General features: G+C 32.0%; 43 protein-coding genes (1 of these 43 running past the window's edge). 20 read left to right on the forward strand and 23 right to left on the reverse strand.

Annotated features, from left to right (window positions below):
* The 6 genes from PHR76_RS00005 to PHR76_RS00030 form a co-directional block, all read left to right on the forward strand.
* The coding region (locus PHR76_RS00005) for a type IV secretory system conjugative DNA transfer family protein (protein WP_300056905.1) at nt 1-1,186 on the forward strand (1,186 nt) is incomplete at its 5' end.
* A gap of 21 nt (nt 1,187-1,207) precedes the next feature.
* A complete protein-coding gene (locus tag PHR76_RS00010; protein ID WP_300056907.1) occupies nt 1,208-2,131 on the forward strand; it encodes a hypothetical protein in 924 nt (307 codons plus the stop codon).
* Between the two features lie 155 nt (nt 2,132-2,286).
* Complete coding sequence (locus PHR76_RS00015; protein ID WP_300056910.1) at nt 2,287-3,837, forward strand: nucleotidyltransferase domain-containing protein; 1,551 nt, start codon at nt 2,287-2,289, stop codon at nt 3,835-3,837.
* Nucleotides 3,834-5,165: an HlyD family secretion protein gene (locus PHR76_RS00020; RefSeq protein WP_300056912.1), complete on the forward strand. Its 1,332-nt coding sequence runs from the start codon at nt 3,834-3,836 to the stop codon at nt 5,163-5,165. The genes PHR76_RS00015 and PHR76_RS00020 overlap by 4 nt, the downstream gene beginning before the upstream one ends.
* Nucleotides 5,146-5,574, forward strand: a complete 429-nt coding sequence (locus PHR76_RS00025; protein ID WP_300056915.1) for an NUDIX hydrolase — start codon at nt 5,146-5,148, stop codon at nt 5,572-5,574. The genes PHR76_RS00020 and PHR76_RS00025 overlap by 20 nt, the downstream gene beginning before the upstream one ends.
* A complete protein-coding gene (locus tag PHR76_RS00030; RefSeq protein WP_300056917.1) occupies nt 5,565-6,593 on the forward strand; it encodes an RNA ligase in 1,029 nt (342 codons plus the stop codon). The genes PHR76_RS00025 and PHR76_RS00030 overlap by 10 nt, the downstream gene beginning before the upstream one ends.
* 38 nt (nt 6,594-6,631) lie before the next feature.
* Here the strand turns inward: PHR76_RS00030 and PHR76_RS00035 are convergent, their stop codons facing one another.
* From PHR76_RS00035 to PHR76_RS00055, 6 genes are all read right to left on the reverse strand, one after another.
* Nucleotides 6,632-7,747 (reverse strand): RNA ligase, encoded by a 1,116-nt coding sequence (locus PHR76_RS00035; RefSeq protein WP_300056920.1) that lies wholly within the window; start codon nt 7,745-7,747, stop codon nt 6,632-6,634.
* Nucleotides 7,740-8,315, reverse strand: a complete 576-nt coding sequence (locus PHR76_RS13105; protein ID WP_366143559.1) for a CPBP family glutamic-type intramembrane protease — start codon at nt 8,313-8,315, stop codon at nt 7,740-7,742. The genes PHR76_RS00035 and PHR76_RS13105 overlap by 8 nt, the downstream gene beginning before the upstream one ends.
* Nucleotides 8,305-10,098 carry a hypothetical protein gene (locus PHR76_RS00040; protein ID WP_300056923.1) on the reverse strand — a complete coding sequence of 598 codons (1,794 nt, stop codon included), beginning with the start codon at nt 10,096-10,098 and terminating at the stop codon, nt 8,305-8,307. Before PHR76_RS00040 ends, PHR76_RS13105 begins: the two co-directional genes overlap by 11 nt.
* Before the next feature lie 67 nt (nt 10,099-10,165).
* Nucleotides 10,166-10,507 carry a hypothetical protein gene (locus PHR76_RS00045; protein WP_300056926.1) on the reverse strand — a complete coding sequence of 114 codons (342 nt, stop codon included), beginning with the start codon at nt 10,505-10,507 and terminating at the stop codon, nt 10,166-10,168.
* 106 nt (nt 10,508-10,613) lie between these two features.
* The gene (locus PHR76_RS00050; protein ID WP_300056929.1) at nt 10,614-11,588 is read right to left on the reverse strand and encodes a hypothetical protein; all 975 of its coding nucleotides are present in this window, start codon (nt 11,586-11,588) and stop codon (nt 10,614-10,616) included.
* A gap of 1 nt (nt 11,589) precedes the next feature.
* Nucleotides 11,590-12,903, reverse strand: a complete 1,314-nt coding sequence (locus PHR76_RS00055) for a radical SAM protein (RefSeq protein WP_300056931.1) — start codon at nt 12,901-12,903, stop codon at nt 11,590-11,592.
* 40 nt (nt 12,904-12,943) lie between these two features.
* On the opposite strand from PHR76_RS00055, the gene PHR76_RS00060 reads away from it, so the two are divergent.
* From PHR76_RS00060 to PHR76_RS00070, 3 genes are read left to right on the forward strand one after another with little or no spacing between them, the layout of a single operon-like run.
* Entirely contained in the window at nt 12,944-15,064 is a 2,121-nt protein-coding gene (locus PHR76_RS00060; protein ID WP_300056934.1) for a peptidase domain-containing ABC transporter, read from the forward strand.
* Between the two features lie 37 nt (nt 15,065-15,101).
* Entirely contained in the window at nt 15,102-16,196 is a 1,095-nt protein-coding gene (locus PHR76_RS00065; RefSeq protein WP_300056936.1) for a serine hydrolase domain-containing protein, read from the forward strand.
* 18 nt (nt 16,197-16,214) lie between these two features.
* Nucleotides 16,215-16,973 carry a TlpA disulfide reductase family protein gene (locus tag PHR76_RS00070; protein ID WP_300056939.1) on the forward strand — a complete coding sequence of 253 codons (759 nt, stop codon included), beginning with the start codon at nt 16,215-16,217 and terminating at the stop codon, nt 16,971-16,973.
* A 258-nt stretch (nt 16,974-17,231) separates the two neighbouring features.
* Here the strand turns inward: PHR76_RS00070 and PHR76_RS00075 are convergent, their stop codons facing one another.
* Both PHR76_RS00075 and PHR76_RS00080 read right to left on the reverse strand, forming a co-directional pair.
* Nucleotides 17,232-18,524, reverse strand: coding sequence for a DDE-type integrase/transposase/recombinase (locus PHR76_RS00075; RefSeq protein WP_300056942.1), 1,293 nt, complete (start codon nt 18,522-18,524; stop codon nt 17,232-17,234).
* Between the two features lie 343 nt (nt 18,525-18,867).
* Nucleotides 18,868-21,162 carry a two-component regulator propeller domain-containing protein gene (locus tag PHR76_RS00080; RefSeq protein ID WP_300056945.1) on the reverse strand — a complete coding sequence of 765 codons (2,295 nt, stop codon included), beginning with the start codon at nt 21,160-21,162 and terminating at the stop codon, nt 18,868-18,870.
* 293 nt (nt 21,163-21,455) lie between these two features.
* Between PHR76_RS00080 and PHR76_RS00085 the strand changes: the two genes are divergently transcribed.
* Nucleotides 21,456-22,244 (forward strand): glutamate dehydrogenase, encoded by a 789-nt coding sequence (locus PHR76_RS00085; protein WP_300056948.1) that lies wholly within the window; start codon nt 21,456-21,458, stop codon nt 22,242-22,244.
* Between the two features lie 65 nt (nt 22,245-22,309).
* On the opposite strand, the gene PHR76_RS00090 is transcribed toward PHR76_RS00085, so the two are convergent.
* Nucleotides 22,310-23,455, reverse strand: coding sequence for a cystathionine gamma-synthase (locus PHR76_RS00090; protein WP_300056951.1), 1,146 nt, complete (start codon nt 23,453-23,455; stop codon nt 22,310-22,312).
* A 141-nt stretch (nt 23,456-23,596) separates the two neighbouring features.
* Between PHR76_RS00090 and rbfA the strand changes: the two genes are divergently transcribed.
* From rbfA to PHR76_RS00115, 5 genes are all read left to right on the forward strand, one after another.
* Nucleotides 23,597-23,989: a 30S ribosome-binding factor RbfA gene (rbfA, locus tag PHR76_RS00095; RefSeq protein ID WP_300056954.1), complete on the forward strand. Its 393-nt coding sequence runs from the start codon at nt 23,597-23,599 to the stop codon at nt 23,987-23,989.
* A 1-nt stretch (nt 23,990) separates the two neighbouring features.
* On the forward strand, nt 23,991-25,190 hold the full coding sequence (locus PHR76_RS00100) for an FtsX-like permease family protein (protein ID WP_300056957.1): 1,200 nt from the start codon (nt 23,991-23,993) through the stop codon (nt 25,188-25,190).
* Nucleotides 25,191-25,481: 291 nt separating this feature from the next.
* Nucleotides 25,482-25,856, forward strand: a complete 375-nt coding sequence (locus tag PHR76_RS00105; protein ID WP_300056960.1) for a hypothetical protein — start codon at nt 25,482-25,484, stop codon at nt 25,854-25,856.
* A 12-nt stretch (nt 25,857-25,868) separates the two neighbouring features.
* Nucleotides 25,869-26,396, forward strand: coding sequence for a hypothetical protein (locus tag PHR76_RS00110; RefSeq protein ID WP_300056963.1), 528 nt, complete (start codon nt 25,869-25,871; stop codon nt 26,394-26,396).
* A 57-nt stretch (nt 26,397-26,453) separates the two neighbouring features.
* Nucleotides 26,454-28,223 carry a T9SS type A sorting domain-containing protein gene (locus PHR76_RS00115; RefSeq protein ID WP_300056966.1) on the forward strand — a complete coding sequence of 590 codons (1,770 nt, stop codon included), beginning with the start codon at nt 26,454-26,456 and terminating at the stop codon, nt 28,221-28,223.
* A 78-nt stretch (nt 28,224-28,301) separates the two neighbouring features.
* On the opposite strand, the gene dusB is transcribed toward PHR76_RS00115, so the two are convergent.
* Entirely contained in the window at nt 28,302-29,294 is a 993-nt protein-coding gene (gene dusB, locus PHR76_RS00120) for a tRNA dihydrouridine synthase DusB (RefSeq protein ID WP_300056968.1), read from the reverse strand.
* Between the two features lie 250 nt (nt 29,295-29,544).
* Between dusB and lepA the strand changes: the two genes are divergently transcribed.
* Nucleotides 29,545-31,341, forward strand: a complete 1,797-nt coding sequence (gene lepA / locus PHR76_RS00125; RefSeq protein WP_300056971.1) for a translation elongation factor 4 — start codon at nt 29,545-29,547, stop codon at nt 31,339-31,341.
* A gap of 312 nt (nt 31,342-31,653) precedes the next feature.
* Nucleotides 31,654-32,700: a thiamine-phosphate kinase gene (gene thiL / locus PHR76_RS00130; protein ID WP_300056973.1), complete on the forward strand. Its 1,047-nt coding sequence runs from the start codon at nt 31,654-31,656 to the stop codon at nt 32,698-32,700.
* 551 nt (nt 32,701-33,251) lie between these two features.
* Here the strand turns inward: thiL and PHR76_RS00135 are convergent.
* The 4 genes from PHR76_RS00135 to PHR76_RS00150 form a co-directional block, all read right to left on the reverse strand.
* Nucleotides 33,252-33,917, reverse strand: a complete 666-nt coding sequence (locus tag PHR76_RS00135; protein ID WP_300056975.1) for a response regulator — start codon at nt 33,915-33,917, stop codon at nt 33,252-33,254.
* Between the two features lie 17 nt (nt 33,918-33,934).
* The gene (locus PHR76_RS00140) at nt 33,935-35,962 is read right to left on the reverse strand and encodes a tetratricopeptide repeat-containing sensor histidine kinase (protein ID WP_300056977.1); all 2,028 of its coding nucleotides are present in this window, start codon (nt 35,960-35,962) and stop codon (nt 33,935-33,937) included.
* Between the two features lie 90 nt (nt 35,963-36,052).
* On the reverse strand, nt 36,053-36,571 hold the full coding sequence (locus PHR76_RS00145) for a hypothetical protein (RefSeq protein ID WP_300056979.1): 519 nt from the start codon (nt 36,569-36,571) through the stop codon (nt 36,053-36,055).
* 219 nt (nt 36,572-36,790) lie between these two features.
* Nucleotides 36,791-37,903, reverse strand: a complete 1,113-nt coding sequence (locus PHR76_RS00150) for a response regulator transcription factor (protein ID WP_300056981.1) — start codon at nt 37,901-37,903, stop codon at nt 36,791-36,793.
* 354 nt (nt 37,904-38,257) lie between these two features.
* Between PHR76_RS00150 and PHR76_RS00155 the strand changes: the two genes are divergently transcribed.
* Nucleotides 38,258-38,785: a DUF3575 domain-containing protein gene (locus PHR76_RS00155; RefSeq protein WP_300056983.1), complete on the forward strand. Its 528-nt coding sequence runs from the start codon at nt 38,258-38,260 to the stop codon at nt 38,783-38,785.
* A 57-nt stretch (nt 38,786-38,842) separates the two neighbouring features.
* On the opposite strand, the gene PHR76_RS00160 is transcribed toward PHR76_RS00155, so the two are convergent.
* The gene (locus tag PHR76_RS00160) at nt 38,843-40,384 is read right to left on the reverse strand and encodes a glycine--tRNA ligase (RefSeq protein ID WP_300056985.1); all 1,542 of its coding nucleotides are present in this window, start codon (nt 40,382-40,384) and stop codon (nt 38,843-38,845) included.
* A 113-nt stretch (nt 40,385-40,497) separates the two neighbouring features.
* Here PHR76_RS00160 and PHR76_RS00165 point away from each other — a divergent pair, with 113 nt between their 5' ends.
* Both PHR76_RS00165 and PHR76_RS00170 read left to right on the forward strand, forming a co-directional pair.
* Nucleotides 40,498-41,178, forward strand: coding sequence for a double zinc ribbon domain-containing protein (locus PHR76_RS00165; protein WP_300056988.1), 681 nt, complete (start codon nt 40,498-40,500; stop codon nt 41,176-41,178).
* Nucleotides 41,179-41,259: 81 nt separating this feature from the next.
* A complete protein-coding gene (locus PHR76_RS00170; RefSeq protein ID WP_300056990.1) occupies nt 41,260-42,849 on the forward strand; it encodes an Ig-like domain-containing protein in 1,590 nt (529 codons plus the stop codon).
* On the opposite strand, the gene PHR76_RS00175 is transcribed toward PHR76_RS00170, so the two are convergent.
* From PHR76_RS00175 to PHR76_RS00210, 8 genes are all read right to left on the reverse strand, one after another.
* Nucleotides 42,850-43,617, reverse strand: coding sequence for a nitrilase family protein (locus tag PHR76_RS00175; RefSeq protein WP_300056992.1), 768 nt, complete (start codon nt 43,615-43,617; stop codon nt 42,850-42,852).
* 1 nt (nt 43,618) lies between these two features.
* Nucleotides 43,619-46,408, reverse strand: a complete 2,790-nt coding sequence (locus PHR76_RS00180; RefSeq protein WP_300056994.1) for a GH92 family glycosyl hydrolase — start codon at nt 46,406-46,408, stop codon at nt 43,619-43,621.
* Nucleotides 46,409-46,625: 217 nt separating this feature from the next.
* On the reverse strand, nt 46,626-48,566 hold the full coding sequence (locus PHR76_RS00185; RefSeq protein WP_300056996.1) for a sialate O-acetylesterase: 1,941 nt from the start codon (nt 48,564-48,566) through the stop codon (nt 46,626-46,628).
* Nucleotides 48,567-48,568: 2 nt separating this feature from the next.
* Nucleotides 48,569-50,797 carry a beta-glucosidase BglX gene (bglX, locus tag PHR76_RS00190; RefSeq protein ID WP_300056998.1) on the reverse strand — a complete coding sequence of 743 codons (2,229 nt, stop codon included), beginning with the start codon at nt 50,795-50,797 and terminating at the stop codon, nt 48,569-48,571.
* Nucleotides 50,798-50,808: 11 nt separating this feature from the next.
* Complete coding sequence (locus PHR76_RS00195; protein WP_300057000.1) at nt 50,809-52,251, reverse strand: glycoside hydrolase family 30 protein; 1,443 nt, start codon at nt 52,249-52,251, stop codon at nt 50,809-50,811.
* A 25-nt stretch (nt 52,252-52,276) separates the two neighbouring features.
* Nucleotides 52,277-54,016: a glycoside hydrolase family 30 beta sandwich domain-containing protein gene (locus tag PHR76_RS00200; RefSeq protein ID WP_300057002.1), complete on the reverse strand. Its 1,740-nt coding sequence runs from the start codon at nt 54,014-54,016 to the stop codon at nt 52,277-52,279.
* A gap of 119 nt (nt 54,017-54,135) precedes the next feature.
* Nucleotides 54,136-55,587, reverse strand: coding sequence for a RagB/SusD family nutrient uptake outer membrane protein (locus PHR76_RS00205; protein ID WP_300057004.1), 1,452 nt, complete (start codon nt 55,585-55,587; stop codon nt 54,136-54,138).
* Between the two features lie 26 nt (nt 55,588-55,613).
* Nucleotides 55,614-57,671, reverse strand: the 3' portion of a protein-coding gene (locus tag PHR76_RS00210) for a TonB-dependent receptor (RefSeq protein WP_300057006.1). The gene runs 927 nt beyond the window's last position; 2,058 of the gene's 2,985 nt are visible here — the last part of the coding sequence; the start codon falls outside the window, past its right edge — the gene reads right to left on this strand; its stop codon occupies nt 55,614-55,616.

The raw sequence follows: 57,671 nt of genomic DNA on the forward strand, positions 1-57,671 counted from the left end.
AGCCTCTTTAGTACTTCTTGACCCACACGGGGATATTTCTGAGAAGTTATTTTCGCTTAACTTAAACATAGAGAATCCTTCGCGTCTTTGGTACATCGACCCTTCTTGGGACGTGGAAAAAATACCCTGTCTGAATCCTTTTTGGAATAAAGTCAAAGACCCTGTACTTGTGGATCTGCTCTCTCAACAATGGGCAAAAGCTTTTAGTGAACTCATCCCGGAGGCCGGGATGTCTTTACAGATGGAAGCCGTTTTAAAACCTTGCCTTTCGGTAATGTTTCAAAATGGGAAGTGTGGACTTTTAGACCTACAGCTTTTTATGGATGACGCTCAAAATGAAAAATGGGTTGAACTGGGCAAGCACTCCTCCCATCCTGTCTTTCGTACTTTTTTTGAATCGGCTTTTCTCAATAAAAAATATGCCCCTACCAAACTGGCCATTTACACCAGATTGCAATTACTACTGAATAATTATGCCTTTTATCAAATGATGAATGGAAAAAGTAGTATCGATTTGAAAAAAGGTATGGCTCAAGGAAAAGTTATTCTCTTTAATTTATCCAAAGGAAAATTGGGGGAAGATACCTCGAAAGCTCTGGGAAGATTTATCTCAGCTACACTCTTAAGCATTGCCTTGCAAAGGGCTTTTGAGAAGGAAGGAAACAGAAAATCGTGTTACTTGTTTGTCGATGAGTTTCACAATATGGCATCCAGTAGCATGGAAACGGTTTTTAGCGAGGCTAGAAAATACCATCTGCATTTAATTGTAGGAACCCAAACCATTGGGCAGCTTCCCTTATCCTTAAAAGAAATGGTACTCAACAATACTGCTGTAAAATTGGTGGGACTCAATGGTCTGCCGGCTCTTAAATCGCAAGCCGTGGACATTGGCGTTTCATTTGCAGACTTACAAAGTCTGCCTCCTTTTCATTTTTATCTCAAGTATGATCACCATCCTGCTTTAAAGATAAAAAGTGCCGATTTTATGCTTAAAAATCCTAAAAGATACTTTGCCCTAGAGAAACAAACTGCTTTTTTAAAAGAGTTCGTTCTTCAAAAAAGTGGAATCTACAGAGCGAGTGTCTTGGAATTTTCAACGCCAAACTCAGCCGGAAAATCAAAAAAAATAACTCCGGAAGTGCATCCTTTATCGGATGAAAATTTTACTCCCGAATTTGACTTATAGTTTTAATTTCTTTAAACAAAAATGAAATCGAAAATTAACCAGTCTTTCCACAATCAAAAAGCGAAACAACTCCAATCAAAACACAAAATGAAATCAAACAAAACCACCATTTCCTTTGACCGCATTTCACTCTGCCAAGAGAAAGTGCTCCTTGCTCTGGCGAAGTATAAATTTTTAACCACAGGTCAATTATTAACCCTAGCCATAATGTCAGACAGGGCTAATTTAAACAAGCAAATTGCCGAGCTTAGAAATCGCAACAAGCCTTTAATTGGTTCGATAACTTTTGGTGTTCATCCCAAAGTGGGCAAGTTAGAGAGTGTGCACTACCTGACCACCCATGCTGTATTTTTGCTCAAAGATTGTTTTGGGGAGGATTTTTTTATAAGGTATCCCAAAGGGAATAATGGTCTTTTTCAACAAGATTATTTTCATAGGATAAACACCATTACAATACACATCGTCTTTAGTAGTTGGGCCAGTAAAAACAATATGGATTTGCTTTTTTTTCGAACCTATTTTGACAAACTCTCCAGCGGTACTGCCAAAGGATACAGAGCAGAATCTGCCATACGTATTCAAGGACAGGAATACTTAATTGCCGATGCCTTATGCCTTTTGCAAACTCCTCGAAGAGAGGAGCTCTATGCGATTGAAATGTATAATGGAGACGATACGCACCGTGTGCATGGTTCGCTCTTTGCTCATTTGCAAGCCCTCAAAAATGGGCAACCCAGTAAACAATTTGGACTCAATTACGGCTCGCGTGTCTTGTGTGTGTTTGAAAAAGAAAATTATAAAATTCAAGCCATGAAAAGGGTATTGGAAGACACTCGTTTTGCTACAGCTAAATCTCATTTTCTATTTAAATCCTTGCAAGAATTAAGCACCGATTCGTTCTTTGAATGGTGGCTCTTTGATGGGACGAAGGGGAGTTTGTTTTAGGAGTTGGATAATCTAAAAATGTAGTATTTAAAATGAACCTTTTCTAAACACCATGAATATAGATTATTTTATACTATCTTCAATTAATTTAAGAGTTTTTTTTTATTATGTTTGCCAAAATGGTTTAGATTAATATTTTGAATAGTTTGTTAAATATGACAGAGAATATATACACCCTAAATGAAATTGAAAAATTCGTAAAAACTAACTTCCCTGAAGCAAAAGGAGCATTATTAACAGGTAGTTTTGCGTCTAAAAAAGTTAAAAAAAATTCTGACATAGATTTAATCATTTTTTCTGAGTTTGTTTCTAATTCATTTGTAGAAAAGTTCAAAATCGATTCTCAGAAGTTTGATGTCATTTATTTATCAACGCACTACAATTACTTAATTAAAGAACTTTTTCTAGATATAAATTCGAGATACGGGGTATATGCTAATATGCTATCTAGCTCTAAAATTTTATTAGATAATGATAATTTTTTAGAAGAATTGATATACTTTTCCAAAAATTCAATTATCAAAGAATATGGCGATTTAAATTCAGTTGAAATTGATTTTAAGAGAAAATTGATATCAAATGCTTTAGAGGATCTTGAAGATATTGATTCATTCGGTGAATTTTATTACTCATCTTCACTAATTATTGATGAAATTACTAACTTAATTTTATCTTATAAAGTTTCAACGGTGGGTAGGGGAAAAAACAAAGCCCGAGAATTGGAAAAAGTAGATCCAGAATTTTACAATTGTATTATGGATTCAATTAAAAAGAATGACAAAGAATACTTTGTAAATACTATTAAATCAAAACTTGATTTCTTTGGGGGTGTTTTAGAATCTTACAGTTCAAAAGATATTCCTTCAATAGAACCTAAAAAGAGTAGAAAATATGAAATTTTATTTAAAAAAGAATACATAAAAAGTGATTTTATTTCTAAAGAATTTTTCAAAATTGTATCTTTTTTACAAAAAAATAAAATCAACCTTTTATACTATCATTTTTATAACGATCAGATTATAATAAATATTGAAACAGAAATTTATCACAGAGAATTTGCAAAGTACTTGTCGGCATGGCTAATCACAAATTTAAAAATAAATATTAATGATAAAATTATTTTTAGATCTGCAAAGACAAAATTAATTCCATTTGTTAGTAATGACCTTAATAATGCCTTAGAAAATGATTTAATTTATTTAACTCAAATGTTGATAAATAATAAAATTAGCCTTAAAAACAGTATAGATACTTTTAATTTTGGTAAACAACTAATTGAAAGATTAACTATTGATTTAAATTTTAAAGATAAAAAGGAAATTTTAAATAGGTTCTATAGTAGTAATTTATATGATGCGGTTGAGATTGATTTAAGTAAGCATAACTTTTTCCAACTGATTGAAAACCGTAAAAAAACAATAGAAGAAATAAGCAGATTAAATATGTCATTAAATTCTGTTAACGGAAAAATGAAGCAATTTGAAGATTTTTTCAATGATTTAAACTTTCCAAATAAAATTAAAGAAATTAACTATGAAAATGATTTAAATTTAATAACTAACAATTTTTTCTATAGTAAAAGTGATGAGGGAAAAAAGAAAGAATCTAAAATTTTATTATTAAACTTATATTTGAAATATGTATTTGACATAATGAACAGTAATCAATTTAGCTTAATTGCATTTAACATAAATGAAAATCTATGAACGAAAATAAATTTTTAGATGACTTAGAAGAAAAAAGTGAGATTTATCAAATGATTATGGCAGAACCACCTAAATTATACTTAAGATCTGGTTTTGTAATAATTGCATTATTTTTGTTAATATTTACTATTATTTGTTATTTTATTGACTATTCAAATTATATTAGTTCAGAAGTTAAAATTGTATCCTCAACACCTAGAGCACCTCTTATTTGTGGAGTAAATGGAAGAATAACAAATCTATTAGAAAATAACGTTACAGTTAAAAGAAATGATTTAATAGCTATAATTGAAAATCCAGCAATAATTGAAGATGTTAATTACCTTGAGAAAATAATTGCTAAATTAGAATTAAATGATTCAATTACTAATTTTAACACTGATTTAAAATTAGGTGAATTGCAAAATTCGTTTGCTAACTTTGTAAAAGCAAAAAATGAATTAGAAATCTTCAATACCATACAAGGTAACAAAAACAAAGCAATTTATCTTAAAAGGGAGTTAAACGAAGGAATAAACCTCGTAAAAAGTCTTGATGAGGAAAAGAAAAATTTAAAAGAAAAAATGCTTTTATCAGAATCCCAACTAAGCAGATCTAAAAAATTATATGAGAAGGGTGTGATTTCATTAAATGAATATGAAATTGCAAAACAAAAACACGTTGACAATTTGAATGAATATCAATCAAAAATTTCTCAAATTCAACAAACTCAAATTAATAATCAAAAAACTAGCTCATCAATTAATTCAACAATAATTGAAGGATCAGAATATAATTCCAGGATAGAATCAGATTATAAAACATCTTTAAATGGGTTGAAAAGCGACATTGAACTTTGGAAAAAAAAATATTTAATTATTTCCCCCATTGATGGAGTTTTAAACTTAAACGGTATTTGGGCAAATCAACAAGTAGTTGAGGTGGGAGAAGAACTCGGATCGATACTCCCAGAAAACGATGATATTTTTGCAATTGCTAAAATGCCCGAATTTGAGTCAGGTAAAGTTAATAAAATGAACGACGTAATAATTTATTTAAATAGCTATAATTTTAGTGAGTACGGTACAATAAAAGGTGTTGTAAAAAATGTATCTTCTGTTCCCATAGAAGGGTTCTACAATGTTGAAATAGAATTACCACTACAACTAAAAACAGATTTAAATTATTCTATTCCTTATAGCCCGGAGTTGAGCGGTGAAGCACGATTAATTACTGAAAAATTAAATTTATTAGAAAGACTTTTTTATAAATTAAAAAAATTATTCACAAGAAAAAAATCAAATTTAGTAGATGTAGAAAAAGAAAAAAATGATAAAAATATCAAATAACTTAACTATTTCTGCTGGTCTAATAATCATTAATAGCAAGAAAGAAATATTATTAATAAAGCCAACTGGCTTAGAAAAAGGGCAGTTTTCTTTGCCAAAAGGCATAAAAAACAAAAATGAAGATTTAAAAAGTGCTGCATTAAGGGAGACTAAAGAAGAAATTGGTTTAGAGTTTAACTTAAATGAACTGGGCACTCAGTATGTAATTAATTACTTCAATAAAGATGTTTTAACAAAAAGATGTTTTTGTTATTTAGTAAAATTAAATCCCGAACGAGAGGGAAAATTATCTTTTAATTATCAGCAAGAAGAAGTTGAGTATTGTGATTTTTACAGTAAAGAGGAAGCTAATGAATTAATATTTTGGAGATATAAAGAGCTGCTTAAAATAAATGATATATGGAAATAAACAAGGAGAATAAAATTGAGTTATGTAAATTAATTGAATCTAATTATATTAGTAAAATTAAACATCCTTTTCACAACATATTCCTACTATCCTACACAAAAAAAACTGCATTAGAAGCAAACTGGAACGAATTAACATTAAATACAAGGGGCTTAATTGTTGATCAAAATTATAACATTATTTCAAGACCTTTTAAGAAGTTTTTTGAACCTTCTCAATTGACTGACAACTTTATTATCCCTCATGAACTAAATTATAAAATCTATGAAAAACTTGACGGCTCTTTATTAATTTCATATTGGATTGAAGACTCCTTTTTTTTAACTACCAAAGGTAAATTTGATTCATTCCAATCAATAATTGGCAATCGAATTTTTAAAAGTAAGTATTCCCACTTAATACCTCAAATGAATAAAAACTATACTTATATTTTTGAATTAATTTCATCAGAAACAACCAATATTGTAGATTACGGAAACTTAGAGGATTTATTTTTATTAGACGTAATAAACACTACTTCTAATGAATCTATAGATTTTGAAAGTCTAACGGGTTTTAAAACACCAAAAAAATATAACATAACTTTTACTGAGGCTATTATGAACAAAGATGCTCTCCCTGAGGAAGGTTATGTAATTCATTTTGAAAATGATTTTAGACTAAAAATAAAAAAAGGAAAATTTAAATTACAGTACCATAAACATCAATCCTTTAAAAGAGAAATTTTGAATAATATATATAATTCAAGACCTTTTGAATTAGGTTCTGGAAACAAATCTGAACAAGAACTAATTAAATTTAAAGATTTATATGAAAAAGCTATAAATTTATTAGAATTCATTCATTTTTACCTTAAATCAGATATTAATGACTCAGGCAAACTTGAAATAATTGAAATATTTAAACATCATTACAAAGACAATAAAAAACTTGACTTTTTTATACTTGAAAGATTATATTCAACATCACAATATTATTCGTTAAAAGTTCCTTATGATGTTAGTTTCTTAAAATCATAATGTATAAAAAGATTTATGCATTTAACAATTACGAGATTCTAATCATACATGTTTTCTAATTGTTCCCAACGTTTCCACATTATATTTTCACTTGAAGAATTAAATATAATTTGTTTAATATCTAAAATTTTATTTTCATCTGGAAATACAAATTTATTATTCATTTCATTAGACTTCTTTAAATATTTATTGTGTTCTTCTCTAATCCAACTTTCAATACCAAAATACTTATATTGATTTGGAAAATCTTTCAAAATTTCAAAAAGTGATTCATCATTTTGAAATCTTTCCCATAAACGATAAGTATTTGGGATATTTTCCGGAATGTTTAGCAATCCTTTTAATTGCTTTTGAATTACATCAATGTAATATTCATACTGAATCATTTTGTTAATTAGTACATGAGCCTCTTTATACCAAGGAAACTTTACTTTAATTCTAAACCCATTTTCATAAACAACAACTAAACCTTCTTTATTTTCAAGATTTAATGATTTTAAATCGTCAAATGATTTTATATTAATCAAATCATTAGTCCAATCTCTAGCAACTGGAAAACCAATATCTTCCAGAGGATAGTCTTTTCCTGTTTCATTGTCTATAATTCCCAAAAGGATTAATTCTTCATTATCTCCATAGTCAATCAGTACTTTAGATTCAGGATAAATAGCCTCAAAAACATAGGTTCTATCTTTTTTTAACTTATTAAAAATTGAAGCGTATTTTTTGTAAAGTATTTCAGTTGCTCTTCTTGCCTTTAAACTTGTAAATGATCTTTGTGTAGCTATAGATGGTTTCTCATCAATCCAATATAAAATCGCTAGCGAACCATCTAGCTTTTCGAATACCTTATAAGGAATTTTAGGCAAGACCGCAACTTGACCATCACTTAGCAGCACTTTGTCTTCACTTAAGTATTGATTAAAAGTAAAAAATTTTTCAAATGACCTTGCAATAATTTTGCCTTGAGAATCAACAATTAGCCCTCGCATTTGTCTTGTAGCACTATTCCACTTTAAATTTTTAGCGGCAACTGGCCCAGTTGAATATCCATAAATATACAAATCTGCATCAGGGTGTTTTTCTCTTGTAAAATAGCCCTTTTTTATAAATTTATTAAATTCATTTATATCTATTTGTCCGTTTTTAATCATCTTTATTTCTAATTAAGTATTCTAATATTAAATTTCTGAATAGGTGAGGTATAAATAAAACTGCGAAAGATTTTGTTTTTATAAATAGAAAGTGGCTAAATCCAAAAAATATGAAAAATTCTAAAAATGAAAATGGATTATTAAACTTATGAATAAATGAAAATAAAATTCCAGTTATAAGAACCAAGAAAATAATATTAATTTCAAAATAATTTGAAAGTATGAAAAATGGAATAAACTTGAACATTATTTCTTCAACTAATATATCTCTCCATTGTTTCCTAAAATATTTCCTTCCTTTTTCTGAATAATATCTATAGATTTTAAAATATTCTTTACTTAAACTATGTGCATTCTTATCTAAAAAATAATAGATTGCAGGAAAATATAATGCTGTAAGTAGTAATGTAAAGACATTTACGAATAACCAGTAGAAAAAAGATTTAGAGTGGTGATAATCAAAAAAAAACAAAAAAAAAGTAACAATAAAGGAAATTTTAATCGGGAGTAATTTGAAAATATCTAAAATTTTAATGATCCCATTTTTAATTATTTTACTAATTATCATAATCGTCCTCTATATCTTCTGATTCATTTGCTACCAATTTAAAATTTTGTAAATACTCATAGTTTTTGTCAAAATATAAATAAAAATAAACAAATTTTGATTTTCCTTCAGATAGATAAGTAAGTTTAATTTCAATTCTGTTATATTCATTATTTACTTTTAAGTAGGTAGAGGCACCTGTAATTGATTTATTCTTATCTTTATCTACTTCATCTTTCAGTTCTTTAATCTTTTTAGTGAGCCCAAAATTAGATTCACAAGTAAAATCTTCAATTTTATCAGCTGAATTCGATAGCAGATAGTCAACAAATTTTTCTGATTTTTCTAATACAATGGGTAGTGATGTGTTTTTAAAATAGTAGTTATTCTTATCAAAAATAGATGTATTTTCAGAATTCCAAACATCATTTAATCGGGAAGTTTGTAGGACTTGATAATCTGGATCTATTATAATCTTTTTAAACTCTTGCGAATTAAATTCATATTTTACAATATTATTATCAAATGTTAATGTATCTCTGTAAGTATAATCTAATTTGTTTGTAAACTCAACTTCTACCATATTTATTCTATTGATAGAACAATTTACATAGAGTTTGCCTTCATTCTCTGTTATATAAAAATCTGGTAAATTGAAGCTTAAATCGTATTTGTTTTCTGAATTTAAAAAATATAAAAGTTCTTGATAAGGAATAATTTTAGAGTTATTTAGATAATGATTTTTGTAAAATTCATGGAGCTTATTAAAAACATTTATACCTCTACTCTCCATATCAAAAAGAAAAAGCGGTGCTAACTCATAACTGTAGACAAAAGATTCTTTCTTGTTTTTTTTATTTTCTAAAGCAGATTTAAAATCATAATTCCCTTCAATATGATATAATTTTACGTTTTTTTGGTTATTAACATATTTGTCTTCACCAATATTATCCATATATTTTAATGCTAAGTATTCGGCAATGCCTTCGGTAAGAATACGATTATCTAATGTAATTCCTCCAACTCCCCACCATAAATGAGAAACTTCATGAGCTATTAGTCTTTTTTGTAATGGAATTTTCTCGTCCAAAATTTTTGTATCAAAAACTATTGCATTTTCAAGAGTCTTAGCATCAGGGGTTTTAATTGGGATAAAAATAATTTTTGGCTTTTTAGTAATATTGGGATAAAATTTTTGGAAAAAAGAAAAAGCATTATCAATTTCTGTAAGAATTTCTTTTACTCGCTTGCCTTTATTAAAATCGTTTTCCAGTGTAAAAACATCAAAACCAAGAATAGTATTTTTTATAAAATCGCCTGCTATTATTGGTGGTGGATAAGTATACGTCTCTTGAAGGTCACTTTCGTCTGGATAAATAACTTGAAATTTTTTAGGAAAATCAAAATGTAAGTCGAATTTCTTTTTTTTAGAAAAATCGCTTTTAAGAATTGGAAGATAGTTGATTGTTGTTATAAAAAAATCAGAAGATTTTAAATAAGATGAATTTTTACTTTTTGGCAAATTGATAACAAAATTAATTCTTTTAGAAACAGGTTTGTATTCAATTAATTGAACACCATTAAGTTTCACTCCCCTTATTAATTTTGCAAAGTCATTATGTATTAGTATTTCATTATCGATAACAATTTCATCTTGATTCTTTTCTAAATTAAGAAGTTCCGCATTAATTGATAAGTTACCAAATAAATCCATTTTGATATTTGCCTCAATGTCAATTTCTTGACTTAACAAACTCTCTGAAATATTAAATACAAGAAATATAGTTAAAAAAATATTTTTCATTTTCATTTTTTATTAACAAAAAACTACTGTTATAACAGTAGTTTTAAAAAGATTTAATTCTAATTGACTAGTAATTAGAAACAAATTCCGGAACACAATCATAAGTTGGATCAACATCGCCATTCAAAATATCAGCACCCTGAGTTCCGTTTTCTGGATTGAGAATATCATCTATTTGGTCGTTACCCCCATCCATATAACCCTGCCAAAAAATTTCCCCAGGATCATCAAGATCCCAAATTTCAGGCGGATTATAACTTGTCATGTAACCATCAAAATAATCTTGGTCACATTGATCAACGTAACCATCGCTGTTATAATCATCATCATCTACTCCATTTCCATTTATGTCAGTAGGACAACCTTTAACCAATTCTATTTTTTTAAGTTTAAATTCTATTTTTTTCATCTTATAATAAATATTTAATGTTTTAACTTTTCAAAAATAATAATTTTATTAACATATTAACAACAGTAATATAATTTATAACAAATCTTAATAAATAAATAAAAAATTATGGATTTAAATGAGTTATAATATGTGATCCAACTTTAATTTTTTTACTTTCTACTTTGATTTTAATATTTTCGTGATTGTTAATTATGCTCTCTAATATATTTTTTTCAATTGCTAATTTAATAATTTTACAATTTCCACTATTAATTGAACAAATATATGGATGAGAAGAAAATAATTTATAAAAATTATTTGAAAAACAAGCATGTTGAGCCCAACATTTATTACATCGATAATTTTTATCTTCTCTTGTAAAAATTATCTCATCATCCGTAATACTAATAATATCAGTAGGCCTTATTCTCAATTCAGATTCTAATGATTTTTTGAACATCAGACTATTCTGAACATTAATTAAATAAAGACTAATTTTTTCTAATTCGTTTTCATTAATCACTTTCGAGAACAAATAAGGAGAAATTTTAACTACTGAACTCTTTAATTGTAAATCTTTATCAAAATTATTTAAAATAGAATAATGTTCATAAAATATTTTAATTGAACTATTTTCTCTTAATCTTTTGTAATTACCATTAAATTTAGCAATTACATTTTCTTCATCTCTATTTATTCTGCATAAAATTACAATCCTTTCATAACCATTTATCCATTTTATTATACTTTCAATAAAATAAAAAGAATCATAATTCATCTCAAAAATTATAATAATTTTATTGTAATGATTATAGGAATCTAAAATAGTTTTTAGAATTAAAGCAAATGAAGATTCTTTTCTAACATTAATATTTATTACTAAATTTTTAGTCACCTTTTTTTCAGCCTCAGATTGAAGGTCTTTATTAATAGTCTTTTCAATTTCATCATCTATATTAAAATTCGCAGTTTCTTGATTTAAATAATGATATTGTTTTTCATTAATCTGAAATATTCTATTCATTTTTTTTGAAAACAAAAAAAAGTTCTTATCCTCTTTTATTGTATGTATGTCGCCTGTTTGTAATAAATATTTCATTTCACTTGAGATTTATTTTATTTATTAAGTACTCTCTATCGCTAGTATCGAGTGAATTATAAAAGCTAAAAAGAGATTTAATTTTATGATGCATTTTTAAACAATGTTCTTGGTCTAGCTCTGTTATTGAGCCATTTTTAACATAGTTATTGTGTATACAACCACCACCTCCACAATAATATTTTGCAAAGCAACCTTTACATTGCGGATGATCGTTTATAAAATCAACATCATACTTCTTTTCATTCTTTTCATCATTTGAAGAGTCAACCTTTCCTATTTTAAAATCACTATTACCCACAAATCTATGGCATGGGTAAATATCGCCATTAACAGCAATTCCTCTCATATTTCTTGATACACCGCAATACTGATTATTTTTTACTTTATTTATAAATTGTTTTAGGTAAACAACATATTTTGATCCTAAAAACTCTTCTAAACTTTCTCTTTGTTTAATTGCTTTAGTAAATTCTTCTAGCTCTTTCTTATCATATTCTAAAAGTTGTTTTCTTTGATCCTCTGTTAAATCGTTAACATTATAATTTTCTTTAGAAAAATCAGATAATGTTACTGCCTCAACAAAGCTGTTTTTAAAACCAATTTTTTTTAAATTATCTCTATAATACAATAATTCTTTTGAATGATTTGTTATTGTTGCTCTAGCAGTTGCATTTCCATTTCTGGATTCTAAAAATTTTTTTACTTTAGGCAAAATGCTTTCATAGGAGCCTTTCCCTCCACGAAAAGGTCTATTAACATCTTGTGTATCTTTATCTCCATCAAAACTTACAGTAACTTCAAAATTATTAATATTTAAAAAGTCATTAACGACATCGTCAAATTTTGTTCCATTAGTCACAATAGCAAATTTGAATTTCTTTGGCACCTCTAACTCCTTTGCTTTACAAAAACTTACAACCTCTTCAATCATTGGCATATTCAAAAGAGGTTCTCCACCAAAAAAAACAACCTTGAGTATTTTTTCATTGCCGGAATTCTTAATTAAATATTCAATTGCATTTAAAGCATTTCCTTTATTCATTTTTCCTTTTAATCCATATTCCCCATCAATGCCATAACAGTAGCCACAAACTAAGTTACATACTTGGGCGACATTCAAATGAATATTTGTTAAGTTTTTTAAATTTGAATTACTTTCTGCATCTTTTGAATGAGGAATTAATTCCTCTATGGAAACTTCATTATTTTTTACAGATTGATATAAGTTTTCGTCGATATTATATAGGTTAAAACTTTCAACATCATAAATAAAATAATTTTGTTCGAATTCAATTAATTTAAGAAATCTCATAAAACTGGTATATATTTGTTTTCAAATCTAAATATTAATTATGAAAGAAGAAAATAAAATAAATATTTTTAAATGGATATGTAAGTATTATAAAAAAATATATACTTATGAGTATTTAAATGAACAATTTATTATCTCGCCCTATAGTGAGTCTTTATTAATTATGAGTGATGTGGGTGAAGCTTTCGGATTAAGAACAATAATAGAAAGAATTAATTTTGAGGATTTTAAAAAATTAAACTTTGATAAACCTATTGTTATTGAAATTGATAACAGACTTATTGGAGTGCTTAAAAAAGGTAAATCTGTAACACTATTTGAAAACAGCACTGAAACAAATACAAAATGGGATTCATTACAATTTAAGGATGAAAAAATCAGAATATTAACTTTAGAAGCAACACCTCAATTTTTTTCTAAAACTAATAAAAACAAAGAAGGACTAGGCTTTTTAATGTCTTATATACTTCCTTACAAGAAATACTTGTTTCAATTGAGTTTAGGTGTACTGATCATAACACTTTTACAAGTCATTGCACCTTTTTTAACTCAAATGCTCATCGATAATGGAGTTAATGGAAAAGACTTAAATTTAGTACATGTTATTTTAATTGCTTTGATAGTTTTACAGTTAAGTAAAGTGATTTCTGAATTCATTAGAAACTGGATTTATCTTCACATCAGCTCAAGAATCAATTTATCACTCGTTTCAGATTTTTTAATTAAGTTATTCAAATTACCTGTAGGTTTTTTTAACTCTAGATCTATAGGAGATATTATGCAACGGATTGACGATCAAAGGAGAGTTGAAAATTTTTTAACTGTTTCTATGATTAACATACTATTTTCTGGACTAACTTTCGTTGTTTTTTCATTTATACTTTATTTTTATGATAGTACTATCGCTTTAGTATTTCTAAGTGCTAGTTTTTTATATATAATATGGAATATTTTCTTTATGAATGTTAGAAAAAAACTCGACATAAATATTTTCAGACTTACTTCAACTAATAAAAACCTTCTTGTTCAAATTTTACAAAATATGCAAGATATAAAATTAGAAAATATTGAAAAACAAGAGAGATGGCAATGGGAAAGGACTCAAGTAAGTTTATTTGAGCAAAAGAAAAAAAATCTTTATTACGAGCAAATTAACACTTTAGGCTCAGTTTTTATAAATGAATTAAAAAATATATTAATATTATATTACTCAGCTATTTCAGTTATTAATGGAGAAATAACACTTGGTGCAATGGTTGCCATACAATATATAATTGGTCAAACTAATAAACCAATTTCAGATTTTTCTAAATTTATAATAGACTATCAAATGGCTATTATTAGTATTCGCAGAATAACTGCAATACATGATGAAAATAATGAGCATGAAAAAATAAATGAAGTTATTACATCAATTCCTGAGGAAAACAAAATACTTTTTAATGATGTAAGTTATAGATACTCAGAAAAAGGTAAGAATACATTTGGAATGGACAAACTTAATTTTGAGATTCCTGAAAAAAAAGTTACAGCTATAATTGGGAGTAGCGGAAGTGGCAAAACTTCAATCCTCAAGTTAATTTTAAAACTTCAAAATCCTAATAGTGGTAAAATCTTGATTGGTGGTATCAATTTGAAAAATGTTAACACTCGATGGTGGAGATCAAATTGTGGAGTAATTTTTCAAGACAGTAATTTATTTAATAAATCCATACTCAGAAATATTGTAGGAGATACCGTAAATATAGATATGGATAGACTTGTTTATGCTATAAACACTACCAATATTAGTCAGTATATTGATAATCTACCAAATGGACTAAAAACAATTGTAAATGGAAATGGTAAAGGACTAAGTGCTGGTCAAAAACAAAGAATATTACTAGCTAGATTGGTATATAAAAATCCGAAATTTGTCTTTTTAGATGAAGCAACAAGCTCTTTAGATGTAACAAATGAATATGAAATACTAAGGAATCTTAAAGACTTTTTCTTAGACAAAACAGTTATAATTATTACACATAAATTAAATAGAGTTATTAATGCTGATAAAATTATTTTAATAAATAATGGCAAAATTATTCAACAAGGAACTCATGATGAATTAATTAATTCTGAAAACAGCACTTATAATAAAATGTTAGAATTATCTTCAATATAAAACCATAAAATCTATTTGATATATTATTCACTCTGAAATGTTAATAAAAACCATATACATATTATACTTTCTACTACTATTATTAAAACTAGATTGTTGTCACTCTCAAAGTGAAATTTCAAAAATCAATAATAAAACTCAAAAGATAATTGAAAAATACTTGGTAAAAGAAAATATCCCAGGAATGTCAATAACAGTAACATTAAATGATTCTGTAATTTTCAGTAAAGGTTTTGGATTTTCAGATATTGAAAACAAAAAGCCTGTTTATCCCAATAGCACCAAGTTCAGAATTGCAAGTATAACCAAAACCATTACTGCCTCCACAATAGCCAGACTATCAGAATTAAATATAATTGATTTGAAAAAAAGTGTTTACCACTATCTAGATAGTTTGCCAAGAAAGCAATTTGATTTTACAATAGAGGAAGTTGGTGGTCATTTATCTGGAATAAGAAGAGTTCCAAGTGGTGAAAAATACACTTGTGACAATCAATATCAAAAGAGTAATTTTTATTCTATTTTTAATACTGACAACTTGTTATTTGAACCGTCTACCTCTTATGAATATAGCAACTATGGCTACAAGCTATTGGGGGTAATTATTGAAAAACAAACCCAAGAGAGTATCTTTGATAATCATAAAAAATATATTTTAAATGTACTCGGTTTAGAGAATACAGTTCCAGAAACCAAAATTCATGATTCCTTAACTTCAAAATTTTATATTGAGAAAAAAGGAGAGATTATAGAAGCTCCTTGTTTAGATTGTACATTTAAGTATGCCCAAGGATGCTATCTATCAACTTCTGAAGATTTAGCAAAACTTGGTAATGCTTATCTCTTTCCCAACAGAATTCTAAAAAAAGAAACACTTGTTGAGCTAATTAGATCAAAAAAATTAAAAAATGGCATCAAAACTAATTATGGATTTGGCTTTATGAGCGGTAAAGATTTTTACGGGAATTTATTTTTTGGTCATAATGGAGCATACCAAGGTTCTAGGTCTGTTTTACGAATTTATCCAAAAAGTAAAATTGTAATAGCAATATTGGCAAATCGTAATGTTGATGGTCTTGACAATCTTGCAACAGAGATTTCGTATAATTACAATAAAATATCAATACATTAAAGTAAAAACATTTAGATGATGAGAATTTATATCGTTTTTTTTAGTGCGTTTGTCATTTCATGTTTGATCTCATGTAATGACAAAAAACAAACTACATATTATTTGAACCTCGATACAGGTAAAATATATAATCAAAATGAATTTATTGAACTCAAACTAGAAACAACAAAAAAATATCTAGATGTAAAACAAGATGTAAAAATTACCTACAATTTTGAAAAAGAAATTATAAAAGGAGATTCTATTATTAATCCTTATAGAATTGATATAATTAAGAATGGGAAGTATATTGTTAAGGCATCAAACAAAGAGAGAATTTTTGATTTTATAGACCAGAAATTCCCTTCTCAAGTAATAAATAAAGAAAATAAAATTGATGATTTTAATTCAAAACCAACTGTTTTAAATTTTTGGTTTATTAAATGTAAACCTTGCGTAGAAGAAATAGAGTCGTTAAATCTCTTGGTGAAAGAATACCAAAATGAAGTGAATTTTATCGCAATTACTTTCGATGAAAAGACTGATGTAGATAATTTTTTAAAAAACAAAGATTTCAATTTTCAACATATCACAAACGCAGAGTCTTTAATTGACAGTTTGGGAATACTTGCTTTCCCTAAAACTGTTTTTATTGACAAAAAGGGATATGTGAAGTTTATAGAGAATGGTGTTACATTAAATGAAAGCGATGAATATGATTTAACTTGGTTCAAAAAAAATTTAGATGAATTAATTCAATCTAACCCAACTACTTCCACCGAGGTAGACAAAAAATAAAGGAAATTAGATTTTGGGCAAGTGATTATGATAAGGGCAATTAAACAAAATCCATAGAATACAAATTGTTTTATATCAGTACATTCGAATTTTCGAATATAACTTATAGAAGCAATATGTTTCTTTAAAATTAAAAAAAAAGTAACTTTTTTTAGATAAAATTAAAAATAAAGTTCATTGATTTATTGTAGAGATTTAAAAAAGAAATGAAATTTAGGTTTCATTTGAAGAATTATTTGATGTTCTGTTGAAATATACCTATGCCGATAACTTACAACAGTAATTGCGATTCTCTTCCAGTCGTTGTTGATTGGATTTGTCTAGTACGATTTTGATATTGGCTAGTTCGGGATTTTCGTGAATTTCGTATGGCGTATAAATTTTATGCTTATGGCAAGGTCGGTTATTGTTGTAATCTTCAATAAAGAATTTTAGTTCTTCATAGATTGTAATGGAGAGAATTTCTTTCGATCTAAAGTAATAACTTTTCATGATTTTGTAGGGACCTTCAACGATGGAATTAGAAAACGTAACATCTTTAAGAGCAATTTTCTTGTTGATGTTCACATGGCAGTTTTTTATGAATTCATGAATAGTTTTATTGTTGTTTTCTGTTCCGCCATCAACAATAAGGTCTAACGATTGATTATCAATCGTCACATCAAACTCATTATTTATGGCTCGTTTTACAGTCTCAGTTCTAATTTTAGAACATTTCTTTGTGGAAATATCCCAAGCAATAATTTTTCTTGAGAAGTTATCAACCACGGTATAAATGTAAAAGATAACATTATCCAACGTTTTGTATTGGGAAATATCCATGTGCCAAGTTTCATTTGGATGTAATGCGTTAAATGAACCTTTTTTACGTGGTTTCTTCTCTGGTTTTCTAGCTTGCGAATAACCAAGCTTTCTAGCATATTTATACCATGTGGATTCCGCCATTGAAACTGCACCATCTCGAAGTGCCTTACCCCAAATAGAACGAATACACCAAGTTTTGAATTTCGAATTGTTCATGTATTTTTTCATAACAATGATTTCTTTATTAGAAATTTGTTTGGGTCTTCGTTTAAAACATTGCCCAATAAGTGATTTGTTACAAGCAAATTTTCTATCGGAAAGCCAAAATGAGTATTGGGATTTGGTTATTTGTAAAAAGCGAAGCAAGTCTTTTTTAGCAATAGGAAAATCATCTCCTAAGTTTTCTAGTAAATCAACAAAAATAGTTCGATTGGATTTTATTATTTTTTTAAAGTTTTCTTTTCCAATTAATGTAATGATAGTGATGTATAAGCGACCTAGTTTACCAAAAGCTTTTCTACCGAGAACAAGCCGCTTATCAAGAAATAATTTAGTATCATCTAAACCCTCTTCTATTTGTGAGACAAAATCGGAACCCAAATATTTGTCCGGATTCTCTCTTTTCCAATAATGAGATGTGGAATTGGGAATTGATTCTATAAAAGTTTGTGGAAGAAGTTGCTCCTGAAGTCCTAAAGCAAAACAAGTTTTAACTCCTGTATGGTAGGTATTATAATTCGTTTTCATTTTCTTTTTACAAGATTTATTAAATTTAAATCTTGTTTTTCTCTATGTTTAATATAAAATTTGCGGGCAATCACAATTCGAAAATTCGAATTCAAAATATCAAAACTTTGCTCGGTTCGATGTCCAAGAAGGGTTGATTTTTAGGCTAATATACAAAAAATCAAACAATTGCGGTTCGAGAATTGGTCAAGAGGGGGAGCAGAGAAGAAAAGCCTTCACAGCAATGTGGAGGCTTTTTTGATTTTATTAGGTAACCATTGTTTGGATTTTTGATTGCATGAAATACAACCAAGATTTCTTTAAATTCAATCCTTTACTTTTTTAGAAATATTCTTAAAAATTATTACCGAATAATCATCACTTTTTTAACGGTTGTATCTAAGGCATCATCCGAAGAGATAAAAATCATGTAAACACCTGAAGCTACTCTGTATTTTCCAAAAGCCCATGTATCCCACTCAATGGTTCCTCCTTCAGAAATTTCTTCATGCACTAGATTTCCTTCAATATCTGTAATTTTTATGTTGGCTTTACTGGTTAAACCTGAAATTTTTACCGTTCCTTCAAAACCTGGCCGTACCGGGTTTGGGTAAACATAGGCGTCTTGAAGTGAATCACTGGGCCTTGTCGACGTTCCTTTGAACGAAACCATGCCTTTGGCCGTTGCGATAAAAACTTCACCGCTAACGCCGTTAATTTCGATATCATTAATGACATTGCTAGGCAAAGGCGAATTAGTTGTAGTAAAATGATAAATTGTTTCTTGCCCGTTAGAAGAAAAAAGAAAAACACCAGAATCGGCAGTGCCAATCCATTTTCGGTTTGAGCCATCAACAGCAATATCGGTCACAAATTGGTTAAAAAGCAATTCCTGAGCCAATCCTTCATCGTTAATAATAATTGAGCTGGTTGTAATTTCATCTTGGTTAATAAAACGGTCTACAGACGACACCACTCTGAGTCCTTTTCGCGTTCCAATCCAAAGTTGATTCCGATTATCTATCGCAAGAGCTTGAACAGCTGAAGAAGGTAAATTTCCTTCATTTTGTCCTTCTGTAATTTTGAGTAACTTATTGTTGTAATTTTCATTAAAAGCCAATAATCCTTCGTCTAAAGTGGCTAACCATTTGGTGTTGTTTTTATCAACCACCATTCGGTTATTACTTGTAAACCCACTAATCACATTACTCACCGAAAAGGATTGCCATTGTCCATTTGCTCGAAGCACTTTAAACATATTAGCAATCAATCCGTTTGAAACCCATAAATTTCCATTTTTGTCATATGCCGTTTGTTCCACACGAATATCAGGCCCATAAGCTGGATTTCCTGGGTCGACTAACGATTCTAGACCACTATTGGTTTTGTTGTATAAAACGGTAGCAACATCTTCTTCTAACTTTAATAATCCCGAAAAATAAGAACTTGCATACACTTCTTCTTCCTTGGTTGGATTAACCGTTATCCGGACAATCGATTTAGCTCCTAATAATTCTTCATAAGGAATATTCAACCAAACGTTTTCTGTTAATTTACTGATTCCGTATTCGTCTAGCGGATAAGGATTATTAAACTGAGAATAATCACCATAAGTTGCCCACAGCGTTTCTTTTGGCGTAACTGTAATCGAAAAAATGTTGTTTTTAGCAGGACCTTGTGGCAATAAAATTTCAAAAGCAGTTGGATTTTCTATTGAAGTTTCAACAACACCGTTGTTTGACGTACCAATATAAACAGTAGAACCAATGATGGTGGCACAACTAAAATTGGAATCAATATCAGGAATCATACTGTTTTGAATAGAAAGTGTTTGAGCAAAAGATTCATTTAATACAAAAACCCGTGAAGCTGTTGTAACAATTAAATTCGTGTCTCGACTTCGAATATCTAAGCCAAGTTGGCCTAAATTTAGAACTTCAAAAGCCGTTCCTCCATTAAATCGATAAACTCGATTATTATTATTTATAACGACCAATTGGTCATTAAACGTTACGATTTTCTTCCAATATTCAAAATTAAAAGTTTCCCAAGCGGTAAAGTCAATTAAATTGGGATTGGCTAAACTCGCTTTTTTAATTCCATAATTTAAAGTTACCGCATAAATTTCATTGTTTAAAACGGTAGTTTCTAAAATTTCGGTTTGACCGCCAGTGGGACTGATATAAAAAGTATCGCCAAAGGTCATGTTTGAGAGTTTAAACTCCACTAAACCAAAGTCGCACGAGAGATACAATTTATTTTCATGTTCATAAATGTGGTTAATTCTCTTTTTGTTTTGTGGAATTCCGCCCGTTTGATCTCGAATACCAACCAAAAGCTGAATCGCATCGGTGGCTTCGTTTATCATGAGTAGCAAACCGTTATCATGACCAATAAACGTCCGATTATATTGGGAGCTATGATGAATCGTTGAGATGGTTTGACCCGATAAACCGTCTACGGTATTCAACGTTTTGATATCATTGGTCGTTCTGTTTTTAGAAAAAATAGCCGTTTCACAAGCGGCAAATAAACGGTTGGGCGACTCTGATAAATCCCGCACTTCATTATAGGAAAAATAACCTTTCCAGAGTTGATTTTGAGCTAATCCAATAAAAGAAAAAAGGAAAAAGCCTATAATTGAGAAAAAATATTTCATTGACATCGTAAATTGAAACAAATATAACTAAAACGAGATTAGTACGCTTTTAATATGAATGAATTTGAAAAACTATCGGTTAAAAAAATAATCGGGCAAATAGTACTTTTTATTTTTTTTCTATTTTTTTATCACTTTATTGAATAATGTCTTCAAAACAATAGCTTATAAATCACTTTTTTAATAAATTCGTCTGTTATTTGTACTTATATTTAAGTATTTTTTCAATTTATTTTTATATGTGAATTATGTTTTTATATATTTGTCGAGAATTGATTATAAAATAGATGCAAATGCCCAAATATATTATATTTACCTTATTGCTATTTTTTGGCTTCCAAAATACTGTCTCTGCTCAATTTGGTTTTTCGCATGAAGTGGGTGTTATTGTTGGGCCGATTGCTTTTCAATCAGACTATGGCGTTCGTGGTGACGGGGAAACTAACCTTGGAAACACGGGTTTTGGAATTGGAATTATTCATTATATGAACTTTTCCTATCGGGCAGACTGTAATTGTTATGCAACGCCTACCTATTTTAACGATCATTTTAAATTAAGAAGTGAATTATCTTACAATAAAACAAACCTAGAACATTTTGGAAAATGGGTTGATGATAGTAAAACATCCTTATTTGCTCAACAATTAAGAGCAATGAAAGGAAGTACCGCGGTAACTAACATCGGTATGCAGTTAGAATATTTTCCTTTAAGCATCAGAGAGTTTTCTGCGACACCAGGAAAATTAGGACCTTTTATCAGTTTAGGTGGCCAATTTAGTTATTACAATCCAGAGGCTTATTCTACGCTAGGGCCAGGTCTTGGTGAATTATTAGAAGTTACTCCAACCAAATATATTGATGGTGTTACTAATGATGGCGGTTCTGTATGGTCTGTAGTAGGAAGTGTTGGAACACGTTATAAATTAACTGTGCTTTCTGATTTAATGATTGACTTAAGATGGCAATATTATTTTTCGAATTGGGTTGATGGTTTAAATCCAAATCCAGATGTATATAAAGAAAATAAAGCGAACGACTGGTTGGTTTGGTTAAACTTTGGTTATATTTATTATTTAGATTAATCCCTATTAAAGTAATCCTAAAAAAACCCGTAACGCTAGCGTTACGGGTTTTTTTAGGATTAATTTTATCGAAATGCTTGTTCAATATCGGCAAGTAAATCGGTGATGTCTTCTACACCAACACTCAACCGTACTAAATCATCTGTAATACCAACTGCTTTACGTTTATCGGCAGGAATAGAAGCATGTGTCATTAAGGCTGGATGATTGGCCAATGATTCTACACCGCCTAATGATTCTGCCAAAGTGAAAACTTTCAATTTCTCTAAAAACGAAACCGAATCTTCTTTTTTACCCGATTTAAACGTAAACGAAACCATTCCGCCAAAACCACCAATCATTTGCTTTTTAGCAATAGCATGGTTGGGATGGTTTGGTAAACCAGGATAAAAAACTTGATCTACATCTGGGTGATTACTTAAAAAATCGGCCACTTTCATTCCGTTTTCACAATGCCGTTGTACCCGAAGATGCAATGTTTTAATTCCTCTCAAAACCATATAACTGTCTTGTGGCCCTAAGGTTCCGCCCGTTGCAAACTGAGCAAAATGTAGTTTTTCACCAAGTTCAGCATCTTTCACAATCAAAGCCCCTGCAATAACATCAGAATGTCCTCCTAAATATTTAGTAGCAGAATGCATCACAATATCAGCTCCTAAATCTAACGGTTTTTGCAAATAAGGTGTCGCAAAAGTATTATCAACCGCAAAAAGCAATTTATTTTCTTTCGTAATTTGAGCAATAGCCGTAATATCGGCCAATTTCATCAAGGGATTGGTTGGTGTTTCTACCCAAACCAATTTGGTATTGACGTTGATGAGCGATTTGAAAGTTGTCAAATCGGTCATATCCACAAAATGAAATTTTATTCCGAAATCGGCATAAATTCTAGAAAACATTCGGTAGGTTCCGCCGTATAAATCGTCCATCGCAATCACTTCATCACCAGGCTTTAAGAGTTTTAAAACCGAATCAGTTGCAGCCAAACCTGAAGAAAAAGCTAACCCTCGAACCCCATTTTCAATACTAGCTAACGCATCTTCTAAGGCTTGTCGGGTCGGATTTGCAGCCCTGCTGTATTCGTAATGATTGATGGGAACGCCTGGGCTTTTTTGTGCAAAAGTGGACGTATTATAAACGGGAGGCATTACTGCTCCTGTACTTGGATCATGGTGTTGGCCACCGTGAATTACTTTCGTGTTAAATTTCATCGTTATAAATTTTAGCAAAGATAAGAACTTGAATGCGTGTGAAGAAAGATTCGTGTCATAAGATTTATTTAAAATACATAAAGGCATTGCGAATCTTTACAGATAGTTATTTTTCACAATTAAAATCAGTATTTTTGCAAGATGGAATCGAATAGACAAAAAAAAATAGGAAGCGTTTTACAAAATGATTTAGTAGATATTTTGCAAGGCGAAGTGCGTAAAAATGGGATAACAAATTTAATTATCTCCGTTTCAAAAGTATCCGTAACTACCGATTTATCGGTGGCAAAAGTTTATCTGAGTGTCTTTCCTACAGAAAAAGGAGCAGAAATCATGGCTGCTATTAAATCAAACACCCCTCTAATCAAGCACGATTTATCACAACGCGTCAAATTGCAATTGCGAAAAGTGCCGAATTTAGTATTTTTCATAGACGACTCGTTAGACTATATTGAAAAAATCGACAAAGCCTTAATTGGCGATGAAAATCCGATTGAAAATCCGAATCTTTTAGAACGAAGAAAGAAATCATAGCGTGAAATTTCCACTTTACATAGCCAAACGTTATTTGTTTAGTGGTAGTAAAAACACGGCTATCAACATCATTACTGGCATCGCTTCGGTAGGAATTATTGTAGGAACGATGGCCCTTTTTGTGGTTTTATCTGTTTTTAGCGGTTTACGTGATTTCAGCTTGTCTTTTGCTAATGATTTTGACCCCGATTTAAAAGCCGTAGCCAAAATTGGAAAAACAATCCTTCTTTCTTCGGAACAAGCACAACAAATCAGTGACTTAGAAGGTGTGGCCTCTTTTACTAAAATCATAGAAGAGCGAGCCCTTTTTACCTTTAACGGAAAAGACCAATTAGCCAATATAAAAGGGGTTGATGCCAATTACACTCAGGTTAATCAAGTAGAAAAAACAATTTTTCAAGGGCAATGGCTTGAAGCAGATACCGAGCAAGTGGTGGTTGGCTATGGCATTAGCCAAAAGTTATCCATGGGATTATTTGATTTGGTCAATGTGTTTGAAACGTTTGTACCCAAACCCGGAAAAGGAACCATTGATTCACCAGACGGAGCTTTTAATCGCTCGGTTTTGATTCCTGTTGGGTTTTATTTTATTAATGAAGAATTGAATCAAAAATATGTTTTTGCGAATCTTTCCATCGTGCAAGAACTACTTGATTATCAACCCAATCAAATCTCGGGATTTGAAATTAAACTGCTTCCTAAAGCAGATGAAGCTGCCCTGACGGAAGCAATTCTAGCGATTCTAAACGATACCGTGGTGATAAAAAACAGAGCCCAATTAAACGAATCACTTTATAAAATGCTCAATACGGAGAATTTGGTTCTTTATTTAATCTTTTCGTTGGTTATTGCGGTGACACTTTTTACGTTAATTGGGGCTTTGATCATGATTATTATCGAAAAGAAATCAAACCTGAAAACGCTATTTAATTTAGGAGCCAATTTAAAAGAGTTGCGAAAAATATTTCTTTACCAAGGCTTTTTAATATGCATTCTTGGCGGTTTGGTTGGTTTACTACTTGGAATTATCATCACGCTCGTGCAACAAAAATTTGGTCTGATCATGATAAATGCCAACATGCCTTATCCTGTAAAATTCTCTTTTATAAACGTCTTAGCTGTAATTGGAACAATCACTTCGCTAGGTTTTATCGCTTCGGTCATTGCAAGTAGCCGGGTGAATAAATCGCTTTTGGAATAATTTGGAATAATATTATCTTCCAAGTAATGATAATGAGAAGCCTTTTTTTAACTATTATTTAACATTTATAAAAATATTTTGTGTGTTTTTTTATTTAAATTTACTTTTATTTGATAATAAAATGCTGACTATCAAGCCATACCGCTTTTCGACCCTCGACTAGCGACTTTTATTCTAATCTTCAATAAGAATAAGGTCAAAGATGGTTTTCGTGGGGCTTTACTAGAGTTACCCACGTTAATCAAAAAAACTAGATTTATACATTTATTTTAATCTAAAATTTATTAAATCATGAAAAAACTAAAATATATACCTTTATTATTTATAGCTTTTCTTGCTCTTTTTGCATGTAGCACTAACGAGGAAGCAGTTTCGACTACAAACGTGATTATGCCTGAGAGTGCAAAAGCACCCGAAGTCATCACATTTAAAAACGCTTTGATTGAAAATATTAAAGCTAAGCACGCGGCAAAAGATAAACCAGAGAATAATACAGATAAAATTAAGATTGATGCAGATTTTCTCGAAGCATCTAAATCATTTTTACTTGCAAGCGGCATCTCTCAAATAGAACTTGATTCTAAAGCAAAACAAAATGAAACAGAGATTCAAAAAATGGCTTTAGCCTTATTAGCTCAAAAAACTGCGGCAATCTATAACAATTAAATCCAAAAAAAAATGAAAAAATTAATTTTTACCCTCGTTTTATTTTGGGGTTTACAAACTTTTGCCCAAAAAACGGTTTATATATACAATTTTTCTAGCTACAATATAGAAATTGGTGAAATAACAACCAAACCAAACACTGGTACTTATCCATCATATACAAGTGTTTATGAAGCCACTTCTACTTCGGGACCAAGTTTGCTTCCGGTACCATCTGGTACTACATATATAATAGAGAACCCTGTTGTCTCACGGTTTCCATTTTACTCCTCAACAAGTGTTCCTGCAATTAAGAAATGGAGAAGATACACTAGTGCAAGCACTTCTGGAATTATTACAAGTTTAAACTTAAATAATAGCCTAGCCAACACCCAAAATTTTAAAAATATAAAATTTCAGGTACTTGCAGCTAATGGAAGTGTTATTGGCGGTGCTACCTTATCTGATTCTATGGATTTATATGAAAATTCATTTATAATAGCATTTTATGAATTTGACTCCTCTACTGGTACAACTTCAATTACTATAATTGACCTTTAATTTGATTATGTCAAGGAAAATAAATTATTTTCCTTGACATATCTAAAATATGAAAATATGAAAATAATAATACATAGCATTACTTTTCTATTTACTTTATACCTTACTGCTCAACCCAACTACATCAGAACATTAGGAACCTATTATGGGGATGACACCATGGTTATTCGTGATAGTGCCATGGACAGCAATGGTAATATTGTTATTTTTGGGAATATTAATATTACAGAAAACACAACTCAGTTTACTTTCTCCACATCAAATGCTCATCAACAAACTTTTGCTGGAGGAATATCTGATTGTTTTCTTGCAAAATTCACGCCTTTAGGCACTATACTTTGGGCAACCTATTTTGGCGGAGAAAATGAAGATAGAGCAAATAATGTCTCTATTGATTATTTAGACAATATAATACTTATTGGCACAACTAAAAGCTCCACTGGAATTGCAACCTTGGAGTCATTTCAACCTAATTTAAATGGATATACGGATCAATTTATCTCAAAATTTAATACAAACGGCATGTTGTTATGGAGTACATACTTTGGTGCTAATGATACAAGTGATTTTCCCATTTTAGATGAGTCCTCAGGAACCTTAGGTTATTCTAGTACTGCGATTAACAACAATGGTGAGATTTTCGCACTCATAAAAAATTCTTTACTCACTAATATGTCAACACAAGGTGTATTTCAAGAATTCAACACACACAATAATGGCTCAATGATTGTTAAGTTTAATTCAACTGGGGAAAGAATTTGGGCTACTTATTATGGAATTAACCTATCGCATGCCTATAATATTCAATGTGATAATGATGGTGTTTATGTGCTTGGACAAACTAATGACTGTCCTCCACTAGAACTTAATTCCTACTTTTCAAGCGATAGTGCCTTTCAACCAAGTCCCTCAAGTTGCGCAGATTTGTTTATTTCGAAATTTCATGCAGATCATGGCACGAGGGAATGGAGCACGTATTATGGTGGACTAAGTAAAGAATTTTTATTTAAAAAGAGTCTGAAAATACATAAAAACCATTTATATATTGCTGGAATAACAAGTAGTCTTACAAACATTACTACCCCAAATAGTTATTTACCAACCAAAGCAAATGGGACAACTTTTTTTTTCTCAAAATTTACAACTTATGGAGAACAAGTTTGGGGAACATATTACTATGATCCATCCATTGGCTCTATACCTTCTGCCATGCAACACATAGGTATTACTGCTTTTGATGATTATTTATACGTTTTTGGTAAAACCGAATTTGCTACAAATTTTACAACCGAAAACAGTTACCAAGAAATTTATAGTGGCGGCAGTGATGGTTTTCTTTTAAAATTCACAACAGATGGTGAACGTGATTGGGCAACTTATTTTGGCGGCTGGAGTGAAGATCGAGTGGATAATGTATTGTTTAAAGACGATGCTATTTTTTTATTGGGCATGACAAAAAGCGTTCAGAATATTTCAACTCAAAATGGTATACAACCCACTTTATTAAATTATGGCGACCCGAATCTTGGTGCACCAAGCAATATTTTTATTTCTAAGTTAGAACCAAATATATTATCATTACAAGAAAACAAAAGAAATACAGTTTCTGTTTATCCAAATCCTAATAACGGTAGTTTTACTCTTGTTTTACCAATTGAATCCGAAGCTGAAATAGAAGTTTTTGATATTTTAGGAAAAAAAATGTTCCAACAAAAAGTATTTACAAACCAAACTATTTCTACAAATAATTGGTCAAAAGGAATTTATTTAGCTAAAATAACAAGTGGTAACAGCATTTTTGAAACGGTTAAAATTGTGGTGGAGTGACAAAAAATAAAAAAAAGGGGCAAAAAAATCATTTAAAAATTTCTTGCCCCCACATTTATTTCTGTATAATAAGTACCTCTAAACCACCTGATAATCAGCATAAACAGCAGAAATCTCATCAAAAATAGCCAATAAAGCCATCGCTCCGTCGGTAGTAACTAACTTTTGTTTGTATTCTTTGAATCCGTGAATACCTTTGAAGTAATTGGTATAATGACGACGCATTTCGAAGATGCCAACGCGTTCGCCTTTCCATTCCATCGACCAAATGAGGTGATTTCTAGCGGCTTCGATGCGGTCTTTCATGGTTGGTTCGGGCAAATGCTCTCCGGTTTTGAAATAATGCTTGATTTCTTTAAAAATCCACGGATAACCAATGGCTGCACGACCAATCATCATGCCATCTAATCCGTATTTATCTCGGTATTCTAATGCTTTTTCTGGCGAATCAATGTCGCCGTTTCCAAAAATAGGCATCGTAATTCTCTGGTTGTTTTTTACGCGGGCAACGTGTGACCAATCGGAATGTCCTTTATACATTTGGGCACGCGTGCGAGCATGAACGGTTAAAGCTTGCACGCCAATGTCTTGCAATCGCTCGGCCACCTCATCAATATTGATGGAATTTTCATCCCAACCCAATCGGGTTTTTACGGTAACCGGAAGATTGGTTCCTTTGATAACGGCTTTCGTAAGTCTAACCATCAAATCAACATCTTTTAAAACGCCTGCTCCTGCTCCTTTACACACTACTTTTTTAACTGGACAACCAAAGTTAATATCGACTAAATCGGGTTGTACCGCTTCCACAATTCGAGAAGACATCTCCATTGCTTCTTCATCGCCACCAAAAATTTGGATGCCAACGGGACGTTCATAATCAAAAATATCAAGTTTCATTTTGCTTTTCATTGCATCACGAATCAAACCTTCGGACGAAATAAATTCTGAATACATCAAATCGGCTCCGTGCAATTTGCATAATCGACGAAACGGCGGATCACTCACATCTTCCATTGGGGCAAGAAGTAAAGGAAAATCAGGTAATATGATGTTTCCGATTTTTGGCATTTGAATTAATTTTTTTGCAAAAATACTAATTTTTGTTGGTTTCAAGTTTAAGGTTTCAAGTTTCAATCCTAAAAATCAAAACTTTGCTTTATATTTGCACACAATTCTGTACTGAGCAGTGTTTGCGTTAGGGATGGGAGCGGCATCCTTTTGTGGAGCTTGCGGAACAAAAGATAGAGCGTACAGCCCGACCCTTGTGGGAACGCCCCGAAAAAATCAGGGTAAACCAAAAAAATTGAATTAAACGAAGATGAAGAACATACGAAATTTTTGCATTATTGCTCACATTGACCACGGAAAAAGTACGCTGGCCGACCGACTATTGGGTGCTACCCAAACGGTAACCGCTCGTGAAGAAAAAGCCCAGTTGCTAGACAGCATGGATTTGGAACGTGAACGCGGGATTACGATTAAAAGTCACGCCATCCAGATGGAATATGAATATCAAGGTGAGAAATATATTTTAAACTTGATTGACACCCCTGGACACGTTGATTTTTCGTATGAAGTCTCTCGGTCAATCGCTGCCTGCGAAGGAGCTTTGTTGATTATTGATGCGGCTCAAAGCATTCAAGCTCAAACGATTTCGAATTTATATTTAGCGTTAGAAAATGACTTGGAAATTATTCCAGTGTTGAATAAAGTGGATTTACCAAGTGCTAATCCAGAAGAAGTAAGTGATGATATTATCGATTTGCTAGGCTGTAAATTAGAAGATATTATTCATGCTTCGGGTAAAACTGGCTTTGGTGTTGAGAATATTTTAGCGGCGATTATTGAAAAAATTCCGCCTCCAAAAGGAAACAAAGACGAACCGTTACAAGCCTTAATTTTTGACTCTCACTACAATCCGTTTAGAGGAATTGAAGTTATTTTTAGAGTAAAGAATGGCGAGATTAAAAAAGGGCAGAAGATTAAATTCATGGCAACGGGCAATGAATATTATGCAGATGAAGTAGGCACTTTAAAGCTGAATCAAGTTCCAAAAAACGTAATTTCGACTGGCGATGTTGGTTATTTAATTTCGGGTATCAAAGAAGCGAAAGAAGTAAAAGTAGGCGATACGATTACTGATGCCAAAACGCCAACAACCAATATGATTACTGGTTTTGAAGATGTAAAACCGATGGTTTTTGCTGGAATTTATCCAGTTGACACCGAAGATTATGAAGATTTACGTGCTTCAATGGAAAAATTGCAATTAAACGATGCTTCATTAGTATTTGCTCCAGAAAGTTCTGCCGCTTTAGGTTTTGGTTTCCGTTGTGGATTTTTAGGCATGTTGCATTTAGAAATCATTCAAGAACGATTAGAACGCGAATATGATATGACTGTGATTACAACAGTTCCCAACGTTTCCTATTTAGCGTATACCAAAAAAGAGCCAGAAGTTGGTTTTGTGGTTAACAATCCTTCCGATTTGCCAGAACCTTCTAGGCTTGACCGAGTAGAAGAACCTTATATTAAAGCCACTATCATTACCAAAGCTGATTTTGTTGGAAATGTAATGGGTTTATGTATCGAAAAACGCGGTGTCATTACCAATCAAACGTATCTTACCACTGAACGAGTGGAATTAAATTTTGATATGCCCTTGGCAGAAATTGTATTTGATTTTTATGATCGATTGAAAACAGTTTCTAAAGGATATGCTTCTTTTGACTATTCGCCAATTGGCATGCGAACTTCAAAATTAGTTCGATTAGATGTGTTATTAAATGCTCAAAACGTAGATGCTTTATCGGCTTTAATTCACGAAGACAATGCGTACAACATTGGCAAAAAAATGTGTGAGAAATTACGTGAATTGATTCCGAGACAACAGTTTGATATTCCGATTCAAGCGGCCATTGGGGCAAAAATTATTGCCAGAGAAACGATAAAAGCCTTGCGAAAAGATGTTACGGCCAAATGTTATGGTGGCGATATTTCACGTAAACGAAAACTATTGGAAAAGCAGAAAAAAGGAAAAAAACGAATGCGTCAAGTTGGAAACGTAGAGATTCCACAAGAGGCGTTTATGGCTGTATTGAAGTTGAATGATTAGGAAATAAGTTACTGAGGAAAAATACATGAGAACCCAATGACGAAAGTTGTTGGGTTTTTTTTGAATGTTTTTTTAAGAATATCTTCTGAAAATTGCCCACGGTTTTAACCGTGGAAACTATAAAAAATACAGCTATCATCTTACTCTCAAATCATCCCATGGAAAAAACTGTGGGAAAAATTTAAAAAAAATTTGATGTTCTAGCGATTATATCGTTTTGAACACAATTAATTACATCCAAAAAGAGTTAATGCTATTAAATTCAATTTCTTTCAAAACCTTCGTACCTTTGTGGTTCGAAAAAATAAACGCATGTTAGAAGACAAATCATCGCCCCGCACCTCCATCGCTCAATTGGGAGAATTTGGTTTAATAGACCATTTAATCACGAAATTTACAGTCAAAAATTCGTCAACCCTTATGGGAATTGGCGATGATGGAGCAGTAGTAGATTTTGGCACCAAAAAAACAGTAGTATCAACCGATTTATTGATTGAAGGCGTCCATTTTGATTTGGCCTATATGCCACTCAAACACTTAGGTTATAAAGCTGTTGTGGCGAACCTATCCGATATATGTGCCATGAATGCCAAACCAACGCAAATAACCGTCTCTGTGGCTGTTTCTAGTCGGTTTCCACTAGAAGCTTTAGAGGAATTATTTGATGGCATTGCAATTGCTTCTGAAGTTTATCAAGTAGAAGTAATTGGTGGCGACACTACTTCTTCACAAAAAGGACTAATCATTTCGATTACGGCATTGGGCGAAGCTCAAACGGACGAACTTGTTTATAGAACTGGAGCTCAAGAAAATGATTTGATAGTTGTTACTGGAGATATTGGTGCTGCGTATATGGGTTTACAAGTATTAGAACGCGAAAAACAAGTGTTTCAGGTTAATCCAAAAAACCAACCCGATTTAGAGCCTTATACGTATTTAATAGAAAGACAATTAAAACCAGAAGCTCGAACAGATATTCGGGAGTTGTTAGAAAAACTAGAGGTTAAACCAACTTCCATGATTGATATTTCGGATGGCTTATCTTCTGAAATTATGCATATTTGCAAACAATCAAACAAAGGTTGTTCTATATATGAAGAAAAACTGCCGTTAGACCCACAATTAATATCAGTTTGTGAGGAATTCAACATCGACAGCACAACCGTAGCCATCAATGGTGGTGAAGATTATGAATTGCTCTTTACAATTGCTTTAGAAGATTTTGATAAAATCAAAGCCAATCCAAATCTTACCGTTATCGGACATATTAATCAAGAAGCGGAAGGCATGCATTTAATTACGCGAGCAAATCAAAAGATTGAATTAAAGGCAAGAGGTTGGAATGCTTTAAGCGAATAAAAATTATACTTATATCATAAAAAAAGCGATACATTGGGGTGTATCGCTTTTTTTAAAACCTTCTTTTTTTAATTTTTTAGTCGACTTTTAAATAGTTCTTTCGTTGGGGCAAAAGGGTGGTATTTCATGTTCTATTCGACTAATATCGTTCTCGGGTCAATATTTTAATAATAAATGATTACTTGTTTATTGATACTGTAAAGATATATCGACTTATAGTTTCATCAAATACGGTTTTACACAGAAAGCATTACGGTTTTACGCTTTTTTGATTGCGGTTTCCCGTAAATTCATATTCAATAAATCCACAAAAAAAGCAATAGCTTTTGAACTATTGCTTGAAGATTTCTTGGAGCGACCAATAAAAATGTCTTGGGACTACAAAAGACAGTGCTTAAATCGGTTTACTCATTTTCCGAAAAACAAAAAAGGTATTTAACTAACTCGATGTAAAAATAAACTGATTTTCAATACTTTGCTTACGGTTAACCACAAATTTAGCTGCGGTTTTACTCCAATTTGATTACGGTCAAAAATAAAAAAAGGATTGACTAAATCAACCCTTTGTTTTTTGCTTCGCTAATTAGCTCAATATCACTACTGGCTTTTACGTTTAAAATTTCTTTTAAATTCAATTTTCTTTTTTCAATTGCACTTAACGACAGCGGAACATAAGTTGGCAAATCTTTTGTTTTTACTCCTTTTGACAAATGAAACAAAATTTGTTTGTCAAAATCATCTACTTGAAGATTTTCATATTGGGATTGACTAACAAATTTAACCACTGTTTGACTATAATAATTGTCATCATTTAAAATTTTATTAAAAGCCAATAGCAATTCATCAAACGTCAAATCGTTTTTAATGATAAGTCCGTTCGGATTAATTTCTTTGATTATAGAATTAATTTTGATTAACTCTGTATGCATCGTCAATAAAATAATTTTACATTTTGGCATTTCTTTTCGAAGTAATTTTGCCAAATCCTCACCAGACATGATATTTTTTTCCTCATAAGGCGGCATACTAATGTCTAGAAAAGCGATGTCAAAAGGCTGTTCAGCCGACATAATTGTTTCATAAGCCGACTTACAATTGTTTGCTTGCGTGGTGGTATATTCAAAATTATTGGCACTATAGCTTTTTAAAGCATTTTTGTAAGCTTCTATAATAAACGGATGGTCGTCAACAATAATAATTTGGTAGTTTTTAGACATAATGTGGTAGTAGATTATTATTCAATAGGTATATCGATGGTTATACTTGTTCCTTTTCCTTTTTTTGATTTTATTTCAAATGTTCCCTGACACGAAGTTACACGAGATTCTATATTTTGCAAACCAATTCCTTTACTTTTTTTATCAACATCAAATCCAACACCATCATCAAGTATGGTTAAATGAATATTTTCAGCATCTTTAATTAAATTGACTGAAACATTTTTAGCAAAGGCGTATTTATTAATATTCTGTAATGATTCTTGAATAATTCGGTACACATTAATTTTAACATCATTATTAATTTTGTCCCAATTAAAAGAAGAATCTATTTTATATAGTAATAATCTATCTTCAGACAAAACTTTCTGCTCTTCCAATAAATTTGTTAAAATGGCTACAAAGTTATTAATTAAAGCAAACTTTTCTCTACTCAATTCATGTGAAATTTCTCGAATATCTTGTTCAATATTTTTCAATTCTGAAATATAGTGATTTCTTCCATCAATTGCTTGTTCATCACTTTTTTTGTTTAAGCTATCAAGGTTTAGACGAGCTCCAAATAAACGCCCTAACACGCCATCATGAAGCTCTTGTCCGATACGTTGTTTTTCTTTTTGAATAACATCATCTAATTGTTTTTGCTGACTCAACATCAAGGCATAAATTTCCTCATTAGCTCTCTGTTGGGCTTCACGAAGCTTAAAACGGGCATTTCTATTTTTCTGATCACGAATTATATATAATAACACCACAATAAAAAAGGCTAATAAAGTGAAAAGAATAATATTTCTATTCTGAATAGTTAATTGCTCCTTTTGTCTTTTAATTTCATCAGTTTCAAATTCAATTCTGGCAAATTTCTCGCTTACTTTTCGTTCTGTTTGAATTAAAGTATCGCTCAAACTCACGTATTGTTTAGAATAGTAATTGCTTTTTTCTGTTTCTACATTACCTAGCTGCTTCAATGTCAACAATTGATGCCCAATACTGTTTGACTGAAGTGCAAGATTGTGAGCCTCTACCGCATAGCTTAAAGCACTGTCTTTTTGTTTCATATCATTGTAATATTCGGAAAGGTGAATTTTACTAACGATTATCCCAGTTACTACGTTTAAACTATCTCTGATTTTTAAGGCTTGGTAAAATGAATTAGGCAGGTCAGAAAAATCATTAACCTTTAATTTAGCATGAGATAAATTATCCAAAACCATCGCGTATAAAGCAGTATCATCCTTTTTTAAATTAGGTTCTTTATAAGCAAGATTAAAGTTGATAAAAGCATCCTCAAACTCATTTTTATTTTTATAAATTAAACCTATGTTGTTGAGGGTGCTCGCTTTGCGTTGTAGAAATTTGGGGATTTCATTTTTTTCAACAATCGCAAGGGCTTTTCTATGAAAATCAATAGCATTATCATAATCACCTAACTCCGTTAAAGACATCCCAATTAAACTAAGGGCCTGATATTCTAAATAACTGTCTTTACCCAAACGCAAAAACTTCATCGCAATATAGGCGGAATTTTCAGCTCCTCGAAAATCCCGATTATTAAATTGAATTTCTGCTTTATTGAGGTACATTTCCCCTATATTCAAGTTGTCTTTAAGCTTTAGGTATTCTTTTTCTGCTTGGTTATAATACAAATAAGCACTATCACTTTTGACTACTTTTTTATAGTAATCTCCCAAAAAAGAGTAAGATCTTGCCAAGTTGAGTGTGTCGTCTACTTGTTGAGCTAAAAGCTTAATTTTTTCAGAGGTTTTTCTAAAATCTTCAAATTTATTTAGATTAAAATAGCGGATAGCTACTCTGAGGTAATTTTTCCGATTAGTAGAATCATTAGGAAGTGCTTCAACAATAGAAAGTGCTTTTGTATTATTTTTATAACGTTCACTAAAATTAAGGTTATCGTCAAAGGCATTGTCCAAAAAGAGAGAAAGAGAATCTTGCTTATTTTCTTTGTCTGATAGATTGTTCTTATTATCTGAACAAAAGGTCAAAAAAACGAATGCAAATGCTAATAAGAAGGTTTTCTTTTTCAATTTTTCTAGGTTAAGACTAGTCAAATATAAATAAAAAAAAAGACTACTTTTAAAAGTAGTCTTAAATATATTTTTGTTTGAATTTGTGAATTACACTAAATCTCTCTTTTTTGATGGACTAGTTGAATATTCTCCTGTTTCTGTAACCATTACTAAATCTCTTTTCTTAGAAGGACTAGTTGAATACTCTCCAGTATCATTTGTAGAGTCAGCAGAGAATAATAAATCTCTCTTTTTTGATGGACTAGTTGAATATTCTCCTGTTTCTGTAGCCATCACTAAATCTCTCTTCTTAGATGGACTAGTTGAATACTCTCCAGTTTCTGTAGCCATCACTAAATCTCTCTTTTTTGATGGACTAGTTGAATACTCTCCAGTTTCGCTTGTTGCCTCATTTGTAATTAAAAGGTCTCTTTTCTTTGATGGGCTAGTTGAATATTCTCCTGTTTCTGTAGCCATCACTAAATCTCTTTTCTTAGATGGGCTAGTTGAATACTCTCCAGTTTCCATTAATTGTGGTTCGTCATTAGCAATGTTCTTATTAGTAAAATCTGTCGATGTTACAGAAGCGAACATAAATAAACCTAAAAATGCGAATAATGTCTTCATATTATAATAGTTTTTAGTTTTTGTTTTAATTTTTTGGTGCAATCTTAAATAGTGTGGCAATTTCATGAGCTGAGAGATGGTTGCCAAACGTGGACATTTCTCATTCACGGTGTAAAAATATATCGCATCTCTTATTACACCAATAAAATAAAGGGATGAATGGTAGATGTCATCCTTTCGGTTGTAGAATGCAATAAAATCTTGGTGGAATACCTTCTTTTAAATATCTTTAAAATTAGTGCCCGCTAGTTGGACAATAAGTTGCTCTACCTTCTCTTTGTAGCCCTTAGAAAACGGAAGTTGGGTTTTCGAGTTTTTAATGTAGCAAACCGTATTTCCAGTGTGAACTCTGGAAACAAAGTTTTTATTAACGATATAGCTGTTATGAATCCGAAAGAAGTTTTCAGGTAAATTTTCTTCAAAATATTTTAATGTTTTAAAAGCAATAATCACTTCTCCATTTTTCATAGTGATATCCGTTGAGTTATTGTCTGCTTTTAAAAAAGCAATTTCATCCAATTCTAAAAATCGATAATCGCCGTAGGATTTAATACAAATTAAATTGCGTTCTACTTCTTCTTTTGGAACAATAGCACGAATCGAAAGCTCTGATAGCGACTTAATTTCAGCTAAAATAGGTTCTAGTTCCATCGTCTTAGATTCTTTTGGCAATTGTTCTAAAAGCACTTCAGAAAGTTGCTTTACAATAATTTCAGTATTTAATGTTTCTTTTTTAGCACTCCCTAATTCTAAAATTGCCTCTTTTAACCCCGAAATTTCATTTTTCAACTGAACTAGCCATTCTTCTTGATTTGGCTGAGTTTGAATCGGTAAGGTGTGTAATGAAAGAGATGAGTTTGAACGCTCTTCCGGAAGATTCTCTTTTTCTTCCAAAATATTCGATGGTGTTTCTTGTAATATTCTAGGTTTCGGATTTAATCGAATAACAGGAATATCGTTTGTTTTTTCAAATCGTAATACTGCTTTTCGTACCTCACTAACCGCAAACGGTTTAAGTAGAAAGTCCAAAACATCAAATTTTAACGCATCGAATGCCTTTGAAGCATCGTGGGAAATTGCAATCACTTGTGGTATTTTTTTTAAATACCGATGTAATTCGTTGATAAACAATAAAGAAAGACCAGAAGCAGACGAAATTGGATTAATTTCTAGAAAAATAAAATCGGGTTGGTGTTCTAACACAAGATTCAAAGCATCATCATACTGTGTAGCTGAGCCTAAAAGTGTAAAATTTGAAAAACCTTCCATAACGGACTGTATTTTCAAAATACTTTTAGTATCATCATCAAGAATGAGATATGAATAATTCATAAACCTATCAAATCTGTTAATTAAAACGTAGGGTGCACCAACAACCTTTTGTTTTAGTTTCTATATTAAGCTGATTTGTAGGTTATTAGATTAAAATTTGGGGATATTTTAAACTTTAACAATTTTAATTATAATAATTTAATAAAACAGGGACTAATTATTATAATTATTAACAAACATAAGTTAAAAACACACTTGGAAATGTAAATTTTCTTGCTTTTCGACAAGTTGCAAAATACACCGATAAAAAACTTAATCCCTTTAAATTTGAATCTAAAATCAGCAATTGTTAAAATTGAAAACACTTTATAAAAGTTGGTTTACTAATTGTTATTTTCGCAAAAAAATAATCTTATGAAAAAATTATTCTTACTACTACTTTGTCTTTTGAGTTTAAATTTATTTGCACAAGAAGAGGGAAAATCAAGTTTTAAAAGAAACGAAATCAAAGGAAACGCCTTATTTTTAGTATTAGGCACTTTTGAAGCAACTTATGAACGTTTAATTAATGAAGAATCGGGGTTTGGAATTTCTTTACACGTTCCGTTTACGAACGATTCAGATATTAATTTTTCGGTAACCCCTTATTATAGGTTCTATTTTGGGAAAAAACCTGCTGCAGGCTTTTTTGTTGAAGGTTTTGGGATGCTGAATCAAGTAGATGATTATATTTATGATTACAACAGTAATTTTGAAGATAAAAATGAAACCATCACCGATTTTGCTTTTGGTTTAGGGCTTGGCGGAAAATGGATTACGAATCGAGGAGTGATTTTTGAAATTAACGCTGGAGTTGGACGAAATTTATTTAGCGAGTACAATGAAAACCGCGATTACGAGTTTATCGGTCGAGGTGGAATTACAGTTGGATATCGGTTTTAAAAGCTATTGTTTTAAAACAAAAAATCCCAATTTTTAAGATTGGGATTTTTGTTTTTATTACATTTTCATCAGCCAGTTTCGCATGGAAACTTCGTTTTGTATAATTTCGCGTAAAGCAGAAATAGCAACTCTATCTTGTTTCATCGAATCTCGATGGCGAATCGTAACGGTTTTATCTTCTGCAGTTTGATGATCTACCGTAATGCAAAAAGGCGTTCCTAAGGCATCTTGTCTTCGATAACGTCTTCCTACGGCATCTTTCTCATCGTAAGCCACATTAAAATCCCATTTTAATTCTTCCATGATTTTTTTGGCAATGTCTGGTAAACCGTCCTTTTTGACCAAAGGCAAAATAGCTGCTTTTGTTGGAGCCAAAACAGAGGGCAAACGCAATACCGTTCGTGTTGAACCATCTTCTAAGGTTTCTTCTTTTAATGAATTAGAGAAAACTGCCAAAAACATACGATCTAATCCAACGGATGTTTCTACCACATAAGGAACATAATTTTTATTTTCTTCTGTATCAAAATATTGCAGTTTTTTTCCGGAAAACTGTTCATGTGCTTTTAAATCAAAATCGGTTCGCGAATGAATTCCTTCTAATTCTTTAAATCCAAAAGGGAAATTAAATTCAATATCGGCTGCTGCATTGGCATAATGAGCTAATTTTTCATGGTCATGAAAACGATAATTTTTTTCGCCTAAACCAAGGGACAAATGCCAGTTTAAACGAGTTTCTTTCCAGTATTCATACCATTTCATCTCTTCGCCTGGTTTTACAAAAAACTGCATTTCCATTTGTTCAAATTCTCGCATTCTAAAAATAAATTGGCGAGCCACAATTTCATTACGGAAAGCTTTTCCTGTTTGGGCAATTCCAAACGGAATTTTCATTCGTCCTGATTTTTGTACATTCAAAAAATTGACAAAAATACCTTGTGCTGTTTCTGGTCTGAGGTATAAATCCATAGCAGAATCGGCTGAAGCTCCTAATTTTGTGCCAAACATTAAGTTAAACTGGCGGACTTCTGTCCAATTTCTGGAGCCTGATTCCGGACAAGCAATTTCTAATTCTTCAATTAATGCTTTTACATCGGCCAAATCTTCATTCCCTAACGAACGAGCCATTCGCTCCAAAATTTCGCGTTGTTTGGCTTTATATTCCATCACACGAGCATTGGTTGTAACATATTGTCCTTCGTCAAAAGAATCGCCAAAACGTTCTCTCGCTTTATCAATTTCTTTTTGAGCTTTTTGATTTAATTTTTCGGCATAATCCTCAATTAAAACGTCTGCTCGATATCTTCGTTTCGAATCTTTGTTGTCAATTAACGGGTCGTTAAACGCATCAACGTGACCAGACGCCTTCCATGTAGTTGGATGCATAAAAATAGCGGAGTCAATTCCCACAATATTTTCGTGCATTTGCACCATCGATTTCCACCAATATTCTCTAATGTTTTTCTTTAGTTCCACCCCGTTTTGAGCATAGTCATAAACTGCACTCAATCCGTCGTAAATTTCACTGGATTGAAAAATAAATCCGTACTCTTTTGCGTGTGAAATTACGTTTTTAAATAAATCTTCTTGTTTTGCCATAATGATGCAAAAATATAAAAAGTGAAGAGATAAGCGAGCATGTTATGAAAGTTTTAAAAAAAATGTAATTTTAAAGCCTAGTTGCGTTCTTTACTTTAATAAACCGCTCAATTATGCTGAAAGATTTACTTAATTTATTGTTTCCAAAGGTTTGTATGGCTTGCCGCGACGTCTTGCTAGCAAATGAGAATACAATTTGTGCTAGTTGTCGACATGAATTGCCCTTAACAAACCATGTAGAAACAGCATCAAATGAACTTAAACAGAAATTTTACGGGCGGCTTTCGCTTGAACATGCTTCTGCATTATTATATTTTCATAAAAAAGGATTGGTTCAAGAATTAATCCATCAATTAAAATACAAAAACAAACAAGAAATTGGTCATTTTTTAGGAGAATGGTATGCTTTTGATTTAAAATCAATTCATGAACAACATCATTTTGATGCGATAATTCCAGTTCCACTTCATCGAAAAAGAAAAATAGAACGCGGTTATAACCAGTTAACTACATTTGGTCAAGCACTCTCCAAATCATTAGAAGTACCGTTATGCGAAAATATTCTACATCGAGATAGTTATGCCGTAACTCAAACTAAAAAGAGTTTTCTAGATAGAATTGATTCCTCTAAAACGATTTTTGATGTGGAATTTACAGCAGAAGACCATCACAAACACTTTTTACTGATTGACGATGTAATGACAACAGGAGCTACTTTAGAAAAATGTGGCAAAGCACTCTTAAAAATTCCTGGAGCAAAATTAAGTATTGTCTGTATGGCTTACACGCATTGATTAACATAAACAAAATCCTAAAAGATTTTATTTGCTTGAAATATAATTGTTATTTTGCTACTTGAAATAAAGTCATTTTACATGAGAATTTTTATCCTATTTATACTTTCCATCTTACTAACTAGTTGTGCCAAAAGAGGAACAATCACCGGTGGATTGAAAGATTCTATTCCACCAATCATGAAAATGAGTGAGCCAAAGAATTTTTCGACTGAATTTACGGGAAATAAAATCAAGCTTTATTTTGACGAATACATCAAGTTAAAAGACATCAATAAACAGTTGATTGTTTCGCCACCGATGAAAAATAAGCCTGTAATTTCTCCAACCTCAGCCACTAAAGTGCTCACGATAACCTTGAAAGACACCCTTTTGCCAAACACTACTTATAGTTTCAATTTTGGCCAAAGTATTCAAGACAATAACGAAGGAAATCCGTATCAGCAATTTAAATATATTTTTTCAACGGGAACGTATATTGATTCCTTGCAATTAGTGGGTCAAATAAAAGATGCTTTCAGTAAAAAAGTAGACAATTTTGTATCGGTAATGCTCTATGAACGCAATGAAACCTTTTATGATTCAATTGTTTACAAAGAAGTGCCTCGTTATGTAACCAATACGTTAGACAGTTTAAAAACCTTTCAATTAGACAACTTAAAAGCAGGAAGTTACTTATTAGTTGCAATGAAAGATGTGAACAATAATAATAAGTTTGATCCCAAAACAGATAAAATTGCATTTCATAATGAAGTTGTGACCATTCCGGATAGTGCTGCTTATGAATTAGAATTGTTTAAGGAGGAATTACCCTTTAAACCCATTCGTCCCTCACAAGCGGCTGGAAATCGTATTTTATTAGGATATGAAGGCAAAGCAAAAGCGGTAAAACTTACGCTTCGAAACGGAAACGAAGTCATTCCCTCCGTAATTACACCATTTGAGAAAAAAGATTCCCTTCAAATATGGTTTAAACCAGTCAAAGCAGATTCACTTTCGCTTCATGTTAATTACAACAATCTTGAAAAAGAATATACCGTAAAATATAGCAAACAAAAAACAGATTCTTTACAAATTAGTCCTACTCAAACGAGCGTTTTACATTTAGGCGATCAATTCAGATTAAAAAGTAGCGTGCCGATTAGCAAAATAAATCCTGAAAAAATTTCTATAATGAATAAGGATTCAATTCAAGTGGCATTTACTTCTTTTTATGATGAGGAAAATCAGCAAATTGAAATAGATTTTAAGAAGGAACCGCTCCAAAAGTATAAATTCACCCTTCTAAAAGGGGCTTTGACGGATATAATTGAACGTGAAAACGATTCGGTTGTGTTTACACTCGGCACAAAGAATGTGAGCGATTACGGAAATTTACGCCTAAACTTAGAAGGAGTCAAATCGTTTCCAATTATAGTAGAACTCACCAATGCAAAAGGCGATGTGCAAGCTTCTGCCTATTCGGAAGGAGAAACAACCCTTGATTTTACTTTTCTGCAACCCAATTTATTTACGATTCGGATTATTTATGATACCAATAAAAATAAAATTTGGGATACCGGAAGTTATTTAGAAAAACGACAAACCGAAGAAGTTCGTTATTTTCCAACGGAGATTGATGTACGAGCAAATTGGGATGTAGACCAAACGCTCAAATTAGGTGGAGGTTGATTAACTTTTTAATTCAAAATCATCTCTATCGAATAAAAACTTGAATTTTTTTCGATTTTTTAGGAGTTTTCTTTGGTCTAAAGTTGCCAAAAAAACACCTTCTTCTTCGGTTGGTTCAACAATACAATTTCCTAATTCATCTATGGCTTGCGAATGTCCGATGTATTCGTGTTTGTTCATATCCATTCCAATTCGGTTTACGCCAATGACAAAACTCATGTTTTCTATGGCTCTCGCTTTTAATAAAACATCCCAAGCGGCAATTCGTGTTTTTGGCCAATTAGCTACATAAATTAGTAAATCATAGTCTTCTACATTACGAGCAAATACTGGAAAACGCAAATCATAGCAAATTTGTAAACAAATTTTCCAACCCATGAATTTAATGATTTTTTTTGTTGTGCCGGGTTGGTATATTTTATCTTCACCAGCCAGCGTAAACAAGTGTTTTTTATCGTAATACTCCATTTCTCCCGAAGGAAAAGCAAAAATCATTCGGTTATAAAACTGTTCTTTTTCAAATATGATGATACTTCCGGTAATAGCACATTTTCTTTTGGTAGCGATGGTTCTCATCCAAGAAACGGTTTCACCATTCATGGTTTCAGCAGAAATAAAAGGTTCCATTGTAAAACCAGAAGAGAACATTTCGGGCAATACAAAAAGATTAACCTCTTCCTCTATCGCCATTATTTTTTCTTGAAAATATAAAATATTGGCAATCGGATTATCCCAAACAATCGGTGCTTGAATCAGGGCAATGTTCATTTTATTTAATTTCTATTTCGTCCACAAAAATAAAAGCATCACCATTTGAAGGAAAACCTTGGTGCCATTCTGGTAATTTTCCAAAATTGGTAGCAACAACTTTTATGTATCTTGCTTTTTGCGAATTAAATTGCAATACAAAAGGTTTTATTACGGTTTCATATTCTTTTGGGTCAACTGAATTCTCCACTTCGCCCACTTTTTTAAATGTGATAGTATCTTCTGAAGTATAATAGGTCACTTTTGTCGGCATTAAAATCCAAGAACGGGTGTCTTGCAAAAAGTTGGAGCTAATGAAACTTATTTCTTGATTTTTTTGCATATCAATAACACATTCGAAATTTTGGTTTTGAAAACCTTGCCATTCGCCTTTTCGCCAGTTTTCGTTGCCATAAATGCCGTCTAACAAACCATCATTGCCACCCGCGTGATATTGTGGATTGTATTTTGATTTAATAGCAATGGTGTAATTGTTTGGCTTTTTGAAGAATTGGGCAGAAACACTATTGCTGTTTTCATCATTATGCTTCACGTAAGCACTTATTTTTTCAGACTGCGAAATTTCAATCGGACCTGAATACTTCATCCAAGCAGGTTTTTCAGGAGAAGAAGAATTAAAAATATAATAAATTTCGTCCTTCTGATTTTGAGATAAAATTTCGATTTTCAGCTTGTCTTTAAACGATTTGCTTTCTGCTTGAATTACAGGAACCTGAATAATTTTTTCAAAATTATTAATTTTAGTTGCAGCTGTAACTTCTTTTAAATAGCCATTCATTCCTTTTTTAGTAATGGAAAGTTGTTCTTTATTTTCGAAATTAACCTTCAACTTTTCAAAATAAGCAGTTGTTTTAGTATAACCCAATTGTCCCGGCGTAACTGAATAAATTCCCATAGAACTTAAAACATACCAAGCAGACATTTGACCGCAATCTTCGTTTCCAATTAAACCATCGGGTTTGTTTGTATAGAAATTATCTAAAATGTAGTTTACTTTTTCATTCGTTTTTTCGGATTTACCGATATAATTATACAAATAGGCCATGTGATGACTAGGTTCGTTTCCATGCGCATATTGGCCAATTAAACCCGTTACGTCAACTTGTTCTCGTCCGGTGGTTTTGCTTTCAGCATTAAACATTTCATCTAGTTTGGCTTCAAATTTGTCGTTTCCGCCATAAGCTTCAATCATTCCGGGAATATCATGAGGCACAAAAAACGTGTATTGCCAAGCATTTCCTTCGGTAAAATTATTGTTTACTTCTCTTGGATCAAAAGGTTTGTCCCAACCGGCATTTTTCTTTGGGCGAATGAATCTGGTTTCCCAATCAAAAATATTTTTCCAATTTTGAGAACGTTTCATGAAATATTCATAATCTTCTTTTTTATTTAAAATTTGAGCCATTTGAGCTATACACCAATCGTCATAAGCGTATTCAACGGTTTTTGAAACACTTTCGTGGTCATCATCTATCGAAATAAACCCGTTTTCTTTGTAAGCTTTCAAACCCAAAACATCTCTCATGGCTGAAGCTTTACTTGCTTCAAAAGCTTTTTCGTAATCAAAACCTTTAATTCCTTTTGTCATCGCATCTGCAATTACAGAAACGGAATGATACCCAATCATACAATCGGTTTCATTGGAAGCCAATTCCCAAACGGGCAATCTTCCACCTTGTTCAAATTGCTTGATAAAAGTATTGATATAATCTGAAGTTCGTTTTTTGTCAATCAGCGTATATAAAGGATGTGCGGCTCTAAAAGTGTCCCAAAGTGAAAAAACAGTGTAATAATCAAATCCTTCTGCTGTGTGAATTTCATTATCTCTTCCACGATATTTTCCGTCTAAATCTTGTGCAATATTAGGTTGCATCATGGTGTGATATAAAGCGGTGTAGAAGATCGCTAATTTGTCTTTATCATCAGAAGTAACTTCAATTTTGGATAATTCTTTGTTCCATAAAGCTTCCGTTTCTTTTTTAACTTTATCAAAATCCCAATGCTTGATTTCTGAACTGTTTAATTTGGCACCTTCATAACTCGTAGGAGAAAGTGATACTTTTACTAGAATTTTTTCTCCTTTTTTGACCATTTTAGAAAAACAAGCTTTAAGCTCCGTTCCTGAATAAAATTCTCCTTTTGAAACACTATTTGACTTTACTTTTGTAAACTTCATTGGAGTGTTAAACTCAATTCGTGCATATACATATTGATTTTGAGCCCAAGCTTCACTTCTTCTTAAAACCTCAATTGTTTGGTCGTCTATAATTCGCATAGTTCCTTCCAATAATTTATCACGATGATTCAAGTCAAGAATGATATTAACTGCTCCAGATTTATTAAAAGTATATTCATGAAAACCAACTCGTGTGGAGGCAGTTAGTCGAACATCGATATTGTTTTTGTCTAATTTTACGCTATAAAATCCGGCTGAAGCTTTTTCGTTATCATGTGAAAATGTTGACGAATAGATTTTATTATCAAACGAGGGATCGCCCATGGTTGGCATCAACATAATATCACCAAAATCGGAAACGCCAGTGCCGTTTAAATGTGTGTGTGAAAATCCATAAATCAAATTATCTGAATAATGATAGCCTGAACAACCATCCCAACTGCCATCAATTCGGGTATCGGGCGAAAGCTGTACCATTCCGTAAGGAGTTGTGGCTCCCGGAAAAGTGTGTCCGTGTCCGCCTGTTCCGATGAATGGATTGACATATTGATGATAATTTTGACCAAAACTTAAATCTGACAGCAGCAAGACTATCGTTAGAAGGACAAATCGCATAGTAAGTGTATTAATTTGAGACTCAAATATACAGTATTTTCTTTTAAAATTGATTTGCGTTAGGGATGGTAGCGGCATCCTTTTGTTTTATTCGATTATCATCAAAAAAAACAAAAGATAGAGCGTAGAGCCCGACCCTTGGGTAACGTCCACAAAAAAAGCATCCAATTAAAACTGGATGCTTAAACAAATATGAAAACATGAAAAAATCTTAATTTTAATTTATTACAATTTTATATTTCTCCGATTTGGTAATGGTTTTCCAATCATCTGTCCGAAAAGGAACTGCTGGAAAACCTTCTGCATTAAACAAATTACAATGAGACGCATCGCCTTTCCAGCCGAAACGAACTGCTATAGGATTAGAAACTTCAGGACAACTCACAATTATTTTGTTTTCTTTGATAAGTGCTTTAGCGGTATAAAATATTTGATTTTCGCCCGCCACTTCAAAACCGTTGACAAATCCGAAATCATTTGTGGTTGACAACCCCTCTCCGATAGAATTAAAAGAAATAATTAGTTCCTTCTCGTTTTTTTGAAAGGAAAGAAATACAGGGCCGCTACAAGTCATATTATTTTGATATAAATTATGCAATGCAATGGTTGACAATCTATGTCCAACCATTTTTTTGTTTCTAGGATGAATATCTGTAGGATTGCCAATGTCTGTTGTTACTACCATTCCCGTATTATGAAGCGATAGCGTTTGTGATTGTGCTTCTCTTAATTCTGCCCATTCACACCCTTCATTACTATTTCCAGGCGTACTAAAGGAAGCTAATTGAACAAAGTAAAAGGGGAAATCAATCTGCCATTTTTGTCTCCAATCTTGAATTAATAACGGGAATGCTTTACGATATTGGAAAGCTCTAGCAGCATTACTTTCGCCCTGATACCAAATCACTCCTTTAAAAGCAAAAGGAACCAAAGGTTGAATCATAGCATTATAACAAAGCGACGGAAAATCGTTTTCATTCAAATTGTCTTTAATTGATTCCACTTGAAATTTCCATTTTCCATTTAAAGGAATAACCGTTTTGTTTTGCACTATTTTCAAGTCGTTTTCAAGGCCGTGAATTCCTCCACCACCACCATTATCTTCTACTCGGATAGCAATACTATTTTGACCTTTCTTTAAAATTGTAATTGGAATTTGATACACTCTTTTTTTATCCCATCCGTTAGTTTCGCCAATTTTAATGCCGTTTACAAACGTCACATCATTGTCATCAATCGCTGGAATTTCTAACGTTATTGGTCCATTTACCTTTTTCAAGGTAAAATATTTTCGTAACCAAACAATCCCGTCTAAATTTCCTAATTGCTGTGCTTCCCAAGCACCCGGTTGTTGCATTTCTGGCCAATTGGTATCATCGAAATTGAATTGACTAAACGAAGTTGCTTGTTTAGGATTAATTGGAGCGTTTTGAATCGTTTCTATTTGACGTTTAGTAGATTCTATTTTTAACTGTAAAAGTGAGTCAATATTAATTTTGGGCATTGCTTGAATTATCTCATTAAATTCTGCATCTGCTTCAAAACCTTCTTTACTTATCCAGGTTTCAATATTGGTTCCGCCCCAACTTGCATTAATTAATCCAATTGGAATGTGTAGGTTTTTGTTTAATTCTTTGGCATAATAATAGCCTACTGCCGTAAAGTTTTCAACCGTTTTAGGTGAACAGACTTCCCAAGATGTTTTTGCAAATTTTGAATTGGGTAGTGAATTAATATCTTTTGGAATCTTGATATGTCGAATGTTTGGGTAATTTGCTGAGGCTATCTCTTCCTCCGCATCATCAGCTTGACCTACAATCCATTCCATATTTGATTGGCCCGAACAAATCCAAACGTCTCCAATTAATACGTTGTTTATTTGTAAACTGTTTTTTGCTTTTATTGTCAGGACGAAAGGACCACCTGCATCTTCTGAATCTAAATAAACAATCCATTTTCCACTTTGATCTGCTGTGGTTGATTTTTGTTGATTATGTAATAAAACGGTAATTTTTTCCTGACTCGTAGCCCACCCCCAAATTGGAATTTTAGCTTGGCGTTGCAACACCATATTATCAGAAAAAATAGAGGCTAAGGTAGCTTGTCCTTGAATTTGACCAACGAAAAGCAATAACAATAAAATAATAAATTTTTTCATTTTTAATTTACTAATTCAAAGACATTATTTAAACGAATATCGGCAGAAGATGTTCCAATCATCAATTCAAATTCCCCTGGTTCTGCAATCCATTCTATGTTTTGATTATAAAACGATAGTTTTTCTTTATCAATTATAAACGTTACCATTTTGGTTTCGCCAGGTTGTAATTTAATTTTCATAAAGTCTTTTAGTTCTTTTACAGGACGAACGACAGTCGCAAATTTATCATGCAAATATAACTGAACAACCTCTTCTCCTACAAGGTTTCCTGTGTTTTTCAATTGAAAACTTACCGTTATTTTTTCAGCCGCTTTCATTTTTGAAGCGGAAAGTTTTAAATTTGAATAGTCAAATGTCGTATAGCTCAAACCGAATCCGAAAGGAAATTTAGGTGTGTTTTTAACATCAATATAAGCTGCAACATAGTTGGTATCCATTTCATTTTTTGCTGGTCTTCCTGTGTTGAAATAATTATAATAGATAGGGATTTGTCCTTCGTTTCTTGGAAAAGTCATCGGCAATTTGGCAGAAGGATTATAATCGCCAAATAGTACATCAGCAATAGCATTACCAGCCTCACTTCCCAACCACCAAGTATAAAGAATAGCCGGGACGTTATCTGCCGTCCAATCAAAAACGAGTGGTCTTCCGGCATTAATTAAAACTACCATGGGTTTTCCTGTTGCCTGAATGGCTTTTAACAATTCTTCTTGAACTCCTGGCAATTGAAGATTGCTTCTGCTTTTGGCTTCTCCACTCATATCCCAGCGTTCGCCAACACTAACAATGACTACGTCTGCTTGTTTTGCCACAGCAATAGCTTCGTCAAATCCGGCTTTACTGGTGTCTTGAAAACCGCAACCTTTGGCATAGAGTAATTTTGCGTTTTTTCCGACTTTATTTTTTAAGCCTTCCCATTGCGAAATGATATAAGTTGAGTCGACTTCTTTGACATCTACTGCCCAAAAACCATGATTTGCTCTAGCAGGTTTTACTGCTGGACCAATAAAAGCAATGGTTTTTGTTTGTTTTGAAAGCGGTAATAAATTATTTTCGTTTTTAAGCAATACGATACTTTTTGCGGCGATTTCACGGGCAAATTTAGTGTGCTCTTGATTGTCTAACGCTTTTTTTTGTCTTTGCAGATTAGAAAAACGATAGGGGTCATCAAACAAACCCAATTCAAATTTTTTGTATAAAATACGTTTAACGGCATCATCAATCAAAGCAATGTCAACTTCCCCTTCATCGATTAAAGTAGCTAAATTATTGAGATAAGCATTACTTTCCATGTCCATATCGCTTCCCGCAGTGATGGCTAGTTGTGCTGCCTCTTTACTGTCTTTAGCGTAACCATGTGGAACCATTTCGCCAATTGAACCCCAATCTGAAACCACAAAACCTTTAAAGTTCCATTTTCCTTTTAAAATAGCTCGTTGTAAATAAACATTCCCGGTGGCGGGAACTCCGTTTAGGTCGTTAAAAGCATTCATAAACGTAGCTACTCCGGCATCAACTGTAGCCTTGAAAGGTGGTAAATAGGTTTCCCAAAGCATTCGTTCACTCATGTCGACCGAGTTGTAATCTCTTCCTCCAACTGCAGCTCCATAGGCTGCAAAATGTTTAGAACACGCCATAACGGCATCTAATTCACCTAGCTTTTTTCCTTGAAATCCTTTTACTCGGGCGAAAGCAATTTTAGAGCCTAAGTAAGTGTCTTCACCAGCACCTTCCATCACCCTACCCCAACGCGGATCGCGACCGATATCGACCATAGGAGCAAAAGTCCAGTGAATCCCACTTGCAGACGCTTCAACAGCTGCAATTCGTGCTGCTTTTTCAATTGCTTCTAAATCCCAACTCGCAGCTTCTGCTAGTGGAATTGGAAAGGTTGTTTTGTAACCGTGCACGACATCCAAACCAAAAAGCAAAGGTATTTTTAACCGAGACTGCATGGCTAATTCTTGGTATTGACGGGTATATTTGGCTCCCATCACATTAAGCATTGAGCCAATTAATCCTTGTTTTATAGCTGCTTGTTTATTAGGATTTACGGTTAATGGCCCTGTTGCATTTCCATCGCCAGTATATTGATTAAGTTGGCCGATCTTTTCTTTTAACGTCATTTGCGTTAAAAGACTTTCAACCTTTTGCTCAATCAATTTATCTTGTGAAAATACGTTGATTGATTGAAAAACAATCCCGATTAAAATTGCGATTTTTTTCATATTCGAAAAAATTAATAAATCAAGGTTTGGATTGCTTTTGCTGGAATTTTTAATTCACTTGCCTGATTATTATTATTCAAAAAATAGGTTAATTCCTTATCCGATTCATTCATGACAATAGTGACAAACTCTCCGTTTGGATTTTGAAATGTAGTCGCAATCAATTGGCTTCGGCTAACCGAGTTCGTTATGTTTTTGGCTCCGGGTTTGATAAATTTTGAAAAATGTCCTATAAAATAATAGGAAGGTGTATAAATTAATTCGCCTGTAGCTAAATCGCCGTGAATCGGAGAAAAACAGAAATTGCCTACATGATTTGGCCCTCCATTTTGGTCTAATAAAATATTCCAATCAGTCCAGCCTACGGTTCCGTTATTAAAATCATGAATCATAGAGCGGCCATAACGTTGTCCGTTTGCCCAAAGTTGATAATTTTCTGCATTAAATTTTTCTACACACCCTTCAGTAAACAATAAGTTTTTATCTGGATACATTTGATGAACTTTTGCAACGTTTTCAAACATCGGATTTCCACCACTCCATGATTCATACCAATGAAAGCCAATTCCCCAAACATATTTTGCTGCTTCGGCATCGTCAAGCATTGTTGTGGCACGTTGCGTAAGCAAATCACGATTATGGTCCCAAACCGTAATTTTCAGATTTTTTAATCCGTTTTTATGTAAAGTTGGCCCCAAGTATTTTTTCAAAAAATCACGTTCTTCTTCTGCGGTATAGATGCATGATTCCCATGTTTGAGTAGCCATCGGTTCATTTTGTATTGTTAATCCCCAAACCGGAATACCTTCTTTTTCATATTCTTGTACAAATTTTACGTAGTAGTTTGCCCAAGACTGATAATATTCAGGTAATAATTTTCCGCCTTTTAGCATGTTTTTGGTGTCTTTCATAAAAGCTGGTGGACTCCAAGGGCTTGCGTAAAACGTTGTTTTATCTGCCTTTGCCATTGCTTTTTTTATCATTGGGATTTTAAAAGCTCGGTCGTGTTCAATTGAAAACGTTTTTAAATCTTTATCTCCCTCTTCTATATAAGTATAACTATCTGAGCCGAAGTCACAGCTGTTAATATTTGTTCTAATTATGGTATAGCCAATTCCTTTTTCTTTATCAAAATAAGCGTTTAAAAGTTCTTCTTGTTTATCTTTTGGTAAAGCGGCAAAAACTTCGGCACTGGCATCCGTAATGGCACCACCAATTCCTAAGAAAGTTTGATTTTTCTTGGTAGGATGAACAAAAACGCATAGTTGAGTTTCTAAAGGTTGCCCAGCAGGTTTAAACAATTCTTGGTTTGTTTTGGCAATTTTTAAATCAGATTCTGGAGACGTAGTATAAACCGTAACAGATTTAGACTGTTTATTTTCTGTATTAATTTTATTCTTTGTTTGACCGAATACTATACTAGAAACCAATAATAAGGCGATTGAAACTTTCATTTTATATAATTTACAGATTATTAATTTACCAAATATATGTTCCAACTGCTCCAGCATCTAGTGAAGTAGTGATCCATTTTTGATTAGATTTTATATTGAATGACTGTGCTACATTACCGTCATTTAAAACAATAAGTACTTTTTTTCCTTGTGGCGTTAGAAATGCCACATTGTGTAAATTTTCAAAGGAATTACTAGCTATTCTAACCGAACCAGTAGGCACAAATTTAGAAGCATGAGCAATAATATAATACGACACGTTTTTTGTAAAACTGTTAGAACTATTGATTGTAATCGCTCCCTTACAAGTAGTACAGCCTCCTGGTGTATATGGTCCGAAAGAAGCATTATTTGCTAAATTCCATTCCAACGCATTTTTACTCCAATTACGCATCGTGCCAATAATAACATTTTTTAAATGCCATTTTAAATCACCGTCAAACGTTCCTGTATTGGAAGTATATTGCTCTGTGAAATACAAATCTTTATCAGGATGAGCATTTTTAACTTGCGACAAGGCAGTGACCTCGCCAGCATAAAGATGAAAAGCAGAGCCTGTAATATAATTTTTAGCAATTGGATCGTTCAATACGGTAATTGGGTAACCTGGTTGATCACAATTATGGTCATAAATAATTATTTTAGTCGTAATATTTGCAGCAACAAAAGCGGGTCCGAGATGATTTTTTATAAAATCTGCCTGTTGAAGTGCTGTCATATGTAAGCTTGGATTATTTCCGGGGTGTAAAGGTTCATTTTGAGGGGTAATGGCATCAATTGTAATTCCTTCCGCTTCCATTTTTTGGATAAACTTTACAAAATATTGAGCATAAACGCCATAATATTGTGGTTGTAAACTACCACCAACGGTACTATTATTATCTTTCATCCAAACGGGAGGAGACCACGGACTGCCCATTATTTTAATCGTTGGATTTATTAGTAAGATTTCTTTTAATAGCGGAATTAAATGGGTCATGTCTGGTGCTAAGCTGAATTGTTCTAAATTCATATCGGTTTGACCAATTGGCAAATCGTTATAAGAAAATACAGTGCTATTTAAATCGGACGCACCAATACTAATTCGCAAGTAGCTAATCGCAATTGCATTTTCTGAAGAGCCAAAAAGTTCTTGTAGTAATGCTTGTTTTTTTGTTGAATTGAGTTGGTTGATCACTTCTGCACTTCCGCCCGTTAAAGAAAAACCAAAACCATCTACTGATTGGTACGTTGTAGATTCATCAATCGCAATTGATTGAAAAGAGTTAGCAGAAGTTCCAAAAACAAGCGTATTGTTTTGCTTTTGTAATAAAATGGATTGATCAGATTTGGTTAACCACAAATCAACTTGATGGGTTGTAGACCCAAAATCATTTATGGTGCCTGTAACCACAATAGGAACGGTGTTGGTTGTATTAGTTGAAACAATTGTAGCTGTAACGGTGAAGGTTTCAGACAATTCCGTCAAACCATCATTAATCGTTGCAACATGATAGCTTGCTGTGGTTTGTGACGGTGGAATTGTAACCGTAGTTAAACCAACCATGTAGTCGGCAACAGTTGCGGTGTTTGGTGTTACTTCAACGTTTATAATTGTTTCAACAACACTAGGATGATTTAGTGTTATAATAAAAATAGCATCTGTTCCTTCTGCAGTTGTTGCATTGGCAATACTAACGGTTGGATTTGATTGATTTGCTGTGTCACTTGGATTAGAGCATTGAGACCCTAATAAGACAAATGATAATAGAAATATTAATTTCATTATTCTGCTAATTGATTTAAAGAAGATACGTAATTACATAATTAATAAAAAAGGCTATTTTTTTTAAAAATAATAGCCTTTAATAAAAACTAACTCATATTTTATCTTTTTTTAGAAAACTAATACCCTGGATTTTGATTTAATAATGCATTTGCATCTAATTTGTCTTGTGGAATAGGCCATAAAAGTCTATTTTGATTAATATTAGATGCAGAAGGCAGCACATTTCCATTACCGTCTTTTTGTTGCGATAAAATCTCAATGGCTTTGCCCATTCTTTTTAAATCAAACCAACGATCACCTTCAAACGCTAATTCCATTAATCGTTCCTCCAGAATTTTATTTACGGCATCCGATTGGTTTGAGGCACTAATTGCAGCAATTCCAGCTCTATCTCTAACTTGATTTACAAGAACCATTGCTCCAGAAACATCTCCCATACTTGCTAAAGCTTCTGCTTTTAATAATAAAATATCTGCTAAACGAGCTATATAGTAGTTTTGATTACCGTTAGTATCTCTCATTTTATAGGCAAATGGATAGTTAGCAGAAGGCCAATAGGTGTCAGACCACCCAACATTTTGTCTCGTGATTGTAGAAGCTAACCTTTGTGTATCCCCATTATTTTCAAAAGCTTGAACTAACGTATGAGAAGGAGCATTAAATTTTTTCCAATCTGTTCCTAAAAACATAAACGTATTCCAAGCACCGATTGGACTACCCCAACCGTCACCATTAACTTCCCAAATTGATTCAGCATTTGCTTCGTGTGCACTATCAAAAAGATGATCAAAAGTTGGTAAAAGCGTATAACCACCACCAATAACCACATCACAATATTGATTTACTTTTGCCCAATCAGGATTTGGCATAGTTGCATATACTTTTGCTAAAAGTGCGTTCGCTCCCATTTTGTTAGCTTTAAATTTGTTTAAAGCATTTGGTGCTTTTTCAATTGCAACTTGACAATCGGCAATAATTTGTTCATACACCTCGGCAACTGGTTTTCTTTCTGGGAAAAGTTCATTAAAAGCTTCATCAAAGTTCTCGCTTGAGATTGAAAATATTGCGTTTTTAGCAATAGGACAATCACCCCATAATTGAACTGCTTGAAAATGATTCAAAGCTCTAATCAAAGAAGCCTCACCAATCATTTCATCTCTTCGTGTTGGACTTAAATCTGATGCTTGATCAACATAATTAATAACAATATTACATGTATTAATGTTATTGTAAATATCATTCCAATCTCCTTTCATTTGAGAATTGGTTGAAAGCATTTGGTATGTTTCATATTGAAAAACCGCTGGATTATCTGCACCAATATAAGCATTGTCAGATTGACCGTCGCCAGCTAAGAAAAAATCCAATTGCCAATAGCCCGAGCCAAAAGTTCCATATACTGCATTCATTCTAGATTCTGCAGCGGCAGCATTTTCGATTACTATACCATTATTCAAGGTCGTTGCTTCTTCTGTAATCGGTTCAGTATCTAAATAATCTGAGCAAGATGATAAAGAAAACACCATCAATACTGTGATTATTTTTAAATAATTTTTAAATAATTTCATGATTATGTAATTTTTATATTTTATTATTAAAAATTGGCTTTTAGTCCAAAAATAAATGTTTTAACTTGTGGATAAGTACCTAAATCAATTCCTTGACCAATACCTGTTGCATTGTTAAATGCTCCAACTTCAGGATCAAATCCTTTATAATCAGTTATTGTATACAAGTTTTGTCCGGTAACATATACTTTAATTGAATTTAATTTCAAGTTTTCCAATTTAAATTGATATCCAAAAGTTACGGCTTTTAAACGAACGTATGATCCATCTTCTACATATCTATCTGATACGTGTAAAGAATTTGCATCATTAACTCTTGGAACATCTGTAACTTGACCTGTTGTTGTCCATCTATTTAAAACTTCAGTAGATTGATTATTATAGTTATTCATCAATGTTAAATCCATTCTAGAGGCATTGAAAACATCTCCACCTTGTGACCCTGTGATTAGGGCATCTAAAGTAAATCCTTTATAGCTAAAATCATTACTAAATCCGAAAGTAAAATCCGGATTTGGATCTCCTATGGTTGTTCTATCATCTGGTGTGATACTTCCGTCACCATTAATATCTTGATATAATAAAGTTCCTGTCATAGGATCTACTTTATCTACTTTATATCCATAGAAACTTCCTAGAGGGCTACCTTCTGTCAATAAAATCACACTTTCTCCAACAGATGTTAGGTTTTGGAAAGGTAATTTTTTTAATAGTCCTAATTTAACTACTTTATTATCATTGAAAGATATATTAAAATTAGAATTCCATTTAACACTGCCTGTTAAGTTAATTGTATTTAAACCTAATTCTAAACCTTTATTTTCAATTTCTCCCGCATTGTAGTAATAGGGTTTTGTAAATCCTGGAAAATAAATAATTTGAAGTAAGTCTTCGGTATTCTTTTTATATACATCTGCAGAAAGTCTGATTCTATTATTGATGAAACCCAAATCTACACCAAAATTAATATCATTTGTGGTTTCCCATTTCAAATCTGAATTACCAATTTGATCTAAAGTAGTACTATTTGTTGTCGGATTCGTATAATTTAAATCATAACTGGCATAAGCTGGCAATCCAGACAAATTACCTGTTTTTCCCCAGCCTCCTCTTAGTTTTAATTCGCTAATAGTCGACACATCTTTTAAGAAATCTTCATTAGAAATAATCCAAGCAGCAGAAACTCCGGGAAAAAATCCCCATTTATTTCCGTCTGCTAATTGAGATGCTCCACTTTCTCTGAACACCCCGTTAATTATATATTTATTTTTAATCGTATAAGTTGCTCTTCCAAAAAATGATAAACTTCTTGTTTGATTTTCTCTATATTCAAAAAATTGATTTTTAGCAGCATCATAATCGTAGCTTGTTTGGTCTATAGCAAAACCAGTTCCTGAATTGGCGTCTTTGGTATAAACATTTTCCTGAATTGACATACCTCCCAACAAGTTTAATTCTGAATTTTCATATTTCAACAAATAGTTAAGCGTATTTTCAAAATTCCAATTGCTATTGTTTGTTATCGTATTACTTCCTCTTCCTTTATCTGATTCAGGATTATCATCTCCGTTTCTTCCATAAACATTACTAAATGGATCTACGAACTGAACATTGTCGGCTCTTGTCAAATCAAAAGACAACATCGGCTTCCATACCAAATTACTCAAAATATTGACATCAAAACTAATACTGCTTAAATATCTATTTACAGTAGTTTTGTTTTCTCTAGACAATAATGAAACTGGATTTTCCCATCCTGATTGATAAGGATTTTCTGCATATTGACCATCTTTATAACCATCTTTATAAGATCCATCAGGGTTTGTATCTCTGATATTTAATTGAGATCCCCATATTGGTAAAAAGGAAGGCGTTACTAAAGCACTCATAACGGCTCCGCCTTGTCCCACACTATTATTATCACTAATATAGGAACCGTCTGATTGAATAACATTAATACTAATATCTGTTTTCAACCAAGAATTCAAATTTGCGTTCAGGTTTAATTTTCCTGAAAATCTGTTATATTTTGATGGATTTATTATACCCTCAACCATTTGGTATCCTAAAGCTCCATAGATTCT

The sequence above is a fragment of the Flavobacterium sp. genome, from assembly GCF_028689845.1.
In the GTDB taxonomy this organism is placed as follows: domain Bacteria; phylum Bacteroidota; class Bacteroidia; order Flavobacteriales; family Flavobacteriaceae; genus Flavobacterium.

Bases quoted from the DNA above. Each gene is read 5' to 3' on its own strand.
- PHR76_RS00105 (WP_300056960.1), top strand. From the start codon at position 25,482: ATGAAAAAACTAAAATATATACCTTTATTATTTATAGCTTTTCTTGCT.
- PHR76_RS00010 (WP_300056907.1), top strand. From the start codon at position 1,208: ATGAAATCGAAAATTAACCAGTCTTTCCACAATCAAAAAGCGAAACAA.
- PHR76_RS00065 (WP_300056936.1), top strand. From the start codon at position 15,102: ATGTTAATAAAAACCATATACATATTATACTTTCTACTACTATTATTA.
- PHR76_RS00175 (WP_300056992.1), bottom strand. From the start codon at position 43,617: ATGAACATTGCCCTGATTCAAGCACCGATTGTTTGGGATAATCCGATT.
- PHR76_RS00045 (WP_300056926.1), bottom strand. From the start codon at position 10,507: ATGAAAAAAATAGAATTTAAACTTAAAAAAATAGAATTGGTTAAAGGT.
- PHR76_RS00085 (WP_300056948.1), top strand. From the start codon at position 21,456: ATGCCCAAATATATTATATTTACCTTATTGCTATTTTTTGGCTTCCAA.
- PHR76_RS00115 (WP_300056966.1), top strand. From the start codon at position 26,454: ATGAAAATAATAATACATAGCATTACTTTTCTATTTACTTTATACCTT.
- PHR76_RS00055 (WP_300056931.1), bottom strand. From the start codon at position 12,903: ATGAGATTTCTTAAATTAATTGAATTCGAACAAAATTATTTTATTTAT.
- rbfA (WP_300056954.1), top strand. From the start codon at position 23,597: ATGGAATCGAATAGACAAAAAAAAATAGGAAGCGTTTTACAAAATGAT.
- PHR76_RS00030 (WP_300056917.1), top strand. From the start codon at position 5,565: ATGGAAATAAACAAGGAGAATAAAATTGAGTTATGTAAATTAATTGAA.
- thiL (WP_300056973.1), top strand. From the start codon at position 31,654: ATGTTAGAAGACAAATCATCGCCCCGCACCTCCATCGCTCAATTGGGA.
- PHR76_RS00075 (WP_300056942.1), bottom strand. From the start codon at position 18,524: ATGAAAACGAATTATAATACCTACCATACAGGAGTTAAAACTTGTTTT.
- PHR76_RS00180 (WP_300056994.1), bottom strand. From the start codon at position 46,408: ATGCGATTTGTCCTTCTAACGATAGTCTTGCTGCTGTCAGATTTAAGT.
- PHR76_RS00155 (WP_300056983.1), top strand. From the start codon at position 38,258: ATGAAAAAATTATTCTTACTACTACTTTGTCTTTTGAGTTTAAATTTA.
- PHR76_RS00185 (WP_300056996.1), bottom strand. From the start codon at position 48,566: ATGAAAAAATTTATTATTTTATTGTTATTGCTTTTCGTTGGTCAAATT.
- PHR76_RS00090 (WP_300056951.1), bottom strand. From the start codon at position 23,455: ATGAAATTTAACACGAAAGTAATTCACGGTGGCCAACACCATGATCCA.
- dusB (WP_300056968.1), bottom strand. From the start codon at position 29,294: ATGCCAAAAATCGGAAACATCATATTACCTGATTTTCCTTTACTTCTT.
- PHR76_RS13105 (WP_366143559.1), bottom strand. From the start codon at position 8,315: ATGATAATTAGTAAAATAATTAAAAATGGGATCATTAAAATTTTAGAT.
- PHR76_RS00015 (WP_300056910.1), top strand. From the start codon at position 2,287: ATGACAGAGAATATATACACCCTAAATGAAATTGAAAAATTCGTAAAA.
- PHR76_RS00150 (WP_300056981.1), bottom strand. From the start codon at position 37,903: ATGAATTATTCATATCTCATTCTTGATGATGATACTAAAAGTATTTTG.
- bglX (WP_300056998.1), bottom strand. From the start codon at position 50,797: ATGAAAAAAATCGCAATTTTAATCGGGATTGTTTTTCAATCAATCAAC.
- PHR76_RS00110 (WP_300056963.1), top strand. From the start codon at position 25,869: ATGAAAAAATTAATTTTTACCCTCGTTTTATTTTGGGGTTTACAAACT.
- PHR76_RS00160 (WP_300056985.1), bottom strand. From the start codon at position 40,384: ATGGCAAAACAAGAAGATTTATTTAAAAACGTAATTTCACACGCAAAA.
- PHR76_RS00060 (WP_300056934.1), top strand. From the start codon at position 12,944: ATGAAAGAAGAAAATAAAATAAATATTTTTAAATGGATATGTAAGTAT.
- PHR76_RS00050 (WP_300056929.1), bottom strand. From the start codon at position 11,588: ATGAAATATTTATTACAAACAGGCGACATACATACAATAAAAGAGGAT.
- PHR76_RS00165 (WP_300056988.1), top strand. From the start codon at position 40,498: ATGCTGAAAGATTTACTTAATTTATTGTTTCCAAAGGTTTGTATGGCT.
- PHR76_RS00070 (WP_300056939.1), top strand. From the start codon at position 16,215: ATGAGAATTTATATCGTTTTTTTTAGTGCGTTTGTCATTTCATGTTTG.
- PHR76_RS00080 (WP_300056945.1), bottom strand. From the start codon at position 21,162: ATGAAATATTTTTTCTCAATTATAGGCTTTTTCCTTTTTTCTTTTATT.
- PHR76_RS00040 (WP_300056923.1), bottom strand. From the start codon at position 10,098: ATGAAAAATATTTTTTTAACTATATTTCTTGTATTTAATATTTCAGAG.
- PHR76_RS00025 (WP_300056915.1), top strand. From the start codon at position 5,146: ATGATAAAAATATCAAATAACTTAACTATTTCTGCTGGTCTAATAATC.
- PHR76_RS00205 (WP_300057004.1), bottom strand. From the start codon at position 55,587: ATGAAATTATTTAAAAATTATTTAAAAATAATCACAGTATTGATGGTG.
- PHR76_RS00020 (WP_300056912.1), top strand. From the start codon at position 3,834: ATGAACGAAAATAAATTTTTAGATGACTTAGAAGAAAAAAGTGAGATT.
- lepA (WP_300056971.1), top strand. From the start codon at position 29,545: ATGAAGAACATACGAAATTTTTGCATTATTGCTCACATTGACCACGGA.
- PHR76_RS00145 (WP_300056979.1), bottom strand. From the start codon at position 36,571: ATGAAGACATTATTCGCATTTTTAGGTTTATTTATGTTCGCTTCTGTA.
- PHR76_RS00195 (WP_300057000.1), bottom strand. From the start codon at position 52,251: ATGAAAGTTTCAATCGCCTTATTATTGGTTTCTAGTATAGTATTCGGT.
- PHR76_RS00170 (WP_300056990.1), top strand. From the start codon at position 41,260: ATGAGAATTTTTATCCTATTTATACTTTCCATCTTACTAACTAGTTGT.
- PHR76_RS00200 (WP_300057002.1), bottom strand. From the start codon at position 54,016: ATGAAATTAATATTTCTATTATCATTTGTCTTATTAGGGTCTCAATGC.
- PHR76_RS00135 (WP_300056975.1), bottom strand. From the start codon at position 33,917: ATGTCTAAAAACTACCAAATTATTATTGTTGACGACCATCCGTTTATT.
- PHR76_RS00035 (WP_300056920.1), bottom strand. From the start codon at position 7,747: ATGATTAAAAACGGACAAATAGATATAAATGAATTTAATAAATTTATA.